Below are 56087 nucleotides of genomic sequence, written 5' to 3' on the forward strand. Positions count from 1 at the left end.
GGCCTGGTAGGCATTGAAGCCGTAGACCCGCTCGAGCAGCTCGAAGACCTTGAAGCCCGGCGGACGATAGGCCACCTCGCCGAAGTACATCTCGCCGTCGTTGGTGACGAAGTACTCGGGGTGGATCAGGCCGAACTCGATATCGAAGGCCTTGATCAGCTTCTCGATCTGGGCCTTGATCTGCGGGCGGTACTTCTCGAGCTCCGGGGAGGCCGGGACGAACACCGAATAGCCCAGGGTCACGTACTCGGAGATGTTGAGGAAGACGATCTTGCCATCGTGGATCCACGCCTCGACCGCGAACTCCCAGCCGTCCAGATGCGACTCCATCAGCACCGGGAACTCCTCGTCCGGGATGGTATCGACCTCGTCAGGAGTACGGATCACCCGGTGGCCCAGGCAGCCGGCCTTGTCGAAGGCCTTGAGGTGGATGGGGTCATTGGGGTCGCCATCGAGCTTGAGCAGGGTCTGGTTGACCCGCTTCAGGAAGCGGATGACGTCCTCCTTGTCGTGGGCCTCCTCGAAGATGCCCACGCGAATGCCGCCCAGCTGGGCGCGGCGCTTCATCAGCGCCTTGTCGCGCAGCAGCAGCGACTGGCCATAGAGGCGCGGGTTGTCGAGCAGCACCGAGTTGATGGCGCCGGCCCACTCCACGGTCTCCTCGAACATGGGGATGGCGACGTCCACGCCCATCTCCTTGAGCGTCTCGGCGATCTCCATGGAGCGGTCGTTCAAGCGTTCGAAGTTCCACGGCACGTAGGGGATGTCATGCTTCTGGCAATACTCCTCTGCCCAGTCCGGCGCCACGACGACGTAGCGTCGGTCGAAGTTCTCGGCGGCTTCGACGGCGTTCAGGCTCCAGCCCAGCAGAGCGATATAGCCCTTGTTCGGATCCTTTTTCATGGGGCGCCTCCTGTGTTCGGCGATGAGCAAGCCTCCCTGACGTATCGTGCAGAGATAATGGCGTAAGGAAGGGTTGTCCTCACTCTACAGCACTCAGCGTTGGTCGACATCCCGGATTGTGTCGACGCGCCTCCTTGCTTGCCACCGGCGGCGCTGTTATAGTGCCGCCGCACTCGGCAAGACGTTGATCGCAAACGTTACATCTGCCGGGTTGGCATCATCGAGATGTCATGCTGTGGTGGCCCCGTCGGTCCTCCCGCAACGCTAGACCGCAAACCCCGCCAGGCCCGGAAGGGAGCAACGGTAGTGGTGGACGCGTGTGCCGGGATGTGGCTGTCGGGGCCGCCTCCATTTTAAGCGCCGGCTCCCCATCGTTCGCCTTTATCCCCCCCTGGTCCGCTTTCACCTGCTGCTTCTTCGCGGCTGATGCCCTCTGTCCGTGACCCATGTCCCCTGCGCATGAACGGGGCGCATTCCCGTGACTTGGTCCAGGCTGGATAACCCGCGCTTGTCTCAGCAAGGACAGGTATCGGTATTTCATAGTCACTGGATCACAGGGGGACTCGCAAATGCGCAAATGGCCACTGATCGCCGCCGCATGCGGTCTGGGCGCCTGGGGCTCAGCCACCGCCCAGCAAACGACGCCGGGGGAGGATGATCTGAAGAGGCTGGCGTCCTGTGAGGGCGGTGCCTTCACGACCCACGAGATCGCCGGCGCCGTTGCACGCTATGACGTCGTCGGCGCGGAAGCGGATCGCTGTCGGCTGCGCTTCACCTACCTTGAAAACCCCAACCCGCGGCTGGAGGGGAAGCCTCTCACCTTTCTCATCGACCCTTCGTCCGCGGACCTGGCGGCCGAAGTCCAGCAGCAACTGGGCGCTTGCCTCGAGGGGAGCGGTCGGGGTTGCCAGGGCGAGCTCTTTCGCGAACTGGGCGGCAGCGCGCGAAGGGCAGCGGCACGAGCTGTGACGGAAGGGGCGCTGCCATGCGGGGAGCCCGTGGCTTCCCAGGGATACCCTCTCTACCCCATGCCCCGTGAGGGAAAGTGGGGCTATGTCGATCGCAGCGGCGACTGGGTCATCGAGCCCCAGTGGGACCAGGCGACGGACTTCTCGGAGGGGCGTGCCGCCGTGGGTGACTGGCGGCGCTGGGGCATCATCGATCGTGCGGGGGAGCTGGTGTTGCCCCTGGAGTACGAGAGCCCCTCCTATTCCAATCTGGAAGGGCGGCGGGTCGTCTCCTCGCCTTTTGCGCCGTTCTCCGAGGGTTGCGCGGCCGCCGAAATCTTTACCCAGCAGGCCGAGTACCTGTTTGTCGATCGCGACGGTGCCCTCCATCGTCCTGTTCTGCCAGGTGGACAGGCGTTGGCAGGCCTGGGGAGCTTCTCGGAGGGGCTGGCCTGGTTCTCCTGGAGTGAGGATCTGGAGTGGCATTATGGATGGTTGGATCATCAAGGCCAGGTCGCCATTCCGGCGGAGTTCGCCGATGCCGGTGATTTCTCGCAGGGGCTCGCCCCAGCCGAGTCACGGCGGGGTGGTGCCGGCTTCATCAATCCCGACGGGCGGTTGACCCTGCCCCGCAAGTGGACGCTTGAGTCTGCCAGTGCCTTTTCCGAGGGTCTGGCACCGGTCTCCATCGAGCCCTTCCGCACGGTCTACATGGACGAGGAGGATTTCGTGATCATGCAGGCCCGAGATCCGCAAACCGGCCAGGAGGCGACGATCGAGATCGGCGGCGCCTTCCACAGCGGCCGCGCGCCGGTGCGGATGACGTTGGGAGAGGAGACGGTAATGGCCTATATCGATCAAGAGGGTGAGGTGGCCTTCGTGCCCGCGCGGTTGCCCGACCTGGTGCCTTGCCATACCGGGCGCCTACCGGAGTTCCGTCATGGCCTGCTGCGTTTGCTGGTGGCGGAAGACGGGAAGCGCTGTGGCGAAGGCGCCTACGGCCTAGGCCTACCTCACTACGACGATGCCCATTACGTTTATTTGGACCCCCGGGGCGAGATCGTGCTGCGTCAGCAGGAATAGCGACTGACGATTGGCACTTGGGGGCTCATGTCTGGGTCCCCAGGTGCTTACGCAGGAAGTGCTGGGTGCGTTCCTGGTCGGGATGGCTGAACAGGTGGTCTGGGGTGTTGGCCTCGACCACCACGCCGCCGTCCATGAACATCGCCCAGTCGGAGACGTCACGCGCGAAGCCCATCTCGTGGGTGACGATCAGCATGGTCATGTGCTCCTCGGCCAGGCCCTTCATCACCTGGTTCACTTCCTCCACCAGTTCTGGGTCCAGCGCCGAGGTGGCCTCGTCGAAGAGCATCACCTTGGGGCGCATGGCCAGCGCCCGGGCGATCGCCACCCGCTGCTTCTGCCCGCCGGAAAGCGAACTCGGGTAGGCTTGGGCCTTGTCTGCCAGCCCCACCCGCTCGAGCAGCTCCATGCCCAGTTCCCGGGCGCTTTTCGTCTCCATGCCCTTCAGCTTGCGCGGGGCCAGGGTCACGTTGTCCAGCGTCGACATGTGCGGGAAGAGATTGAAGTGCTGGAACACCATGCCCATGTTCTGGCGGATATGGTTGATATGCCGCTCGAAGGCCATCCCCTTGAGGTCGGGGCGGTTCACCTGCACGCCATCGAGCAGGATCTGCCCCTCGTCGATCACCTCCAGGTTGTTGATGGAGCGCAGCAGGGTGCTCTTCCCCGAGCCCGAGGGGCCGATGATGGAGATGATCTTGCCGCGGTCCACTCTGAGGTCGATGCCCTTGAGCACCTCGAGGTCACCGAAGCGCTTCTTGACCCCCTTGAGCTCGACCATCGGCGTGTCTGTCGTCTGTGTCATGCGTAAGCCTCGTGGGTAGGGGTTAGCGGCGGTAGGCGGCGCGGCGTTCGATCCACGACTGGCCGGCCTCCATCATCAGGTTGATCAGGTAGTAGATCACGGCGATGGTGATGTAGAACTCGAAGGGTCGGAAGGTGATGCTGATCGCGTACTGGGAGACGTACACCAGCTCGCCGATGCCGATGGCGGAGAGCACCGCGATATCCTTCACCATGATGATCATGTTGTTGCTGAGCTGCGGCAGGGCGCGATAGAAGGCCTGGGGCAGGATGATGTAGAACAGCGTTCGCAGGTGGCCGAAGCCCAGGGATCGCGACGCCTCGTACTGGCCGCTCGAGACCGAGCGGATGGTGGCCATGAAGATGTCGGCGTTGTAGGCCATGTAGTGGAAGCCGAGTCCCAGGATCCCCACCACGATGGCCGGGATCAGGATCAGCTCGCCGAGGCCGAAGTAGAGGAAGTAGAGCTGCAGCAGCAACGGGGTGGTCATGAACAGCCAGATGAAGAAGCGCAGCGGCCAGTTCACCACCTTGCGGGTGTAGAGCGAGATCACTGCCACCAGCTGTCCGCCGAGGATCGACAGCAGGGCGACCGCCAGGCCGATCAGCAGGGTGACGCCCACCCCCTTGAGCAGGGTGGGGAAGTAGTCGATGACGGGGGTGAAGTCGAATTCCATGGTGCTGTCCTGGTGGTTGTGGTCCGGCAGGCGTTACAGGAAGGTGTAGCGCGTGGCTCGGCGGTAGAGGAACTCGACCATGCCCATGACGGCGTAGATGATCACGATGTACATCAGCGCGCTGAGCGTGAAGACCTCCAGAGGCTTGTAGGTGGAGCCGATCAGACGCTGCGCCTGATAGGTCAGCTCGACCACCGAGATGATCGAGACCAGCGAGGAGTTCTTGACCAGGATAATGGCGAGCACCCCGATGGAGCGGATCATCAGGCCCGCCGCCTGGGGCAGGATGATGTAGCGCAGCGTGGCCAGGCGCCCGAAGCCCAGGGATCGCGAGGCCTCGTTCTGGCCGCTCTCCACCGACTCGATGGCGCCGCGCATGGCCTCGCTCATGTAGGCCCCGATGTTGAAGGCGCCCACCACCACCCCGCAGGTGAAGGGGTCCAGGCGCAAGCCGATCGCCGGGCCTCCATAGAAGACCAACAGCAGCTGCACGAAATAGGGAGTGCCGCGCACCACGCTGATATAGGCGCGGGCCAGCCAGCGCGGCGGCGGCAGGCGGGCGGTCCTCATGACCACCAGCGCCGCGGCGATGAAGAAGCCGAAGAACAGCGCACGCGCGGAAATGTCGACGGTGACCCACGCCGCCTTCACCAGCAGCGGCGTGATGTCGATCATCAGGTTGAAGTCCATGGTCCTGTGACCCTGCGTTGTGGTTATCGTGACGGGTCGAGGCGACAAGGCCCCGGCCGAACGCCGGCCGGGGCCCGGGCCTCAGTTGAAATCGACGCCTTGGCCGATCCAGGTGTCGACGATCTCCTGGTAGGTGCCGTCAGCGCGGATCTCGGCTAGTGCCTCGTTGAGCGCCACTCTGAGCTCCGGTGAGCCCTTCTGGACGGCGATGGCGGCCGGGAAGCGCGGCAGCTCGCCGACGTCGACCTGCTTGATGGGCAGGTCGTCCTCGTTGAGCGCCACATAGACCGGGATGTCATCGGCCACCATCACGTCGATGCGCCCGGTGGTGAGGGCGTTGAGCATGTCCGGCAGCCCCTGGAAGGTCTGGTTGCGCCAGCGGCCGTCGGCCTTCTCGGTGGCCCACTGGTTGCCCGTCTCGCCGAGGGTCGAGCCGACCCGCTTGCCCTCGAAGTCGGCGATGCTGGCGACGTCGTCGGTCTCCTCCCGCACCCAGATCGAGAGGCCGGAGCTGTAGTAGGGGTCGGTAAAGTCGACCGCCTTCTGGCGCTCCTCGGTGGCGCTCATGCTGCAGATGCAGGCGTCGAAGCGACCACCGGCCAGGGCGGCGACGATGCCGTTCCAGGGCGAGGTCTGGATGTTGACCTCGACGTCCATCTTCTCGGCCAGGGCCTCGGCGATGTCCACATCGAAGCCGACCAGCTCGCCGTCGGTGTTGACGAAGCTGAAGGGCGGGTAGGCGCCGGAGTTGGCGACCTGGAACACATCCTCCTGGATGGCTGGGAGGTCCCGTGCCTGGGCCGGGAGGGTGGCGAGGGTGACGGCGCCCAGCAGGACCAGGGTGCCGACAAGGGGGCGAACAAGGCGGTTGTTGTGCATTGTCATGTTCGATACCTGCTTGTTGTCGTGGGTGGGTGTTGGCTCGGGTGAGCCTCTTCGGGGGCACGGGACGCCGGGGCGGCCCGCGACGAAGCACTGACTGACGGTGGTGACCTCCTTTCCCGACAGCGAAGTGGGATAGTCGAAACTAGCAGGCGCCAGCGGCGCCTGTCATACGCGCTCGAGGATCACGGCGATGCCCTGGCCGCCACCGATGCAGGCGGCCGCACAGCCGTAGCGTCTGCCTTCGACTGGCAGAATGCGTGCCAGGGTGCCGGCGAGCCGGATGCCGGTGGCGCCGAGCGGATGACCGAGCGCCAGCGCGCCGCCCCAGACGTTGACCCGCTCGGGGTCCAGTGCCAGCTCAGCCATGGCGTGCAGCGGCACGGCGGCGAAGGCCTCGTTGATCTCCCAGATATCGATATTCTCGACGTGGAGGCCGGTCTGCTGCAGCACGCGGCAAATGGCGGCGGCCGCACCGGCGCCCATTCGCTCCGGGGCGACGCCGCAATCGGCCACGCCCACCACCCGGGCCAGGGGCCTGGCGTCATGGCGCGCCAGGGCGTGCTCGGACATCAGCAAGGCGGCGGCGGCCCCGGAGGTGAGCGGCGAACTGTTGCCGGCGGTGACCTTGCCGCCTTCCAGAAATACCGGGTCGAGGCCGGCCAACCGCTCGGCACTGGTGTCGGCGCGGATATTGGCGTCCCGGGCGACCGGTTCGCCCTCGGCGTTGGTCAGGACCAGTCGCTCGTCGTCGAAGCGTCCCGCGGCATCGGCCGCCGCGGCCCTCTGGTGGGAGGCCAGGGCGAAGGCGTCCATGGCCTCGCGCTCGATGCCCGCAGAATCGGCCAGACGCTCGGCGGTCAGGCCCATGTTCAGGGCCACGTCGAGCTCGAGCCAGGGAGCCTGCTGGAGCGCGGCGGGGCTGGTCAGCACGCCTTCCTTGAAGAGCGCCGGCCCCATGGGCACCCGGGTCATGTTCTCGAAGCCGCCGGCGAGGCCCACCTCGATCGCCCCGGCCTGGATCTCCCGGGCGGTGCTGCGCAGGGCGGCCAGCCCCGAGCCGCACTGCTGGTCGATCTGACGGCTGGCGCAGCCGCGGCCTCGCTCCCCCAGGCGTTTGGCGAGCCACAGCGGATAGCGGCCGCCGAAGCCCCACTGCTCCTTCACCGGCAGGGCACAGCCCACACTCAGGTCTTCGACGGCGGCGCCGTCGAGGTCCTGGCGTTCGAGCAGCGCGTCGATCACCCCGGCCAGCAGGGCGTCGCCGCGGGTATCGGCCCAGGCGTCCACCTCCGGCTTGCGGGGATGGGCGCGGCTGAAGCCGCTGCGGGCGTAGTCGGCGATATAGGCGTCCTTCATGCGCTCGGCTCCTCTTGTGCTTGCGTGGCCTGCCGTCCCCAGCGGTGGAGGAACAGCGCATAGGTGGTCAGCACCTGGCGGATGGAGGCGATGTTGACGCACTCGTTCACCCCGTGGATGCGCTCGGCCACCGGGCCGTAGCAGGTGCCGTTGATCCCCCCGGAGACATGAAAGGCGCGCAGGTCGGTGGTGCAGGTGGAGAGGTAGTGGGCCGGCGGCTCCCCGAGCAGCGCCTCGTGGCACGCCGAGAGCAGCCGGATGCCCGGGGTGTCGAGGTCGACCAGGTGCCCTTCGGAGCGGAAGCCGTGGAAGCTCACCCGCGGCGGCGGGGTGGCGTCGTCGAGCTCGGCGTGGCGGGCGGCGATCGCCTCGCGCACCCGTGCCATGGCGTCGTCCGGGGACATGCCCGGGGGGAAGCCGACCCGCCCCTCGAGCACGGCATGGGCCGGCACGCTGGAGGCCCAGTTGCCCCCCTCGATCCGGCCGATGCTGAGGTTGAAGGGGTGGGGGTGGCCTGCGTAGGGCGCCGGGCGCGGCAGGGCGTTGATCTCAGCCTCCAGCGCCTTGAGCGCCGGCAGGTAGAGCTGCAGGGTCTCGATGGCGTTGCGGCCGGCGGACGTATCCAGCACATGGGCGGGCAGGCCCTCGAGATAGAGCCGGAACCACAGTACCCCCACCTGGCCGCTGTAGATCCGGGCGCCGAAGGGCTCGGGGATCAGCACGAAGTCGCCGCCGTAGCCCTGGTGCAGGCAGGCCAGGGCGCCGTTGCCGGTGCACTCCTCCTCGATCACCGTCTGCAGGGTCAGCGGGAAGTCGATGCTCGCCCCGGCCCGGCGCACCGCCGCCACCGCCATCACCATGGCGGCGATGCCGGCCTTCATGTCGCCGGCGCCGCGGCCATAGAGCCAGCCGTCCTGCTCCCAGGGCTCCCAGGGCGGACGGGTCCACATGTCGGTGGGCTCGGCGGGCACCACGTCCAGGTGGCCGTTGAACACCAGGTGCGGGCCCTCGGCCTCGGGGTTGAGCCGCGACACCAGGTTGTAGCGCCCGGCATTGTCCCACTCGGTGGGGGCGCGGTGCGGGTGGTCGGCGAAGCCCGGGGCATCCAGCGGTACCCGGTCCAGCGGCAGGTCGAGCCGTGCGAACCACGCCTCCATGGTGTCCAGCGCCCCCTGCTCCTGGCCCAGCACGCTGTAGCCGCGCACCAAGTCGCGGGTCAGCGCCAGGGTGTCGTCCATCAGCGCCTCGCAGGCCTCGACGATGCGTGTCTCGGTGGCGTCCAGCATCAGAACCTCCCCAGCCGTGATCTATCGATGAGCAGCGGCGCCTCGGTGGCCGCCTCAAGGTCCGCGGGGTCGAGCCCCTCGGCGATCTCCACCACGGCGAGTCCCTCCGCGGTCACGTCCATCACCGCCTTGTCGGTGATGATGCGCGACACGCAGCCGCTGGCGGTGAGCGGCAGGCGGCAGCGCGCCAGGATCTTGGGGTTGCCCTGCTTGTCGTTGTGGGAGCAGAGCACCACCAGCCGCCTGACCTTCTGGGCCAGCTCCATGGCGCCGCCGATGCCCGGCGAGAACTTGCCGGGGATCTTCCAGTTGGCCAGGTTGCCGGCGGCATCCACCTCGAAGGCGCCCATGAAGGTGATGTCGACCCGGCTGCGCCGGATCATGGCGAAGGAGGTGGCGCTGTCGAAGACGCTGGCCCCGGGGCGGGTGGTGATGTAGGCCCCGCCGGCGTCGATCATGTCGTGGTCCGGCGGCTCGCCCTCGCGCCGCGGGCGGCAGCCCAGCACGCCGTTCTCCGAGTGCACCAGCACCTCCAGGTCGTCGGGCAGGTGGTAGAAGAGGCGGGTCGGCAGGCCGATGCCGAGGTTGACGATCTGGCCGGGAAGCACCTCCCGGGCGGCCCGAGCCAGGATGCGCTGGGTATCAGAGGCCATGGGGGCGCACTCCCTGTTCGCTGGTGGCACGCTCGACCTGCACCACCCGGCTGACGAAGGCGCAGGGGGTGTGGATGGCGTCGATGGGCAGCTCGCCCGGGGCGTCGAGGCGATAGGCCTGGGCGATCACCTGGTCCGCGGCCATGGCCATCAGCGGGTTGAAGTTGCCGGCGGTGGCGCGATAGATCAGGTTGCCGTAGCGGTCGGCCCGCTCGGCATGCACCAAGGCGACGTCGGCGTGCAGGGCGGGCTCGATGGCCCAGTGCCGGCCGTCGAGCTCGAGCTCCCGGCGCCCGACGGCGATCTCGGTACCCAGGCCGATGTCGGTGAGGAAGCCCCCATGGCCGGCGCCGGCGCAGCGGATCTTCTCGGCGAGCAGCCCCTGGGGGTGGAAGCTCACCTCGAGCCGCCCGGCGTTCATCGCCTCGATGGCGGTGCGGTTGAGGCCCAGGTGCGAGGTGATCAGGCGCCGCACGCGGCCGGCCTCGATCAGCCTGCCGATGCCGATGCCGGGTTCGTTGGCGTCGTTCTTGATCAGGGTGAGCCCGCCCTGGCCGCTGGCGAGCAGGGCGTCGAGCAGCGCGAAGGGGGTACCCGGCGAGCCGAAGCCACCCACCATGATGGTGGCGCCCTCGGGGATGTCGGCCACCGCCGCCTCGATATCGCACACCTTCTGGTCGAGTCGTGTCATGAGGGGCGCGCCTCCGTCGTGGGGACCGTCAGGGTGTCATCCGCCTCCAGCGAGCGCTCGAAGCGTGCCATGGCACGCCCCAGCCGCTCGAGCAGCAGCGCCACCTCGTCGGCGCCGATGGTCAGCGGCGGGGTGACCAGGAAGTGGTCGCCGGCGACGCCATCCAGGGTGCGGCGGGGGTAGACCAGCAGCCCCTCCTCCCGGGCCAGGGCGGTGATCTGGGCGAAGCGCTGCTGCGCGGCGGGGAAGGGCTCGCGGGTCACCGGGTCGGCCACCAGCTCCACCCCCCACAGCAGGCTCAGGCCGCGTACGTCGCCCACCCAGGGATGGCGTTCGGCGAGGGAGCGCAGGCCGGCGCCGAGCTCTGCCCCCCGCGCCCGGGCGTTCTCCAGCAGGTCCTCGCGGCGGATCGCCTCGATCACGGCCAGCGCGGTGGCGCAGGCCAGCGGGTTGCCGGCGTAGGTGTGGCCATGCTGGAAGCCGCCGCTCTCCATCACCGCCGCGACGATGTCGTCGCGGGCGAGCAGGGCGCCCACCGGGTAGTAGCCGGCACCCAGCCCCTTGGCGGTGGCCAGCAGGTCGGGGGTCACGCCATAGTGCTGGTAAGCGAACCAGGCGCCGGTGCGGCCCACGCCGGTGAGCACCTCGTCGAGGATCAGCAGGCAGCCGAGTTCGTCGCACAGCGTACGCATCCCCTTGAGGTAGCGCTCGCCTAGCAGCCGGGCGCCGGTGCTGGCGCCGCCGATGGGCTCCAGCACCACGCCGATCAGGGTCTCGGGCCCGGCGGCCTCCATGGCCGCGCGGGTCTCGGCCAGCACTCGGTCGATGTGGGCCTCGTCGCTGGCATCGCTATGGCGGTAGAGGTCCGGCCCCGGCACCTTGAGCGAGGCGTGGGTCAGCTCGGCGAAGGGGGCCTCCAGGGGGTGATAGCCGGTGACGCCCAGCGCCCCCAGGGTGCTGCCATGGTAGGAGGGGCGCAGCGATACGAAGCGCCGGCGTTGCGGCTGGCCGGTGGCGACGACGTACTGCCTCGCGAGCTTGAGGGCCGACTCCACGGCCTCGGAGCCGCCGGAGACGAAGAACACCTTCTGCAGGGCGCCGCCGGTGAGATCCACCAGGGCACGCCCCAGCGCCAGCGCCGGGGCATTCTCGAACTGGGTGCGATAGGTGAAGGCGACGCGGTCGAGCTGGGCCAGCATGGCGTCACGGATGTCCTGACGGCCATGGCCCAGGTTGCAGCAGATGGCGCCGGCGCAGCCGTCGAGGTAGTCCTTGCCCTGGGTGTCCCAGAGGGTGATGCCCTGGCCGTGGCTGACCTCCGGCAGGTCGGTGCCACCCTGATAGAAGAGGGGGGATGCGGTCATCCTGGTGCCCTGATGGTTGTTGTTGAGAAGGCGTGTGTCGGATGAGGTCAGTCTAGGTAGTCGCTCCAGAATATTTCAATATATGATATTTAAAGCCAATTCGATGAGTTGAAGTCATGGCAGATGTCTCCCTCCACTCGCTGAAGGCGCTGGCCGTCTTCAAGACCCTGTTCGAGGCGGGCAGCGCCTCCCAGGCGGCGCGCACCCTGGGCATGACGCAGTCCGGGGTCAGCCGCTCGCTGGCCAGGCTCGAGGAGGACCTGGGCCTGAGCCTCTACCATCGCGAGAAGAACCGCCTGGTGGCCACGCCGGAGGCCGGCGAGCTCTACGACGAGATCCTGCGCCTGATGGGCAATATCGAGGAGCTCCGCCACAGCGTCCTGGCGCTCAAGGAGTTCGGCACCTCGCGGCTGCGCATCGCGGCGATCCCCGGCCTCTCCTTCGGCTTCGTGCCGCGCCTGGTGGCGTCGCTGCTGGAGAACCGTCGCTTCAGCGTGAGCCTCGACATGATGTCCAGTCATGAGGTGCAGGCGGCGGTGGAGTCCAGCCACGCCGACATCGGCTTCATCACCCTGCCGGCCACCTCGCCCCAGCTGAACGTCGAGGCGCTGCTCACCACCCAGGCGGTCTGCCTGCTGCCGGCGTCACACCCCCTGGCGGCACAGGACGCGGTGGACGTCACGGCGCTGGCCGACCAGCACCTGGTGATCAGCAACCAGCCGAGCCTCGCCAGCAACCCCCTGCTGGAGCTGCTGGCCCAGCACGGGGTGCGCATCGCCGGCAAGACCGAGGCCAACATCGGCACCATCACGGCGCTGGTGGCCGGCGGCGCGGGCATCACGGTGATGAACCCCATCACCGTCCACGACCAGCTGGGGTGCCACGCGGGGGTGGTGGTGCGCCCCTTCACGCCGGTCATGGGCTTCGACTTCGGCCTGGTCTATCGCCACGAGTGGCGTGACTCCCGGGTGCTGGCCTTCCTGCGCGACCGTGGCCGGGAGCTGCTGGCGGACTATTCCCCCTGAACCGTCGGGGCCGGGGAGGGCGCCTGAAAGGGGTGGGAAAACGGTCGTTCGTTGGCAGGACGTATTGGCCGCGGCGGGGAAGCGCGCTAAGGTGCAGGCTCGTTATCCACTCCACAAGAACGAGGGAACACCATGATGCGGCGTCGAATCCTCTCCGCGGTGCTGGGCTCCATGCTGATGGCCGGGGTGGCCCAGGCCGAGACCGTCAACCTGGGCATCACCCAGATCGTCGAGCATCCGGCGCTGGATGCCAGCCGCCAGGGGGCGCTGGACGAGCTGGCCGAGCGCGGCTATGTGGAGGGCGAGAACCTCGCGATCGACTTCCAGAACGCCCAGGGCAATCCCACCATCGCCGCCCAGATCGCCCGAAAGTTCGCTGGCGAGCGCCCCGACATGGTGCTGGCGATCAGCACCCCCTCGGCCCAGGCCGCGGCCGCGGCGCTGCAGGACGACACCCCCATCGTCTTCACCGCGGTCACCGACCCGCTGCTGGCCAAGCTGGTGAGCGACATGGACGCCCCCGGCGGCCACATCACCGGCGTGGTCGACGCGCCGCCGCTCCAGGCGCAGCTGCAGCTGATCCGCGACATGTTCCCCGAGGCCGAGCGGCTCGGCGTCCTCTACAACCCCGGCGAGGCCAACTCCGTCTCCCAGGCCGAGAAGCTCCAGGCCATGGCCCCCGAGCTCGGCTTCGAGCTGGTCGAGGTGACCGCCTCGCGCACCTCCGAGGTGATGGGCGCGGCACGCAGCCTGGCCGGTCGCGTCGACGCCATCTACGTGCCGGTGGATAACACCGTGGTCTCCGCCCTCGAGAGCGTGCTCAAGGTCAGCTACGACGCCGACATCCCGGTGTTCACCGGCGACAACTCCTCGGTGGAGCGTGGCGCCCTGGCCTCGCTGGGCTTCAGCTACTACGACATGGGCCGCCAGACCGGCGAGATGATGGCGCGCATCCTGGACGGCGAGAAGGCCGGCGACCTGCCGGTGGGCACCGTGGAGAAGCTGGAGCTGATCCTCAACCGCGGCGCCGCCGAGCAGATCGGCTACGAGATCCCGGCCGAGTTCGAGGAGCAGGCGGTCGAGATCTTCGACTGAGGCATGTCACCGGGGAGGGGTGACCCTCCCCGTCACGGAAAGCATTCATGAGTCTTATCGCGTTTCTCGGGGCCATCGAGCTTGGCCTCATCTTCGGTTTCGTCGCCCTCGGCGTCTATCTCTCCTTCCGCGTCCTCGACTTCCCCGACCTCACCGTCGACGGCAGCTTCCCGCTGGGCGCCGCCGTGGCGGCGGTATGGATCGTCGGCGGGGGCAACCCCTGGGTGGGCACCGCCCTGGCGGTGGTCGCCGGCGGCATGGCCGGCATCGTCACCGCCTGGATGGCGGTGAAGCTCAAGATCCTCAACCTGCTGGCGTCGATCCTGTCGATGATCGCGCTCTACTCCATCAACCTGCGGGTGATGGGGCGACCCAACATCGCCCTGCTCACCGAGAGCACCATCTTCACCCCGCTGGAGTCGCTGCCGATGAGCCGCTACATCGTCTATCCGCTGGCGATCCTGGCGGGGCTGGCGGTGGTCACCGCGCTGCTCAACCGCTTCCTCAACAGCGAGGTGGGCCTGGCGATGCGCGCCACCGGCGAGAACGCGCGCATGGCCTCGGGCAACGGCATCAACACCTCGGTGATGGTGCTGGCCGGCATGGCGCTCTCCAACGCCCTGGTGGCGCTGGGCGGGGCGCTGTTCGCCCAGAGCCAGGGCAGCGCCGACGTGACCATGGGCGTGGGCACCATCGTGGTGGGGCTGGCGGCGGTGATCGGCGGGCAGTCGCTGATCCCCGGGCGCACCATCCTGGTGGCCACCCTGGCCTGCATCTTCGGTTCCATCCTCTACCGCCTGATGGTGGCGGTGGCCCTCAACGCCGACTTCATCGGCCTGAAGGCCCAGGACCTCAACCTGGTCACCGCCCTGCTGGTCGGCTTCGCGCTGGTGCTCCCGCGACTCAAGCTCAGGAGACGTAGCGCATGATCGAGTTACAGGATATCCACGTCACCTTCAATCCCGGTACGCCGCTCGAGAACCACGTCCTCAAGGGCATCGACCTGACCATCGACGAGGGCGAGTTCGTCACCGTGATCGGCGGCAACGGCGCCGGCAAGTCGACGCTGCTCAACGTGCTGGCCGGGGAGATCATCGCCCAGCCCGGGCGGGTGCTGATCGGCGGGCGCGACGTCACGCGCCTGGCGGCCTTCAAGCGTGCCGACCTGGTGGCGCGGGTCTACCAGGACCCGCTGGCCGGCACCTGCAGTACCCTGACCCTCGAGGAGAACATGGCCCTGGCCTTCGCCCGCGGGCGGCGTCGGCGCCTGGGGCGGGCCCTTGACGCCAGCCTGCGCAGCCGCCTTCGCGACAACCTGGCGCGCCTGGGTCTGGGGCTGGAGAATCGCCTTCACGACAGCATCGGACTGCTCTCCGGCGGCCAGCGCCAGGCGGTCAGCCTGCTGATGGCGGCGCTGCAGCCCATGGAGATCCTGCTGCTGGATGAGCATACCGCGGCGCTGGACCCGCGCATCGCCAGCTTCGTACTGGAGCTCTCCGCCGATATCATTCGCGAACAGCGTCTCACCGCCCTGATGGTCACCCATAGCATGCGCCAGGCGCTGGACGTGGGCCATCGCACCATCATGATGGACCAGGGCGAGGTGGCCTTCGACGTCAAGGGCGAGGAGCGCGAGGGGCTCGATGTACCGGACCTGCTCAGGCTCTTCGAGCGGGCCCGCGGCGAGCAGGTCGACGACGATTCGCTGCTGCTGGGCTGAAGGAGGCACAAACCATGCGTATCTATCATTCAGACGCCACCAAGGCGCGCCGGGCACGCACGGAACTCGATGGCGGCCAGCTGGTGCCGCCCTGGGAGTGCCCGGAGCGGGTCGACATGATCCTCGCGGGCCTGCGCGAGGCGGGGGTCGGCGAGGTGTTCTCGCCCGCCGAGCACGGCCTGGCACCGGTGCTGGCGGTACATGACGCCGACTACGTCGACTTCCTGGCGAGCTGCTGGGATGACTGGCGGGCGCTGGGTCGCGAGGGCGAGGCGATCGCCTGGGTCTGGCCTACCCGGACCATGCCGGGGCGGCGCATTCCCAGCTGCGTCGACGGGCGCCTGGGGCACTACGCCCTGGGGGCGGATACCTCGATCTGTGCGGGTACCTTCGAGGCGGCCATGGCCAGCAAGGACGTGGCGCTCTCGGCGCTGGACCATGTGCTGGCGAGTGGTGAGCCGGCCTTCGGGCTGTGCCGTCCGCCGGGGCATCATGCCGCCGTGGACCAGTTCGGCGGCTACTGCTTCTTCAATAATGCCGCGGTCGCCGCCCAGCGGGCGCTGGACGCGGGCCTGTCACGGGTGGCGATCCTCGATGTGGACTTCCACCATGGCAACGGTACCCAGCAGATCTTCGAGCGGCGCAGCGATGTGCTGTTCGTGTCGATCCACGGCGACCCCATGACCTGCTTCCCCTACTTCATGGGCCATGCCGATGAGGTGGGCGAGGGCGACGGGGCGGGCTATACCGTCAACTATCCGCTGCCGGAAGGCAGCAGCGCCGAAGTCTGGTTCCACGTGCTGGAGGCCGCCAAGGAGCGTATCCGCGAGGCGGGCTGCGAGCTGCTGATCGTGTCGCTGGGGGTGGACACCTTCGCGGGCGACCCGATCAGCGCCTTCACCCTGGCAAGCGAAGACTTCACCGAGATGGGCCGCCGTCTGGCGGCGTTGGGCCTGCCCACCCTGGTACTGATGGAGGGCGGCTATGCGGTGGCGGAGATCGGCACCAACGTGGCCAACGTGCTCGGCGGCTTCGAGCAGGGCCAGGCCGCGAAGCGGGGGTAGGGCCTACTCCCGCTCGCCCTGTGAGCGCATGCCGCGCTGGCGCTGCTGCACCTGCATGGCGTCCATGCGGGACTTGAGGGCGCTCTGGGTGGCCTGCAGCGCCTCGGCACGGATCTCCGCCTTGGTGGCCCGCTGGGCGGCTTCCTGGGCCTGCTTCTGCGCCTCCTGCTTGGCGCGCTCCACGGCGTCCAGGCGTGCCTTCTGCTCGGCGCGCATCTCGGTGACTTCCTGGCGCTGACGGGCGCGCTCCTCCTGGATCTCACGCTTGAGCTGGCCGATCTGCTCGGCCTTCTCGCGAGCCTGTTCCAGGGCGCCGTCGCGCTGGCTCTCCGCCACGGCCTGGGCACGTTCGGCCTTGATTCGCTCCTCGTCCACGGCACGCGTCTCGCGTTCGGCGCTCAGGCGCGCCTGCTGGGCCTCGTCCAGCTGCTCGCGCAGCATGGCCACCTGCTGGCGGTGCTGAATCAGCCCCTCCTGAGCCTCCCGGGCCAGCTGCTGCTCTCGCTCCAGCTCATCGCGCAGGCCGTCGCGTTCGGCCTGCAGGGCGCTGCAGCGCTCGCTGGTGGCCCTGGCCTCGCGCTCGACCTGCTCGAGACGCCGCTCCAGCTCGAGATTGCGTCGCTCCAGGGCCTCGCCGATCTCGGCCAGGGTGGTGGCATCGGCGCGCGCCTCCTCAGCCAGTCGCTGGCCCTCGCTCAGGCCGCTCTCGGCATGCGCCGCCAGCTCCCGTTCCAGGGCGTCGATCAGCCCCGCGGGGAGCCGCGGGGCAGGCGGCTCGGGGACAGTACGGGCGTCACGCCAGGTGCTCAGGTGTCGCTGGGCGATGTTGGGCGAGCCGGTGCCGAGCAGCTCCAGCACCCGCTGCAGGGTCGGCTCGGCACCACGCTGCTCCAGATTCTCGGCGGCGGCGGCGACCTGCGCATAGGTGAGCGATGCGGTGGCGTGGGCGGGGTCTTGGGGTTGGCTCATGGTGTCGTCGTCCCTGTAATGGCCAGTGGCGGCCAGACTAGCACAGCCGCGCGGCGGCGGGCATGGTGGCTCGCTTTCCGCGGCGTCCCCCGGGCGCTAGAATGAAGGCTTCATGCCGGCCTCGCCGGCTTTCGTTTTCCCGCAAGGATATCGCGCCGCATGAGCTATCAGGTTCTGGCCCGCAAGTGGCGACCGCGCACCTTCCATGAACTGGTCGGCCAGGAGCACGTCCAGCGGGCACTGGTCAATGCGCTGGACCAGGGGCGCTTGCATCACGCCTACCTGTTCACCGGCACCCGCGGGGTGGGCAAGACGACCCTGGCGCGCATCCTCGCCAAGTGCCTCAACTGCACCGCCGGTGGGCGGGGCGACGAGGGCGTGACCTCCACTCCCTGCGGCGAGTGCGACAGCTGCCGGGCCATCGACGAGGGGCGCTTCGTTGACCTGATCGAGGTGGACGCTGCCTCGCGCACCAAGGTGGAGGACACCCGCGAGCTGCTCGACAACGTGCAGTACGCGCCGACCCAGGGTCGCTACAAGGTGTACCTGATCGACGAGGTGCACATGCTCTCCACCAGCAGCTTCAATGCGCTGCTCAAGACCCTGGAGGAGCCGCCACCCCATGTGAAGTTCCTGCTGGCCACCACCGACCCGCAGAAGCTGCCCCCCACGGTGCTGTCACGCTGCCTGCAGTTCACCCTCAAGCACATGCCGCCGGAGCGCATCGTCGAGCACCTCGCCAAGGTGCTCGAGGCCGAGTCGGTGTCCTTCGAGGAGAGCGCCCTGTGGCTGCTTGGGCGGGCCGCCGAGGGCTCCATGCGCGATGCCATGAGCCTCACCGACCAGGCCATCGCCTTCGGCCAGGGGCGCGTCGAGCATGCCGACGTGGCGGCCATGCTGGGCACCCTCGACCAGCGCCATGTGCTGGCGCTGGTCGAGGCCCTGGCGGAGGTGGATGCCGCGCGGCTGCTCGCCGAGGTGGCGAACCTTGCCGAGCGTGCCCCGGACTTCGCCGGCGTGCTCGACGAGGTGACCGCCGTGCTGCACCGGCTGGCCATCGCCCAAATGGTGCCCGAGGCCCTGGACAACGCCCAGGGGGATCGCGAGGCGCTGCTGGCGCTCGCCTCGCGGTTCACCGCCGAGGACGTGCAGCTCTACTACCAGATCGGTATCCAGGGGCGTGGCGACATGGCCAGTGCCCCGGACCTGCGTACCGCGCTCGAGATGACCCTGCTGCGCATGCTGGCCTTTCGCCCCCAGGGCGTGCCCCGGCCGGCGACGACGCCACTGCCGCTGCGTGGTGCGCCCGGGGAGGGTGGGTCGACGCCGTCTGCCGACCAGTCGGAGGGGCTGGCGGCTGGCGGGGCGCCCCCGTCCGGGGCGTCTGCGGAGCCGGCTTCCGAATCGAGCTCCCGGGAACCATCGCCGCCCTGGGTCGAGGCCGAACCGGCACCCGAGTCGGGCCCGGCAACATCATCGCCGCCAGAGCCAGAGCCAGAGCCAGAGCCAGAGCCAGAGCCAGAGCCTGCGGCATCCCGGCCGCCAACGCCGCCCGTCGACGCGGCACCGCTCGAGCCCTCCGCCCCCGTCGAGGATACCCCACCGCCTGCCGCCCCATCGGCCGACCAGGCCGCAGGCCCCGACGCTGCGGAACCCGAGCCGGCGGCGGTGTCAAACGCAGCGGATGGTCGCTTCAGCCACGCCGACTGGCTGGCCGGCTTCGAGGCGCTGGGCCTGGGTGGCCTGACCCGCAACCTGGCCGCCGGCTGTGTGGTGGAGGAGGATGACGGCGAGCGGCTGAAGCTGCGCCTCGACCCGACCCTTTCCGCCATGCGCGCCGAGATCCATATCGAGCGCATGCAGCAGGCCCTGGCCGAGCACGGTGTCCCGCGCCGGCTGGTGGTCGAGGAGGGCGAGATTCCGTCGAGCCTCGAGACTCCCCGCCAGCAGGCCGAACGTCTGGCGGCCCAGCGTCATGCCGCCGCGGTTGAGGCGCTGGGGAGCGACCCCCATGTACAGCAACTTCAGCAGGCCTTCGGCGCCCGGCTGATCGAGTCCACGGTGAAACCCGCCGGCGACCTACATTAGACGACCAGAGAGGACACACCATGTTCAATAAAGGTGGAATGGGCAACATCATGAAGCAGGCCCAGGAGATGCAGGAGAAGATGCAGCGCGTCCAGGAGGAGGTCGCCCGCGCCGAGGTGCTGGGTGAGGCGGGCGCGGGCATGGTCAAGGTGACCATGAATGGCCGCCACGATGTCAGCAAGGTGGATATCGACCAGAGCGTCATGGAGGAGGACAAGGAACTGCTCGAGGACCTGCTGGCCGCCGCGGTGAATGATGCCGTGCGCAAGGTCGAGGCCAACTCCAAGGCCAAGATGGAAGAGGCGACCGCTGGCCTGAACTTGCCGCCCGGTTTCAAGATGCCGTTCTGACGATGAGCTTTTCACCCCTCATCGAGAAACTGATGGAGTCGCTGCGGGTGCTGCCCGGCGTGGGGCCCAAGACCGCCCAGCGCATGGCCATGCACCTGCTGGAGCGCGACCGCGACGGTGGGCGGCGCCTGGCCGCGGTGCTCGAGGATGCCCTGGAGCGCGTCGGCTACTGCCGGCGCTGTCGCACCCTCACCGAGGATGAGGTATGCGCGTTGTGCGAGAGCACCCGTCGTGACGATGGCCTGCTCTGCGTGGTGGAGTCGCCCGCCGACCAGCTCGCCATCGAGGAGGCCGGCGGTTATCGCGGCCGCTACTTCGTGCTGCACGGCCATCTCTCGCCCCTCGACGGCATCGGCCCCGAGGACCTGGGCCTCGACGCTCTCGAGTCGCGGGTCGCCGAGGAGGGGGTCGAGGAGGTGATACTCGCTACCAACCCCACGGTCGAGGGCGAGGCCACCGCCCACTATATTGCCGCCCAGCTCACGGCCCACGGCGTACGCCTGTCGCGCCTCGCCTATGGCGTGCCCATGGGTGGCGAGCTGGAGTATGTCGATGGTGGCACCCTGAGCCGCGCCTTCAATGGCCGCCTGCCGTTCCGAGGCGACTGAGCCCACGCCCGCTCGCCTCATTCCCTTTCAACACTGCCGGAACCCCGATGCCCCTGACCCCCGAGATTCACTGGATCGATACCCCCGAGGCCCTGGATGCCGCCTGCCAGGCGGTGGCCGACGCCGATGTCATCGCCCTGGATACCGAGTTCTTCCGCGAGAACACCTTCTACCCGGTGCCGGCGCTGATCCAGTTCTCCGCCGGAGGCCCGGCCTGGCTGGTCGACCCCCAGGCCGTGGCCTGCACCGATGCCTTCCGCCGCCTGCTGGCCGAGGGCCCGCTCAAGCTGCTTCACGCCGCCAGCGAGGACCTGGAAGTCTTCACGCGCTGGGCCGGGGTGACACCGCGTCCGCTGGTGGATACCCAGGTCGCCCAGGGGCTGCTCGGCGACAATCCCGCCATGGGCTACCAGAAGTTGGTGGAGCACTGGGTCGGCGAGAGCCTGCCCAAGGACGAGACCCGCTCCGACTGGCTGGTGCGCCCGCTCTCCGAGACACAGCGCCAGTACGCCGCCCTGGATGTGGTCTACCTGGTGCAGGTGTGGGAGCAGCAGTGCCGCGAGCTCGAGCGCCTGGGGCGCCGCGACTGGCTGGAGGCCGACGGCGAGGCGATGCTGGCCCAGGCCGAGCGCAGCGTGGCTGCCGACGGCCAGTGGTACCTGCGCCAGCGCCAGCTGTGGCGCCTGGCGCCACGCCAGATCGAGGCCTACCGGCGACTGACCACCTGGCGCGAAGGCGAGGCACGTGCCCGCAACCTGCCGCGGGGCTGGCTGGTTCACGACCGTGTGCTGTTCGCCATCGCCGAGGCGATGCCGGAGAACCGCTTCGAGCTATCGCGGCTCGAGGACGTCAAGCCGAGCCTGGTCAAGCGCGACGGCGATACCCTGCTGGCCCTGGTAGCCGAGGCGCGGCATTGCGACGCGGCCGAGTTGCCCGGAGAGCTGCCGTCACCCATGGAGCCCGAGTTCAAGCGCGGCATCAAGGCGTTGAAGAAGGTGGTCAATGCCGAGGCCGAGGCGCTTGGGCTGGCCCCGGAGGTGCTGCTGCGGCGCCGCGACCTGGAAGCCCTGCTGACCGCCCACCTGGAGGGAGAAGCCCCACCGCTGCCGCAGGGCTGGCGCGGTGAGCGCCTGAACACGGGCCTGGTGAAGGCCCTGGAGGAGCTGCCCCGATGAGTGATGACCGGATGTCCGGCAATCGCCTGCTGTGCCAGGTGTTCAAGAGTCCGCTCAAGGAGGAGATGTATCTCTACGTCGACAAGCGCGAGGGCGTGGAGCGCGTGCCCGAGCCGCTGCTTGCGCGCTTCGGCAAGCCGCAACCGGCCATGACGCTGATCCTCAGCCCCGAGAAGCGGCTGGGCCGTGCCCGCGCCGACGAGGTGATGCAGGCGATCCGCGACAAGGGGTTCTACCTGCAGATGCCCCCCGCCAAGGAGGAGTACCTGCTGGATCTCTACCGCACCCCCACCGAGGCGCGCTATTGATTGACCTCGCCCGATGCCGCGCGAAGCTGCGGGAACCCCTCTTAACCCAGGGGCGCCGGGGGCAGGCCGAAGAGGAGGTCCTACGCCAGGGAAGGCGTCGGTAGCGTACAGGGAGGTATTCACAGCGCCTCCTCGACGGTCCGGCGCTCCGGGGCCTGTCACCGGGTCAGCCCCGAGATGCCTGCTCTTCAGCAGGATGACTGGAAGGTGCCATGCGAGAACGTTTCTGGGAGCAGTATCCCCTCGAGGAGCTCACCGCCGAGGAGTGGGAGGCGCTCTGCGACGGCTGCGGCCAGTGCTGCCTGCTCAAGTTCCAGGATGACGAGACCGGCGAACTGGCGGTGCTCAACCTGGCCTGCGAGCTGCTGGATATCCACAGTTGCCGCTGCAGCGACTATCCCAATCGTCTGGCGCGGGTGCCGGAGTGCACCCAGCTGACGCCGGAGCGGGTGGATGAGTTTCGCTGGCTGCCGCGCTCCTGCGCCTACCGTCGGGTCGCCGAGGGGCGCAAGCTGGCCGCCTGGCATCCGCTGCTCAGCGGTGACCCCGAGCGCGTCCATCGCAAGGGCGTCAGCGTGCGCAGCTTCGCCGTCTCCAGCCGCGGGGTCCCCGAGGAGCACTACGAGGACCACATCATCGCGGTGATACCCATCGATTGATTGTCCGGGGGCAGCCCTCGGCTCCCCCGTTGCGCGGCAGGCTAGGCTTCGAGGTGCACCACGCCCAGCGCCCAGAGGATATAGGCGTCCTGGCGGGCGCCGTCGTGCCATGCCTTGAAGCGACCCGAGGCACCGCCGTGGCCGGCGGCCATGTCGGTGCGCAGCAGCACCGGCCCGCGTGCGCTGCCCAGTTCGGTAAGCCGCGCATAGAGCTTGGCCGGCTCCCAGTAGGGCACCCGGGTGTCGTGCCAACTGCCCTGCAGGAACAGCGTGGGGTAGGGGGCCTTGGCGAGGTTGTCCAGCGGTGAGTAGGCGCCGATGCGCCGCCGGGCATCGGGGTCGTCGGGGTTGCCCCACTCGGTGTATTCGGCGGTGGTCAGCGGCAGGTCGGGGTTCTCCATGGTGCGCAGCACGTCCACGAAGGGCACGTCGAGCACCGCCGCACAGAAGGCCTCCGGTGCCAGGTTGAGGCTGGCACCCACCAGCAGGCCGCCGGCGCTGGCTCCGTAGGCTGCGATGCGCTCGCCGTCGCCGATGCCGTGCTCCACCAGGGCGTCGCGTGCGGCCAGGAAGTCGCGGAAGCTGTTGGCCTTGTGCTCGAGCTTGCCGGCCAGGTACCAGGGCTCGCCACGGTCGCCACCGCCTCGCACGTGGGCCACGGCAAAGGCCACGCCGCGGGAGAGCAGCTCCAGGCGGGCCACCGAGAACCAGGGATCCAGCACCTCGCCGTAGGCGCCGTAACCATAGAGCAGGGTCGGCAACGGGTGTCCGACCAGGTCGGCGCGCATCACCACCGAGACCGGGATGCGCTCGCCGTCGTGGGAGGACGCCCACAGCCGCTCGCAGGCGAGCTGCTCGGGCCTGAGGTCACCGTGGATCGGCTGCTGCTTGAGCAGGCGGCGCGCGCCACTGTCCAGGTCGTGCTCGATCCAGCTGACCGGCAGCACGAAGGACTCTTCACGCAGGCGCAGGCGGCGGCTGTCGAAGTGGGGCTCGTCGCCCAGCGCCAGACTGCATGGCGTTTCCGGCAGCGGCAGGCGTTCGTCCCGGGTGACGGCGTGGTCGGGATCGAACTCCATGACCCTCAGGTGCACCTGGGCCTCGTCATGGTCGCGCTCGGTGATCACCAGCCCCCAGCTGAAGGCGTCGACGTCCTCCAGGGTATGGCTGTCGCGGTGGGCGATCAGCGGTTGCCAGCTTTCGGCGTCGGCGCCGCTGTCGAGGCGCGACTCCGCCAGCCGGTCGAGGCGGAAATGGGTCGCGCCGCGGTTGTGCAGCAGGTAGAAGTGCCCGGGGCGATGGTCCAGGGCGAGCTCCACGCCGCTCTCCCGGGGACGGAAGCAGCGCGGTGGCGTGGCCGGGGCATGGGCCGGTATCAGGTGGCACTCGCTGGTGTCCTTGGAGGCGCTCTCCAGCACCAGCCACTCCCGGGAGCGGGTCTTGCCCAGGCCCAGCCAGAACTCCGGGTCCTCCTCGCGCAGCACCAGCACGGGTTCGTCCGCCTCGCCCTCGGTCAGCCCCAGGCGCCATACGCTCTCGGGGCGCTGGGTGGCGTCGTAGCGGGTAAACAGCAGGGTGGCATCGTCCTCGGCCCAGCTCAGCTCGGCGCCGATGCCCTCCAGCAGGCGCACGGGGTCGCCGTCGGGGAGTCGGGCCAGGAAGAGGTCGAACATCTCGTCGCCGGTGGTGTCCTCGGTCCAGGCCAGCCAGCGCTCGTCAGGCGACAGGGCCATGTCGCCGAGCTCGAGGAAGTCGTGGGCCGCGGCGCGGGCCTCCAGGTCGAGGAAGGGCGCGGCGCGGTCGGGCTTGCCATTGGGGTGGCGCCACCACACCGGATAGTCGGCATCGGCGGCGGTCTCGCTCCAGTAGGTATAGTGGTCCAGCGGCGTGCGCAGGCCGTGGACGGCGAGCTCGCGACGCGCCAGGTGGCCGTGGTAGAGGCGCTCGACGAGGTCCTCCAGCGGGGCGAACCAGGCATCGCACTCGGCGTTGGCGGCCTCCAGGAAGCCGGTTACCTCCGGGTCCTCGCGCGCCTCCAGCCAGTGCCACTCGGGGTCGTCGGGACGACGGAAGCGAGAAACCGGTGAGGAAAGGGGGCGGTCGGGGTGCTGCGGCGGCTGTGCTTTCATGGCGCGGGATGTACCATACTCGAATGAGAGAAAAGTGAGGTGGCAATGCCTATTACCGAATCGATGAGCCTACTATGGCTGAGCTACGGCGTATTGTCGCTGGTGGTGTTGCTCACCGGCTACCTGGGGCTGGCCTTCCTGCCACGCCTGCTGCGGCTGCCGATCACCTGGCTGGTGGCGGGTGTGATGTGGATGCCGGCGCGCTTCCGCCTGCCGCTGCTCGAGGAGGGGGATTTCTATACCGGCCTCGCGCCCGCGGTGGTCGTGGCGACGGTGGCCTTTCTCGAACGCAATGCCGAGGCGTTGATGCCGGCCCTGACCCTGACGCTGCTGGGCGCGGGGCTGGGGGCTGTCTTCGGACTGCTGCTGTGGTGGCTCGGCAGGCGGCGTGACGGGGCGCAAGTCAGGCAGGAGCCCGAGGATGATGCCGACGATCGGCGTGGTGCCGAGCGCCGGGAGCCGGTGATCGGCTAGTTCGACCAGGGGTGATTGAATAAGGAGGCCAGGATGGCCAGCAGAGCCCGGGGCTTGGCAGGACGACGCATCGGCGGCTGGCTGGTGCTTGTCTGCCTGTGTGCGCTGCTGGCCCCTTCTGCATTGGCACAGGCGGTAGAGAGCCGGCCGGAAGTGCGCGTGATCATCGACGTCTCCGGCAGCATGCGCACCAATGATCCCGAGCGGCTCAGCGCCAGCGCCCTGGAACTGCTGGTCTCGCTGCTGCCCGAGGGAACCACCGCCGGCGTGTGGACCTTCGGCGAGACCGTGGCTAACCCCCTGCCTCGGGGCGAGGTGGATGGCGACTGGCGCGCCGACGCCCGCCAGCTGCGTCCGCGCCTCGCCGGCGTGCAGCCCTATACCGATATCGAGGCCGCGGTGCGCCGCGCCGCGGCCCCCGAGGCGGACGGCTGGCGTCATCTGGTACTTCTTACCGATGGGGTGATCGACCTGTCGCCCTCCCACGGCGCCAAGCCCGGGGTGGATGACGCCTCGCGCCGGCGACTGCTCGACGAGCTGGCACCGGGCCTGGCCGACGAGGGGGTGGTCGTCCACGCCATCGCCTTCTCCGACCAGGCCGACATGGCGCTGGTCGAATCGCTCTCGCGCACGACCGGTGGCCTGCCGGCCCTGGTGGCCTCTCCCGAGAGCCTGCTGGGTGCCTTCCTGGATATCGTCGAACGCATCTTCCCCGCCGACAGCATCCCCCTGGAGAACGGGCAATTTCGCATCGAGCCGGGCATCGAGTCCTTCTCGGCGCTGCTCTTCCACGAGCCCGGCGCCGAGCCGCTGGTACTGGTGGGCCCGGACGGCAGCGAGTATCGCGCCGCCACTCCGCCCCCGGGCGGTCGCTGGCAGGTGGAGCCGCGCTTCGACCTGCTGCGGGTGCCCGAGCCCAGCCCCGGCGAGTGGCGTGTCGAGGGCGAGATCACCGACGAGAGTCGCATCGGGGTCGCCTCGGCGCTGGCCCTGCGTACGGGCAAGTTGCCGGCCACGGCCTTCCTGGGCTTCCCGCTGTCGGTGGAGGCGTGGCTTGCGCGCAATGGTCTGCCCTTCGATGGCGAACTCGAGGAGCTCGCGCTGCGCGCCGAACTCATCGCCGACGGCGGTGAGGTGCAGTCGGCGACGACCCTTGCGCGTGACGGTGGGCGCTTCCGCGGAGTGCTGCGGCCTCCTTCGCTGCCCGGCACCGCCAGCCTGGTCATCAGCGCCGAGGCCGAGGGCTTTGTCCGACAGCGCGTCCAGGCGATCAACCTGCTGGCCCCCCTGGTGGCCCGCCATGAGCCCGAGTCGCAGCGGGTAGTGGTGGCGGCGCGCCACCCCGAGCTGGGGCACGCCAACACCCGCCCCTGGGCCGAGCTCGCCGGTGATCGCCTCGCCGTCGAACCGCTGGGCGAGCGACGCTGGACGATCGCGCTCCCCGAGTTGGACGACAGCGTCAGTCGTCCGCTGCTGTTGGGTGCCGAGGTGGAGCTGGAGGGCGAGACCCATGCGCTGCGCCTGCCACGCCTGGTGCTGTTTGCCGAGTCGGCCACCGGCCTCGATCTCGCCGCCGCGGATGGCGAGCTCTCCTCGGAGCGTTTCCATCAGGACCTCACCACCGGGCGCAGCGCCGACGAGGCGTCCGATGGTACCGTGGAACGCCTCGTCGCTACCCTAAATGAACTGGTTGCGGCCGGCATCCAGCGCTGGCGCACGAGCTGGCTGCCGCACCTCGCGGCACTGGCCGCTCGGCCGCTGGCCTGGGCCGTGGCCGCAGGCCTGCTGCTGGTGGCACTCCTGCTGCTCATGCTGCGTGGACGCCGCCGCCAGCGACACCGCGCCCATCGGGAGGATCCCCATGTGTGAACTGTTGGGCATGAGTGCCAACGTGCCGACCGACATCTGCTTCAGCTTTACCGGTTTCCTGCATCGCGGTGGAGGCACCGGACCGCATCGCGACGGCTGGGGCATCGCCTTCTACGAGGAGGGCGGCTATCGCGACTTCCGCGACCCGCACCCCTCGGTGCGCTCGCCCATCGCCCGGCTGATCTGCGACTACCCGATCAAGTCACATATCGTGATCAGCCATATCCGCCAGGCCAACGTGGGGCAGGTGCGCCTGGCCAACACCCACCCCTTCGTGCGCGAGATGTGGGGTCAGCCCTGGTGCTATGCCCACAATGGCCAGCTCGCCGGCTGGCAATCGCTGCCGCTGACCTTCTACCGGCCGGTGGGTGACACCGACAGCGAGCACGCCTTCTGCTGGCTGCTCGGCGAGCTGCGCCAGCGCTTCCCGGAGCGTCCGGAAAGTGCCGAGCAGCGCGAGGGCCTGTGGCGGCTGCTGCATCAGCTCTGCGAGCGGCTGCGGGGGCTGGGCGTGTTCAACCTGCTGCTGGCCGACGGTGACTACCTCTACACCTTCTGCTCGACGAAGCTGGCGCATATCACCCGGCGAGCCCCCTTCGGCAGGGCCAGCCTCTCCGACGCCGAGCTGACGGTGAATTTCGCCGAGCATACCACCACCCACGACATTGTCTCGGTGATCGCCACCGAGCCGCTGACCGACAACGAGGCCTGGGAGCGCATGGTGCCCGGTGAGCTGCTGGTGTGGCGCGACGGCCAGATCTGCGCGCGCTTCGGCAGTCATCAGGCATCGGCATAGTTGCTGACGAGCGATGCAAACGGTAGTTTGAATCGATCGTTTTACAGCGCTCCAGGCTCGGTAGTAAGGTAGCCACGGGAAAACAACAAGCGTCGATGGCGCATCGGCGATATTGCGGAGACACGTCATGAGTGAACATGCCCACGCCCCCATTCTCGAAGGCCCCGAGCTCGAAGGCATGGAGGCGTACCGCTCGGTCACCGATATCTTCCACGCCGCGGTGGGCAAGTATGCCGACAAGCCGGCCTTCAGCTGCATGGGCCAGACGTTGAGCTTCGCCGACCTGGATCGCCTCTCCGGCGACTTCGCGGCCTGGCTGCAGCACGAGACCACCCTGCAGCCGGGCGACCGCATCGCCATCCAGCTGCCCAACGTGCTGCAGTTTCCGGTGGCGGTGTTCGGCGCCATGCGTGCCGGCCTGGTGGTGGTCAACACCAACCCGCTCTACACCGAGCGGGAGATGGCCCACCAGTTCAAGGACGCCGGCGCCAAGGCGATCGTGATCCTCGCCAACATGGCCGACAAGCTCGAGAAGATCCTCGAGCGCACCGATATCCAGCATGTGGTAGTGACCGAACTGGCCGACCTCCATGACTTTCCCCGGCGGCCGCTGATCAACCTGGTGGTCAAGCACGTCAAGAAGCTGGTGCCGGCCTTCCGGCTTCCCGGACACACGCCGCTGCGACAGGCACTGAAGGAGGGCGCCGCACGCCAGCACCACGACGTGGAGCGCGACCTCGATGATATCGCCGCGCTGCAGTACACCGGCGGTACCACGGGGCTTGCCAAGGGCACCATGCTCACCCATCGCAACCTGGTGGCCAACATGCTCCAGGCCGGCCAGGCCATCGGTCCTGGCCTCGATCACGGCAATGAGGTGGTGATCGCGCCGCTGCCCGCGTATCACATCTATACCTTCACGGTGAACTGTCTGTTCCTGATGGAGACCGGCAACCACTCGCTGCTGATCACCAATCCGCGCGACCTGCCGGGCTTCGTCAAGGAGCTGCGCAAGGTGCCCTTCACCGCTTTCATTGGCCTCAATACCCTGTTCAACGCGCTGTGCAACCGCGAGGACTTCCGCTCGCTGGACTTCTCCAGGCTGCACCTGACCATCTCCGGGGGCATGGCGCTGACCAAGCCGGTGGCCGAGCGCTGGAAGGAGGTCACCGGCTGCGACATCGCCGAGGGCTACGGGCTAACCGAGACCTCGCCGGTGGTCAGCTTCAACCCGGTGGATGCCATCCGGCTGGGGACCATCGGCAAGCCGGTGGCCGGTACCCGGGTCAAGGTGGTGGATGCCGACGGCAATGACCTGGCCTTCGGCGAGGCGGGCGAGCTCTGTGTCCAGGGTCCCCAGGTGATGAAGGGCTACTGGAACCGCGATGACGAGACCGCCCAGGTGATCGACGAGGGGGGCTGGTTCCATACCGGCGATATCGCCGTGCTCCAGGAGGACGGCTATATCCGCATCGTCGACCGCAAGAAGGACATGATCCTGGTCTCGGGTTTCAACGTCTATCCCAACGAGATCGAGGACGTGGTGGCCCAGCACCCCGACGTGCTCGAGTCGGCGGCGGTGGGGGTACCCGACGAGGCCAGCGGCGAGGCGATCAAGCTGTTCGTGGTGCCCCGCGGCAGTGCCGAGATCGACCCCGAGGCGCTGCGCGCCTGGTGCAAGAAGGAGCTCACCGGCTACAAGGTCCCGCGCACCGTCGAGGTGCGTGACGAGCTGCCCAAGACCAATGTGGGGAAGGTCCTGCGTCGCCAGCTCCGCGACGAGGAGCGGGAGAAGGCCGGCACGGGTAGCGATAGCGAAAGGCGCCGGGGATAGGCCGGAGAGGGGGGCCGAGGACCAGGGACGGCCGAGGTAGCGTACAAGGAAGTATTCACAGCGCCCCCTCGAAGGCCTGTCGCCGGGAAAGCCTTGAGCGGTGTGGGCATTTGCGATCGCAATAGTGAGACACACCCATTGATTGGCCGCCGCCATGGCCGCGGCGTTACAATGAAGCGCCCGCGCCGGAGCCCCCGGCGCGGGCGTTATTGTCAGCCCTGACCGGAGTCGCCGTGTCCGACGAGACCCCCGCCGTTACCCCTCGCCACCTGTCCGATGCCGACCGCCTGCGCCAGCTGCGCCGAGGGCTGGATGGCGTGCTGCTGCGCGACCATCTGACCCTGGAGAAGCGCCTCAAGGGGCTTGCGCGCCGCCTGCAGGAGGGCAAGCCAGTCGACCGCGGCCTGGCCGAGGTCGAGAAGGCCATGGCCCGTTCGGCCGGCCTGGTGGCGCGCCGCACGGCGCGGCCGGTGACGCTCAACTACCCGCCCGAACTGCCGGTGGTGGAGCGTCGCGAGGATATCCTGGCGGCCCTGCGCGACCACCAGGTGGTGGTGGTGGCCGGCGAGACCGGCTCCGGCAAGACCACCCAGCTGCCCAAGCTCTGCCTGGAGCTGGGCCTGGGGCGGCGCGGGCTGATCGGCCATACCCAGCCGCGGCGGCTGGCGGCCCGCTCGGTGGCCACGCGCCTGGCCGAGGAGCTCGAGACGCCGCTGGGTGAGCAGGTGGGCTACCAGGTGCGCTTCACCGACCAGAGCGGCGATGACACCCTGGTCAAGCTGATGACCGACGGCATCCTGCTGGCCGAGACGCGCCACGACCCGGACCTGCGCCGCTACGAGGCGATCATCATCGACGAGGCCCACGAGCGCAGCCTCAATATCGACTTCCTGCTCGGCTACCTGCGGCGCCTGCTGTTGCGACGCCCCGACCTCAAGGTGATCATCACCTCGGCGACCATCGACGTGGAGCGTTTCGCCGCGCACTTCGCGTTGCCGGACAGGAGCGGCAAGACCGCGCCGGCCCCGGTGGTGGAGGTCTCCGGGCGTACCTACCCGGTGGAGGTGCACTACCGCCCGCTGGTGCGTGACGCCGATGACGAGGAGGATCGCACCCTGCAAGAGGGCATCCTGCATGCCGTGGAAGAGATCGAGCGCATCGAGCGCGACAAGGGCTGGCGCCATGGTCCCCGCGACGTGCTGGTGTTCCTGCCCGGTGAACGCGAGATCCGCGAGACCGCCGATACCCTGCGGCGTGCCGAGCTTCGTGGCACCGAGATCCTGCCGCTCTATGCGCGTCTCTCCAATGCCGAGCAGAATCGCGTCTTCGCCCCCCACACCGGGCGACGCATCGTGCTCTCCACCAATGTGGCCGAGACCTCGCTCACCGTGCCGGGCATCCGCTACGTGATCGACCCCGGCCTGGTGCGCATCAGCCGTTACAGCTACCGCTCCAAGATCCAGCGTCTGCCGGTGGAGCCGATCAGCCAGGCCAGCGCCAACCAGCGCAAGGGGCGCTGCGGGCGAATCGCCGAGGGCGTCTGCATTCGCCTGTATGACGAGGAGGACTTCCTCGCCCGCCCCGAATTCACCGACCCCGAGATCCAGCGCACCAACCTGGCCTCTGTGATCCTCTCCATGCTGTCGCTCAAGCTCGGCAGCATCGAGGAGTTCCCCTTCGTCGACCCGCCGGACTCGCGCTTCGTCACTGACGGCTTCAAGCTGCTGTTCGAGCTGGGCGCGGTGGATCAGGCCCAGCGGCTGACCGCCGTCGGGCGCAAGCTGGCCCACCTGCCCATCGACCCGCGCCTGGCGCGGATGGTGCTGGCCGGCGCCGAGCAGGGCGGCCTGCGTGAGGTGCTGATCGTGGTCGCGGGGCTAGCGGTACAGGATCCCCGCGAGCGTCCGGCGGAGAAGCGCCAGGCCGCCGACCAGGCCCATCGCCGCTGGCAGGACCCCGAGTCCGACTTCCTGGCGCTGCTCAACCTCTGGCACGGTTTCGAGGCGGCCCGCGAGGCGCTCTCCGGCAACCAGCTCAGGCGCTGGTGCAAGGAGCGCTACATCAACTACCTGCGCATGCGCGAATGGCACGACACCTTCCGCCAGCTGCGCCAGCTGCTGCGTGACATGCAGATCGAGGTACCGCCGCCGTCCCCTCTCCCCGTGACCGAGGAGGGCGAGCCGACGGAAGCTGCCCGCGAGGCGCGGCGCCAGAGTGGCGTGGCCCTGCATCGCGCGCTGCTCCCGGGGCTGCTCTCGCATCTCGGCCTGCTCACCGAGAATCGCGAATACCTGGGGGCCCGCAACCGCAAGTTCGTCATCCATCCGGGCTCGGGGCTGGCCAAGAAGAGCCCCAAGTGGCTGATGGCCTTCGAGCTGGTGGAGACTTCGCGACTCTTCGCGCGCAGCGTGGCCAGGATCGACCCGCGCTGGATCGAGCCGGTGGCCGGCCATCTGGTCAAGCGCAGCTACGCCGAGCCCCACTGGGAGATGAAACGTGCCCAGGTGGTGGCCAGCGAACAGGTGACCCTGTTCGGCCTGCCCATCGTCAGTGGCCGGCGCGTGAACTACGGGGCGATCGCCCCGGGCGAGGCCCGCGAGCTGTTCATCCGCCGAGCCCTGGTGGAGGGCGAGTTCCGGACCCGCGGCGAATTCTTCGCCCACAACCGGGCGCTGATCGAGGAGGTCGAGGACCTCGAGGATCGCGCCCGCAAGCGTGACATCCTGGTCGACGAGGAGACCCTCTTCGCCTTCTACGACGAGCGACTGCCCGAGGGGATCCATAACGGCAAGGGCTTCGAGGAGTGGCGCAAGCAGGCCGAGGCCGAGAACCCCGATATCCTCAAGTTCGACCGTGCCGCCCTGCTGGCCCGGGAGGCCAGCGAGGTGACCCAGGCGGATTACCCCGACGCCATGACACTCAACGGGGTACGCTATCCGCTCGCCTACCACTTCGAGCCCGGCGCGGTGGACGATGGCGTGACCCTCACCGTGCCGGCGGCGATGCTGCCCCAGCTGCCCCTGGCCCGCCTGGAGTGGCTGGTGCCGGGCCTGCTGCGTGAGAAGTGCATCGCCCTGATGAAGTCCCTGCCCAAGGCGATTCGCCGCCAGGTGGTGCCGATCCCCGACTGGGTCGACGCCGCCCTGGAGACCATGGTCCCCGATGACGTGCCGCTGACCGAGGCGCTGGGGGAGTTCCTGCGGCGCAGGACCGGGGTGCGCGTGCATCCCGATGACTGGCGCCTGGACCAGCTCGAGCCCCACCTGGCGATGAACCTGCGCGTGGTCGACCACGCCGGGGAGACGCTGGGACAGGGCCGCGATGCCCGGGAGCTGGAGCGGCGCTTCGAGGCCGCCGCGGGGGAGGGGGCCCGCGCCCTGGCTCGCGAGGCGAGTGTTGCCGACGATCTGGAGACCCTGCCCGCGGAGGGACTTCCCGAGTCGCGAGTGACCACCCAAGCGGGCATCCGGGTCGAGGCCTTCCCGGCCCTGGTACCCAGCGGCGAGGCCTTCCGGGTGGAACTCTTCGACCACCCCGACAAGGCCCACGAGGCGCACCGCGATGGCGTGGTGGCCCTGGCCATGCGCGAACTGCCTCAGGTCGTGCGCGAGATCGAGCGCCTCGCGGCGGTGGAGACCTGTGCGCTGCTGTTCGCCAAGGTGGGCAGCAGGCGCCAGCTCGCCGATGACCTGGTGCGCGCGGTGTTCGCCCAGGTGGTGGCGGTGGATCCGCTGCCGCGCTCCAGCGAGGAGCTTGTGGCCCGCCTGGCCCAGGGCCGAGAGGCGCTGGTTCCCGAGGCACGTCGCCTGCTGGGCATCCTTGAGGAGGCCCTCAAGGGGCACCTGGCCGTGACCAAGGCGCTGAAAGGCAATCTCAATCTGGCCCTGGCGCTGGTCTACTCTGACCTCAAGGCACAGATGGCACGCCTGGTGCATCCCGGCTTTATCTGTGAGGCGGGGGAGTGGCTGGAGGCGTATCCTCGCTATATGGAGGCGGCATCGATTCGCCTGGAGAAGGCGCCGCGGGAGCGCAATCGCGACCAGATGCAGATGCAGGAGGTCCAGTCGTTCGAGGCGCGCCTCGAGGCTCGCCTGGCAAGCGAACGACGGGGCGGGGTGGTGCCACCCGAACTGGCCGAGTTTCGCTGGTGGATCGAGGAGCTGCGCGTCTCGCTCTTCGCCCAGCAACTGGGCACGACATTTCCGGTCTCCGCCAAGCGTCTCGAGAAGCGCTGGGCGGAGATCACCGGGCGCGGCTGAGCGCCCGGGAGCAACGGTCATCGCGACGACCAGGGTGGCAGCGGCCGCCGCAAGGAGAACTGCATGAATCAAGTGGTGATCACCGGCACGGGACTCTTCACGCCGGAGCAGAGCATCGACAACGACGCCCTGGTGGCCTCGTTCAACGCCTGGGTGGACGCCGAGAACGCGCGCCATGCCGAGGCGATCGCGGCCGGGGAGCGCGAGCCCCTGGCCCACTCCAGCAGTGAGTTCATCGTCAAGGCGTCGGGCATTCACAGCCGTCATGTGCTCGATGCCGAGGGCATCCTCGACCCCGAGCGCATGCGTCCCCGGCTGCGCGAACGCAGCGACGACGAGCCCTCTATCCAGTGCGAGATGGGCGCCAGGGCCGCCGGCGAGGCGCTCGAGCGTGCCGGCGTGGCGGCCGCCGATATCGACCTGGTGATCGTCGGCTGCTCCAACCTGGAGCGCCCCTATCCGGCGCTGGCGGTTGAGCTGCAGGCCGAACTGGGGGCCGGCGGCTACGCCTTCGACATGAACGTGGCCTGCTCCTCGGCGACCTTCGCCATCGAGACGGCGGCCAACGCCATCCGGGCCGGCAACGCCACCCGTGCACTGGTGGTCAACCCCGAGATCTGCTCGGCACATCTCAACTTCCGTGACCGCGACAGCCACTTCATCTTCGGCGACGCCTGCACCGCCATCGTGCTGGAGCGTGATGACCTGGCCAGCGCCGAGTCACGCTTCGAGATCCTCGGCACTCGCCTGGTGACGCGCTTCTCCAATGCCATCCGCAACAACTCAGGCTTCCTCAATCGGGTCACCGATGCCGATCCGCTGGCCGTGGACAAGCTGTTCGTGCAGGAGGGCAGGCGGGTCTTCAAGGAGGTGTGCCCCATGGTGGCGTCGCTGATCGGCGATCACCTGCAGAGCCTGGGCCTCTCCGGCGACGACCTGACACGCCTGTGGCTGCACCAGGCCAACCGCCACATGAACGACCTGATCGCGCGTCGCGTGCTGGGGCGTGACCCCGACGAGCGCGAGGCGCCGGTGATCCTCGACCGCTACGCCAACACCAGTTCGGCGGGCTCGATCATCGCCTTCCACCTGCATCGCGATGACCTGGCTGCCGGCGACCGTGGGGTGATCTGCTCCTTCGGTGCCGGCTACAGTGCGGGCAGCGTGGTGGTGCGGCGCGCCTGACATGGACAACGCAAGGGAGATGACGATGAGTGATGGCAAGGCACAGGGAAAACGGCTGCTGGGCGGGGTCGTGGTACTGGCCGCGGCGGCCATGCTGGCGGGCTGCGCGAGCGGTGGCGGGGTCGACCGGGAGCCAAACCCCGCCGACCCCTGGGAGGGCTTCAACCGCAAGGTGTTCGCCTTCAACGATGTGCTCGACCGCTACGCCCTGAAGCCGGTGGCGCGGGGCTACCGCTTCATCACGCCGGATCCGGTGGAGACCGGGGTGGGCAACTTCTTCTCCAACCTGGGCGAGCCGCGTACCGTCCTCAACAGCCTGCTGCAGGGCAAGGTGCGCAACGCCAGCATCGCCACCTCGCGTTTCATCATCAACACCACGGTGGGGGTGGCGGGGCTCTGGGACGTGGCCAGCCGCATGGAGATTACCGGCCAGGAGGAGGACTTCGGCCAGACCCTGGGTGCCTGGGGCTGGGAGGAGTCACGCTACCTGGTGCTGCCGTTGCTGGGGCCGAGCACCCTGCGCGATACCGGCGGCCTGCCCGCAGACATGTACAGCTACCCGACGACCTACATCGACGATGACGAGACACGCCTGGGCCTGACGGCACTGCGTGTGATCGACACTCGGGCGGGGCTGCTCGACCAGGAGGCGCTGATCCAGGGCGATCGCTACAGTTTCATCCGCGACGCCTGGCTGCAGCAGCGCCGCTTCGAAGTCAGCGACGGCGAGCTGGGTGACGACCCCTTCGCCAGTGACGAGTTCGACTTCGACGATGCCGACTTCGACGACGCTTTTGCCGACTGAGGCCTGACCATGGACCGTCCCAAGCAGCTGATCGGCGTGATCGACGAGCCTGGCCCGGCCCGTGATGCGCTGGCCGAGACCATCGCCCGGGACGGTCTGGCGGTGGTGGCGGTGAGCCGTGCCGAGGAGCTGCCGACCGGCGTCGACCTGGTGGTGGCTCACGTGCGGGCGGTACCCGCCAGCGACTGGCCAGGGCTCTGCGAGCGCCTGCCGACCCTGGTGGTGAGCGATACCCGCGACGCCCCCGACCTGCTCTCGGCGGTGGATGCGGGGCTGGTGGACTATATCGTCGAGCCCTGCCGGCACGGCCAGCTGCTGCGCCGCATGATCCGCAAGGTGATCCGCCTGCGTGCCCTGGAGGAGGCGCGCCGCGAAGACCAGGCGCGCCTGGAGGAGCTCAACGAGACTCTGGAGACCCACCTGGCGATGCTGCGCCTCGACCAGCAGGCCGGTGGTCAGATCCAGCGCAAGATGCTGCCCCCGCGGCTCCAGACCCTGGGCGGGGTGACCTGCGACTACTGGTTCGCGCCCTACCTCTATCTGTCGGGGGACTTCCTCGACTTCCATCTGCTCGACGAGCGCTTCCTGCTGTTCTATTTCGCCGATGTCTCGGGCCACGGGGCCTCCTCGGCCTTCGTCACCGTGCTGCTCAAGTACCTGGCGAATCGCTGGCAGAACGAGTGGGACGGTGAGCACCCCGAGGCGCTGCCGGCACGCTGGCTGGCGGATCTCAATCGCGAGCTGCTGGATACCGGCATCGGCAAGCATGCCACCCTGTTCGTGGGTATCATTGACCTCGAGCGTCGCTATCTGCACTATTCGCTGGGCGCGCAGCTGCCCATGCCCCTGCTGGTGGTGGATGGCAAGGTGACCACCCTGGCCGGCGAAGGCATGCCGGTGGGGCTGTTTCCGGGCGCCGAGTACCCCACGCTGGGCTGCTCGCTACCCGGGAATTTCCACCTGTGGCTGTGTTCGGATGGAGTATTGGAATGCCTGCCGGGCGATACGCTCGACTCGCGGCTCAGGGAACTCGAGCAGCAGGTCCAGGCCAGCGCGACGCTGGCGGACCTGAGGGCCAATCTGGCCCTTGACCTCACGCCGGGCGAGGAAGCCTTGCCCGATGACCTGACGATCATGATGTTGAGCGGATTTGGCCATGCTGATTCCTGAAGGACGTATCAAGGCGGCATTCGATGCCGGTGTATTCGTCCTCAAGCTGTGCGGCGACGTGCGGCTCACCCTCTGTGCCACCCTGGACCGTCAGGCCCAGCAGCTGGCGCAGACGCCCGGTCTCGAGACGCTGATCATCGACCTGCGTGACGCCAGCAACGTGGACTCCACCGCCCTGGGCTTCCTGGCCAAGGTGGCCATGGCCGTGCAGGGGCGGCTGGCCGAACGGCCCACCATCGTCGCCGACAATCCCGATGTGCAGCGCATGCTGGACGTGATGGGTTTCGCGCGCTACTTCACCATGGTGGAGTCACCCATCACCGAGACCTGCGAGCTCTGCGACCTGCCGGAGATTCCCACCGACGTCGACGAGACGCGTCGGCGTATCCTCGAGGCCCATCGCATCCTGATGCGCATGAACGAGCATAACCGCGAGGAGTTCCAGCCCCTCGTCGAGATGCTCGAGGCCCAGGAGGAGGGCTCCTCCCACCAGCAGTGACGGCCAGTGGGGCCAGGCATCATACCTCTCGGTACCAGCAGGCGGCGCGACAATTTCCCCAGGCCCCTTTGCCCTAGCCTCTTCTCAGCTCACCCAGCAGGCTTTCCAGCTTGCGCTGGTCGGCCATGAACTTGCGAATCCCCTCGGCCAGCTTCTCGGTGGCCATGGCATCCTCGTTGAACGCCCAGCGGAACTCCGCCTCGTCCAGCGGCTCCGGGGGACGGGTCTCGGCGTCCTGGGGCGTCAGCCGGCGCTCGAGAGGGCCGCGGGTCTCGGCGAGTTCCTCGAGCAGGGCGGGGGAGATGGTCAGGCGGTCGCAGCCTGCCAGGGCCTTGATCTCGCCGCTGTTGCGGAAGCTGGCCCCCATCACGATGGTCTGGTAGCCGTGGCCCTTGTAGTGTTCGTAGATGCGCTTCACCGAGCGCACGCCGGGGTCGTTGTCGCCGCCGAAGTCGGCTTCCGGCTGCTGCGCCTTGTGCCAGTCGAGGATGCGCCCCACGAAGGGCGAGATCAGGGTGACGCCGGCATCGGCACAGGCCTGGGCCTGGGCGAAGCTGAACAGCAGGGTGAGGTTGGTGTGGATGCCCTCGCGCTCCAGCTGCCGGGCGGCGCGGATGCCCTCCCAGGTGGCGGCGACTTTGATCAGGATGCGTTCACGACCCACGCCGTGGCGGGCGTAGCGCTCGATCAGCGAGTGGGCCCGGGCCAGGGTGGCGTCGGTATCGAAGGAGAGGCGTGCGCTCACCTCGGTGGAGACATAGCCCGGCACCAGGCCGCTGATCTCGCTGCCGATCTCCACCGCCACGGCGTCCAGGGCGTCGTCGAGGTCGGTGGCTGAGCGGGCGATCTCGGCCAGCCGGCTGCGGCGTGCCTGCTGCTGGGCCGCCTGCAGGATCAGCGAGGGGTTGGTGGTGGCATCGGTGGGCTGGAAGCGGCGAATCGCCTCGATATCGCCGGTGTCGGCGACCACCGTGGTCATTGCCTTGAGTTGTGTCAGCAGGTCGTCGGCCATGATGGGCTCCTCCATGAATCGGCTTCCCACTCTAGCAAGCCGGCCGGGGAGCGAACAGCTCCCGGCAGGCCTGCGTATAATCGTTTATCATTTGCAGCCTATCAAAGACTTTCATCTGCTCTGCGAGGAGTCGCCTTGACGCTCACTGCCCGCCGCCTGGCGCTGCTGGTCGCGGCCAATACCGCGCTTGCTCCCTTCGCCATCGATGCCTATCTGCCGGCCATGGCCGCCCTGGCGGATGACGTGGGCGCCAGTATCCATCACACCGAGTTGTCGCTCTCCACCTTCCTGGCTGGCTTCGCCCTGGGGCAGCTGGTGTTCGGCCCGATCTCCGACCGGGTCGGGCGCAAGCCGGTGCTGCTCGGCGGGCTGGTGGTCTTCCTGCTGGCCAGCCTGGCGATCACCACGGTGGGCTCATTAGGCGAGCTGCTGGCCTGGCGCTTCGTGCAGGCGCTGGGGGGTGGCGCCACGGTGGTCAATTCGGCGGCCATCGTGCGTGACTGCTTCAAGGGCAGCGAGGCCGCCAAGGTGATGTCGACCATGGCCATCATCATGCTGATGGCCCCGCTGGTGGCGCCGGTGGTGGGCAGCGGGCTGCTCTATCTCGCCGACTGGTGGCTGATCTTCGTGTTCCTGGCCGCCTACGCCGGCTTTCTGATGTGGCTGCTGGGCACCAAGCTGCCGGAGACGCGGCCCCCCGGCGGTTCCGCGGCGACGCTGGTCACGGTACTGGCCAACTACCTCAGTGTGCTGCGAGATCGGAACGCCATGGGCTTCATCGCCGCCGCCTCGATGTCGTTTGCCGGGCTGTTCGCCTTCGTCACCGCCTCGCCGTTTCTCTACCTGGAGCACTTCGGCCTGACGCCATCTCTCTATCCGCTGGTGTTCGGCGTCAATGTGGTGGTCATGGTGGCCGCCAACCGTCTCAATATCCGCCTGCTGCGCTGGCGCACCCCCCTGCAGAACCTGCGCCTGGGACTGGGGATCCAGCTGACTGCCGGCCTCGGGCTGACCTTCATGGTGGCCACTGGACTGGAGTCGCTTGTCACCATGGTACCGCTGATCATGCTGTTTGCCGGCACCATCGGGCTGGTTGCGCCCAACGCCATTACTTCGCTGCTCGACCGCTTCCCTCACATGAGTGCCACCGCGGCGGCCCTGCAGGGCAGTATCCAGTTCTCCTGCGGGGCCCTGGCCGGGGTCCTGGTGGGTGCCTTCGAGATCGACAGTGCCTGGCCCATGGTAGGCACCATGCTGGGGGCCACCCTGCTGGCCAACCTGGGGATACGCCTGCTGGCGGGCCGCGGCGACCATGCCTGAGACTCTGCTGGCCTGGGCCGACATGAGCCCCGCGGTGTGGCTGGGTTGCGCTGCGGTGCTGGCGCTGGGTGCCTTCGTGCAGCGTGCCACCGGCTTCGGCCTGGCCGTGGTGGGAGCACCGCTGCTGCTGATGCTGGAGCCGCGTCTGGTGCCGGTGGTCCTGGTGCTGTTCGGCTTCACGGTGGCGCTGACCACGCTGCGCCACTACTGGCGCGAGGTGCGCCTGTCCGAGGTCGGCATGGCCCTGATCGGGCGGGTTCCCGGCAACGCCCTGGGGCTGTGGCTGCTCCTCGCCGCCCCCATGGCGGTGCTGGAAAAGCTGATCGCCGGCAGCGTGCTGTTCGCGGTAGCGGTGACCCTGTTCCGCTTCCGCCTGCCGGTCAATCGCCTCACCCTGCTCGGGGCGGGCATCCTCTCGGGAATCCTGGGTACCGTGGCAGCGCTGAGTGGTCCGCCCATGGTATTGCTGCTGCACGGCTTCTCCCCAGACCGCCTGCGCGGCACCCTCTCGGCCTTCTTCGTGGTCACGGCGCTGATGACACTGGTCACCCTGGCGCCGTCGGGACTGATCCATGCCTGGCATTTCGGCATGGCGTTGAGCTTCGCCCCGGGCGTGCTGGCCGGTAGTTGGCTGGCTGGCCGTGTCGCCCATCGCCTCGACCGGCGCCTGCTGCAGGGGGCGTCGCTGTCGCTCTGCACCCTCGCGGCGCTGGGGCTGCTGCTGTAACTCGACCCGCCTGTTGCCGCGGATTTTCTCGCCATCGTGGCCTACGATGTCATGGAGCTGTCATCTGCCTGCGGCAAGGTGTGACCTGCAGCGGGGTCGACCTCCCCGGCGATCAAGATGGCAATGTCATAAAGCTGTCATCTGGCTGGGGCAAGGTGTCACCCGTAAAGGTTGCACACTGTCCTCATCAGGAGATCGCTCCATGAATCGCATCCTCAAGACCACTGCCATTGCCGCCGCCGTCATGGGTGTGGCCACCGTGGCCCACGCTCGTGACCAGATCCGCATCGTTGGTTCCAGCACCGTCTACCCGTTCGCCAGCTACGTGACCGAGGAGTTCGGTGCGGTGACCGGTAACCCGACGCCGGTCATCGAGTCCACTGGTTCCGGTGGTGGTCTTCGCCTGTTCTGCAATGGCGTGGGCGAGGGTACCCCGGACATCACCAATGCCTCGCGTCGCATCAAGGTCTCCGAGCTGGAGCGCTGCATCGAGAACGGCGTGACCGACGTTACCGAGGTCAAGATCGGCTCCGACGGCATCGTCTTTGCCCAGTCCAGCGAGAACGAGGCGGTCGACCTGACCCTCGAGCAGCTGTTCCTGGCCGTGGCCGCCAAGGTGCCGGTGGATGGCGAGCTGGTCGACAACCCCTACCAGAAGTGGAGCGACATCGACGCCTCCCTGCCGGACCGCGAGATCTCCATCTACGGCCCGCCCAGCACCTCCGGCACCCGTGATGCCTTCGAGGAGCTGGCCATGGAGGTCCCCTCCGAGGAGATGGAAGCCTACGGCGGTGAGGCCTACACCGAGATTCGCTCCGATGGTGCCTACATCGATGCCGGCGAGAACGACAATCTGATCGTCCAGCGCCTCAGCGAAGACACCGATGCCTTCGGCATCTTCGGCTACTCTTTCCTGGTCGAGAACCCCAATACCCTGATCGCCGCGGCCATTGATGGCGTCGAGGCCGAGTCCGAGGCGATCAGCGCCGGCGACTATCCGATCGCGCGCTCGCTGTGGTTCTACGTCAAGAACCAGCACGCCGACGAGGTGGCGCCGCTGTATGACTACGTCGACATGTTTGTCTCCGAGACCATGATCGGCGAGGGCGGTTACCTGGGTGACCTGGGTCTGATTCCGCTGCCGGAAGCCGAGCGCGAGCAGACGCGCGAGAAGGTGGCCGAGCGTGCCAAGCTGCAGGTCTCCGATCTGTAAGGAAGATCTCGGGCAGGGATGCCTGAACCGGCCGGCAGCCCTCGGCTGCCGGCCGTCTCACGTTGCGACAGGCACGCTGTCACCGTCATTCATCGAGAGAGACCTATGCAGACCAACCAACTCCTCGCCATGTTCAGCGGCGTCCTGCTGCTGCTGGGTCTGATAGCCTTCTTCCTGGGTCGTGCCAAGGCCGCGCGAGTGCGCGCCAGCGGCACGGCCATGTATGCCCAGCCCGACCAGTACGCCTGGTTCGCCGTACTGGCCACCGCCGGCCCGGCGATCACCGTGGGCGCCATCGGGGCCTTCCTGATGCTGCTGCTGGGCGCCGAGATCCCGACCCTCTATCTGCTGGCCGGCAGCCTGGTGATCGCCGCGATCGGCCTGCTGGTCGGGGTCAGCCAGGTGAAGCCCGACTTTCACGCCCGCCAGGCCATCGAGCGGGGGATTCGCTGGGTGCTGGTCGGCGCGGCAATGATCTCGATCTTCACCACCTTCGGTATCCTCTTCTCGATCATCTTCGAGGCGCTGCGCTTCTTCAAGATGCACAGCTTCTGGGACTTCATCACCGGCACGGTCTGGAACCCGGGTGCCAGCTTCCTGGCCGCCGCCGGGCGCGCCGAGGAGGGCGCCACCGGCGCCCAGTTCGGTTCCGTGCCGCTGTTCGCCGGCACCTTCATGATCACCGCCATCGCCATGCTGGTGGCGATCCCCGTGGGCCTGCTCTCGGCCATCTACATGGCGGAGTTCGCCCCATCCAGGGTGCGCACCCTGGCCAAGCCGACCCTCGAGGTGCTGGCCGGCATTCCCACCGTGGTCTATGGCTTCTTCGCCGCCATCACCGTGGCGCCGCTGATCGTCGACCTGGCCGGCTTCCTGGGCATCGATGCCGCCTACAACAACGCCGTGGCACCGGGGGTGGTGATGGGCATCATGATCATTCCCTTTATCTCATCGCTCTCCGACGATGTGATCAATTCGGTACCCGACAGCATGCGTCAGGGTTCGCTGGCGCTGGGTATGACCAAGGGCGAGACCATCCGCGACGTGGTCATTCCGGCAGCGCTGCCGGGAATCATCTCTGCCTCGCTGCTGGCGGTGTCGCGGGCGCTGGGCGAGACCATGATCGTGGTGATGGCCGCAGGCATGCGCCCCAACCTCACCGCCAACCCCTTCGAGGACATGACCACGGTGACGGTGCGCATCGTGGCGGCGCTGACCGGGGACCTGGAGTTCGAGAGCGCCGAGACGCTTTCCGCCTTCGCCCTGGGCCTGGTGCTCTTCGCCGTGACCCTGAGCCTGAACCTGGTCTCGGTGTTGATGATCCGTCGCTTCCGCGAGAAGTATCGCGTCAATAACCTGTAACGCCGAGGAATCGCCGAGATGAGTCAAACCTTCGACGAGATCAGCTCCCAGCTGCGCAAGCGCCATCGCCGTTCGGCACGGCTGAAGTGGATCTCCATGGGCGCCCTGGGCCTGGCCGGCCTGTTCCTCCTGTGGTTCTTCTCCGACATGCTGGGCAAGGGCCTGCCGGCCTTCCAACAGGCGCAGATCCAGGTGGAAGTCGACTATAACGAGGATGCAAGCCGCATGGGGCGTGCCGCCCTGGATCCCGACCTGTCGCGCCTGGTCAGCCGCACCTTCGAGCGCATGATCCCGGTGCAGATACGCGAGAACCCCGAGCTGCTGGGCACCAGCGAGACCCGCTGGGTACTCGCCAATGCCCAGGTCGATCAGTACCTCAAAGGGCATCGCCACAAGCTGAATGAACAGCAGGTGGTGCTGGTCGACGAGCTGCTGGCCGAAGGGCGCGTGGAGCTCAAGTTCAATACCAACTTCTTCACCACCGGCGACTCCAAGATGGCGGAGGCCTCGGGCATCCTCTCCGCCGCGGTGGGAACGGTGATGACCATGCTGGTGACCCTGGCCATCGCCTTCCCCATCGGGGTGATGACCGCGGTCTATCTGGAGGAGTTTGCTCCCGACAACCGCTTTACCCAGCTGATCGAGATCAATATCAACAACCTGGCGGCGATTCCTTCGATCCTGTTCGGCCTGCTGGGGCTGGCGATCTTCATCAATTTCTTCGGGGTGCCCCGCTCCACGCCGCTGGTGGGTGGCATGACCCTGGCGCTGATGACCCTGCCGGTGATCATCATCGCCACCCGTACCGCACTGCGTAGCGTACCGGACTCCATCCGCCACGCCGCCTTCGGGGTGGGCTGCTCGCGCTGGCAGGTGGTGCGCGACCACGTGCTGCCGCTGGCCATGCCCGGCATCATGACCGGCTCCATTATCGGTCTGGCCCAGGCCATGGGGGAGACGGCGCCGCTGATCATCGTCGGTATGGTGGCCTTCATACCGGATGTGGGAGCGTCTTTCACCGAGGCGGCCACCGTGCTGCCGGCACAGATCTTTACCTGGGCGGGCGAGCCGGAGAAGGCCTTCGTCGAGAAGACCGCCGGGGGCATCCTGGTGCTGCTGACCATCCTGATCTTCCTGAACGCGACCGCCGTCATCCTGCGCAAGAAATTCGAGCGTCGCTGGTAGACCCGGCACGCCAAAGAGGAATCCGCTATGAATATGCAAGCCGCTCCCCGTCAGACTATCGGTGCCGCGCCCGAGGTGGGCCAGCCCCATACCCGCAACGAGTCGGCGTGCCACGACCTGAGCATCCGCGTGCGCGACCTCAACCTCTGGTACGGCGAGAGCCAGGCCCTCAAGGGGCTGAATATCGACCTGTTCCAGAAGAATGTCACCGCGCTGATCGGCCCATCAGGCTGTGGCAAGTCGACCTTCCTGCGTTGCCTCAACCGCATGAATGACCTGATCCCCAGCGTGCGTATCGAGGGGCTGGTGGAGATGGATGGTCGTGACGTGAACCAGGTGAAGATGGACGAGGTGGCCCTGCGCCGCCGGGTGGGCATGGTGTTCCAGAAGCCCAACCCCTTCCCCAAGTCGATCTACGAGAACATCGCCTATGCCCCGCGCATGCACGATCTGGTGAGCCGCAAGCCCGAGCAGGACGAGCTGGTGGAGAAGGCGCTGCGTGACGCTGGCCTGTGGGAGGAGGTCAAGGACAAGCTGCACCAGCCCGGTACCTCGCTCTCCGGCGGCCAGCAGCAGCGCCTGTGCATCGCCCGAGCCATCGCCGTGCAGCCCGACGTGATCCTGATGGACGAGCCGACCTCGGCGCTGGACCCGATCTCCACGGCCACCATCGAGGACCTGATGGACCGTCTCAAGGAGCAGTTCACCATCATCACGGTGACCCACAACATGCAGCAGGCGGCGCGGGTGGCGGACTACACCGCCTTCTTCCACCTGGGTGAGATCATCGAGTACAACGACACCAAGACGATGTTTGCCAACCCGGCCACCAAGAAGGCCGAGGACTACATCACCGGGCGCTACGGTTGATGCCAAGGCGATAACCAGGCGATTGCGACGGGGAGGCTGAGGCCTCCCCGTCGTCGTTCGAGCCGCCGTGAAGTGGCCGGCTGTCACCGGATTGACATCGCGTCCGTTTATATATGGAATTCCAGATATCACCATTTAATGGGAGATGATCATGACCCTATCTATCGGCATCAACGGCTTCGGGCGCATCGGACGCCTGGTGCTGCGTAGCCTCTGGCCCCGCGTCGCGGCCGGGGAGGTAACGCTTGCGCGCATCAATGACCCGGGCGGCGATGCCGCCACCTTCGCCCACCTCCTCGAGTTCGACTCCGTCCATGGCCAATGGTCGCCGGGGCAGGGCATCCGGGCCGAGGATGACGCCATTGTGATCGACGGTCAGCGAATCGCCTTCAGTGCCAACAAGACGCTGGAAGAGAGCGACTGGTCCAACTGCCGGGTCGCCATCGAGTGCTCCGGCAAGATGAAGACGAAAGCCAAGCTTCAGGCCTACCTCGACCAGGGAGTCGAGCGGGTGGTGGTCAGCGCGCCGGTGAAGGAGGAGGGCGTGCTCAACGTGGTAGTAGGCGTCAACGACGATCAGTATGACCCCGAGGTCCATCGCATCGTCACCGCGGCGAGTTGCACCACCAACTGCCTGGCACCGGTGGTCAAGGTGGTCCACGAGACCTGGGGCATCCGCCACGGCTCCATGACCACGGTGCACGATATCACCAACACCCAGGTCATCCTCGATGCGCCGCATAAGGATCTGCGTAGAGCCCGCGCCTGCGGCATGAGCCTGATCCCCACCACCACGGGGTCGGCCAAGGCGATCACCGCCATCTTCCCGGAGCTTGCGGGCAAGCTGAATGGCCATGCCATCCGTGTGCCGCTGGCCAACGCCTCGCTGACCGACATGGTCTTCGAACTCGAGCGCGAGGTGACGGTGGAGGAGGTCAATGGGGCACTGAAGCAGGCAGCTGAAGGCGAGCTCGCCGACATTCTGGGCTATGAAGAGCGCCCGCTGGTCTCCATCGACTACCGCACCGACCCGCGCAGCTCGATCATCGATGCGCTATCGACCATGGTCATCAACGGCACCCAGCTCAAGCTCTACGCCTGGTACGACAACGAGTGGGGCTACGCCAACCGCACCGCCGAGCTGGTCCTGAAGGTGGGGAACGAGCAGGTGGGGAGCGAGCGGGTGGGACGTGGCTGAATCGCTCGCCTCACGCGTCAAGGCACTGCCCTACGAGGTGCGCCAGTACCTGCTGATCACCGGCAACTACTGGGCCTTCACCCTCACCGACGGCGCCCTGCGCATGCTGGTGGTGTTGCACTTCCACCAGTTGGGTTACTCGCCCCTCGAAGTGGCCATGCTGTTCCTCTTCTACGAGGCCTTCGGCGTGGTCACCAACCTGGTGGGAGGCTGGCTGGGCGCACGCCTGGGGCTCAACCGCACCATGAACGTGGGTCTCGGGTTGCAGATCGTGGCGTTGGCCATGCTGATGGTGCCCTCGGCGGCGCTCAGCGTTCCCTGGGTGATGGCGGCCCAGGCGCTCTCGGGTATCGCCAAGGACCTCAACAAGATGAGCGCCAAGAGCGCGGTCAAGGTGCTGGTGCCGAAGGACAGCCCCAGCGCCGGCAGCGCCCTCTATCGCTGGGTGGCGATCCTCACCGGCTCCAAGAACGCCCTCAAGGGCGCCGGTTTCTTCCTCGGCGGGCTGCTGCTGTCGCTGATCGGCTTCCGTGGGGCGGTGATCGCCATGGCGGTGATGCTGGTGGCGGTGCTCGGCCTGTCGCTGGCCCGGCTCAAGGCCGACCTGGGCCGCCAGAAGCGCAAGCCGAAGTTCTCCGAGGTGTTCTCCAAGTCGCGGGCCATCAACGTGCTCTCGGCGGCGCGGCTGTGCCTGTTCGCCTCCCGGGACGTCTGGTTCGTGGTGGCCCTGCCGGTGTTCCTCTATGACCAGCATGGCTGGAGCCACTGGACGGTAGGCGGCCTGCTGGCCGTTTGGGTGATCGGCTACGGCGGCGTGCAGACCCAGGCGCCACGTCTCACAGGTTTGGTGAAGGGAGGGGCGCGGGGCGTCACCGTGTTCTGGGCCCTGGCGCTTGCCGGCCTGCCGGCGCTCCTGGCGCTGCTGCCGCTGGCCGAGGTGGGCTGGCTGGTGGTGGGGCTGCTGGCCTTCGGCGTGCTGTTCGCGATCAACTCCAGCTGGCACAGCTACCTGATCGTCCACTATGCCCGCGCCGATGGCGTCTCCATGGACGTGGGCTTCTACTATATGGCCAACGCCATGGGGCGCCTCGCCGGCACGTTGCTCTCTGGTTGGGTCTACCAGGTCCATGGCCTTGCCGCCTGCCTGTGGATCTCCGCCGCACTGGTGGCGGCCAGTGCCTTCATGGCCCTGGCGTTGCCGCGGGAAGAGACGGCAAGGGCCTGACCTTCGCCTCCGGTGGGCAGTTGCGTAGAATGTCGGCAAGACCCGCTCAAGGAAAACCCGATGACGCTGGACCCGCTGCGCCTGTTCAAGTGCCTGAGCGACGAGACGCGCCTGATGCTGACCCTGCTGATCCTGCGCGAGGGGGAACTGTGCGTCTGCGAGATGACCCACGCCCTGGAGGCCTCCCAGCCCAAGGTCTCGCGCCATCTCGCCCAGCTGCGCAACTGTGGGCTGCTCAACGACCGGCGCGAGGGGCAGTGGGTCTACTATGGCCTGGCGCCGTCGCTGCCAGAATGGGCCATGGCGGCCCTGGAGGCCGCGGCCGAGGGGCAGGCGGCGGGCGTCTCCGCGTTGCAGGCGCGCCTGGCGGGCATGGGCAACCGCCCGGAGCGCCGCGCCGCGCTCTGTTGATCAGGGCTCGAGGTTGATCAGGGCTCGAGGTTGATCAGGACTCGAGGTTGATCAGGACTCGAGCAGTGCCTGGATCTCCTCGGCGCTGGCCACCTTGCCTTCGATCACCACCTCGCCATCGATGCCCAGCGCCGGGGTGCGCATCACCCCCTTGTCGATGATGGCGTTCATATCGGTGACCTTCTCGATCTCGACGGTGAGGCCCAAGGTTTCGGCGGCCTGCTGGGCGTTGGCGGTCAGCTGCTCGCACTTCTTGCAGCCCTTGCCGTAGATGCTCAGTTTCATGGTGCTCTCCTGTTGGAAGGGGCGTGTGCCGGAATAACGTGAGTCAGGGCCACAGCTGGCCGTAGAGATAGCCGGTGAACGTCGCCATGACCACCACCAGCGTGCAGTAGACCACGGTCTTCTGGGTACCCATGATGGTGCGGATCACCAGCATGTTGGGTAGCGACAGTGCAGGGCCGGCCAGCAGCAGCGCCAACGCCGAGCCCTTGCCCATGCCGTTGCCGATCAGGCCCTGGACGATGGGCACCTCGGTGAGGGTGGAGAAGTACATGAAGCCGCCCAGCAGCGAGGCCAGGAAGGTGGACTGGAAACCGTTGTCGCCCACCGCCATTACCACCCACTCCGAGGGGATCAGTCCCTCCTCGCCGGGACGCCCCAACAGCAGACCGGCCACGAAGACCCCGGCCAGCAGCAGCGGCATGATCTGCTTGGTGAAGTCCCAGCTCTGCTCGGCCCACTCACGATCATCCTCGCGCAGGGTGGCGATCAGCATGATGCCGATGATGCCCACTGCGAAGGCGAGCTCCGGCACGCCCGGCACCAGCAGGGCGGCCAGCGCCACGGCGCCGGTCAGCATCGCCACCTGGCGCAGCGGCCAGCCCCAGCGGCGCATCAGCAGCAGGGCGAAGAGCCCGCCGAGCGCCGCGGTGATCTGCCACTTCCAGGCGTGGATGGCCATCCAGGTGGGGCTGTCGGCCGCGGCCCAGTTGGCGAACACCAGGATGCCGATCATCAGGCCGAAGAAGGCCGCTACCTGACCCAGCGGACGGCCGTCGTCATCGACGCCGAAGCCGCGAGCACTCTGCTGGCTGCGCGCCAGCTCCTCGCGCCGATAGATCAGGTGCATGATCACGCCGATCACCACCGCGAAGACGATGGCACCGATGGCCCGTGCCAGGCCCAGTTCCAGGCCCAGCACCTTGGCGGTGACCACCACCGCCATGACGTTGATCGCGGGGCCCGAGTAGAGGAAGGCCACCGCCGGCCCCAGGCCCGCGCCGCGCTTGTAGATGCCGCCGAACAGCGGCAGCACGGTGCAGGAGCAGACCGCAAGCAGCATCCCCGACACCGAGGCCATGCCGAAGGCCACCGGCTTGGGCGCCGCCGGGCCCAGGTAGCGCATCACCGCACCCTGGCTCAGGTAGGCGGCCATGGCCCCGGCGATCAGGAAGGCCGGCAGCAGGCACAGGATCACATGCTCCTGGGCGTACCAGTGGGTCAGCCGAATGCCCTCCAGTACGGCGTTGTCGAAGCGAGCCGTGCCGGCGGGCAGGAAGTAGATCAGCAGGAAGATGCCCACCACGGCACCGATCCAGCGGACCTGGTCGGGGTTCTCCCTGGCCAGCGACAGCAGTCGCCTGGCAAAGGGGGCAGCGGGTTGAGTGTCCGGCATGAGAGGCCTCGTGTCGTAGGCGTCGAGAGGTCTCTTTAATATATATGCATATGCATATATTTAATAGCGAGACTTGATGTCGCCTTGACCCGCGTCAACAGGGAGAGGCGCGGTCACTCACCTCGATGGCCATGGCTCAGCCCTTCGTCGCCGTGGCGGCCGGAAAGTGGTGGCGCGTCCTGTTGGCGATGCGCACCAGTGCCAGCATCAGCGGTACCTCCACCAGCACCCCCACCACTGTGGCCAGCGCCGCGCCGGACTGCAGGCCGAAGAGGGCGATGGCGGCGGCCACGGCCAGCTCGAAGAAGTTGCTGGCGCCGATCATGGCGCCGGGGGCGGCGACGTTGTGGGGCACCTTCCACGCCTTGGCCCAGCCGTAGGCGATGAAGAAGATCAGGAAGGTCTGGAGGATCAGCGGGATGGCGATCAGCACGATATGCAGCGGCGCCTCGAGGATCACATCGCCCTGGAAGGCGAACAGCAGCACCAGGGTGATGATCAGCCCGATGGGCGTGATCGGCCCTACCTTCTTCATGAAGACGTTGTCGTACCACTCGCTGCCGTGGCGGGCGATCAGGGCGCGCCGGGCAAAATAGCCCGCTGCGAGCGGGATCACGATGTAGAGCACTACGGACAGGGCCACCGTGTCCCAGGGTACCTGGATATTGGAGACGCCGAGCAGGAAGACCACGATGGGGGCGAAGGCGAACAGCATGATCAGGTCGTTGAGGGCGACCTGCACCAGGGTGTAGGCGGCATCGCCGCGGGTCAGGTAGCTCCACACGAACACCATGGCGGTGCAGGGCGCCGCTCCCAGCAGGATGGCGCCGGCGAGGTACTGGCTTGCCAGGGGCGCGGGAATCAGAGGCTGGAAGACCACCATCAGGAAGAACCAGGCGATGGCGAACATGGTGAAGGGCTTGATCAGCCAGTTCACCGTGGTGGTGATGACCAGCCCCTTGGGCTGGCGGCGCACGCCGAGCACGGCGGAGAAGTCGATCTGCGCCATCATCGGGAAGATCATCGCCCAGATCAGGATCGCCACCGGGATCGACACCTGGGCATATTCGAAGCGCGATAGCGTCTCGGGCACCGCGGGAGCGAACTGGCCGAGCAGCACCCCGGCGACGATGGCCAGTGCCACCCACACCGAGAGGAAGCGCTCGAAGAGCCCCATGCCCTCCGAGGTGCTGGGCGAATGGGATTCCTGATGAGTGGTCATGGTGAGACTCCTGTCAGATGGCGCGCTGGTTGACCCGGGCGGAGAGCTCGGCGGCCGACTCCTTGCGTTCGGAGTAGCGGTCGGTGAGCATCTCGCTGCGGCCGCGGACCAGCAGCGTGAATTTCACCAGCTCCTCCATGACGTCGACGATGCGGTCATAGAAGGGCGAGGGCTTCATGCGGTCGTTGTCGTCGAACTCCATGAAGGCCTTGGGCACCGAGGACTGGTTGGGGATGGTCATCATGCGCATCCAGCGCCCCAGCACGCGCAGCTGGTTGACCGTGTTGAACGACTGGGAGCCGCCGCACACCTGCATCACCGCCAGGGTCTTGCCCTGGGTGGGGCGTACCGCGCCCAGCGCCAGGGGAATCCAGTCGATCTGCGCCTTCATGATGCCGGTCATGGCGCCGTGACGTTCCGGCGAGCACCACACCATGCCTTCGGCCCACTCGGCCAGCGTGCGAAGCTCCGCCACCTTGGGGTGGCTCGCCTCTTCGGCGTCCGGCAGCGGCAGGCCGCGCGGTTCGAAGATGCGTGTCTCGGCGCCCATGGCTCGCAGCAGCCGGGCGGCTTCCTCCACCGCCAGGCGGCTGAAGGAGCGCTGCCTGAGCGAGCCGTAGAGCAGCAGGATGCGCGGCGCATGCTCGCGGTCCACGGGTATGCCCAGGCTGGCCGCGTCGGGCACCCGGAACAGTTCTCGGTCGATATTCGGCAGGTCGTCGAGGGGATGGGTCGTCACGGGGTGTCTCCTTGTGGGGCCTCTTCCCAGAGGGCACGAAGGTGAATCTCCTCAAGGATCTACCAAAATATATGGAAATCCATATGTAATCAATGCCACCACCCGGACACCAGAGCGTTGCGCTGGTCCGGGGCGCGCTGGAAGGCCGGCGAGACCCCGCTGGGGGTCCTGGGTGGAGAGATGCCTTGCGTTGGCCTTGAGGGAGTGGCGGGCCTGCTATCATGCCGCCTCCTGACCCTGAGGATGCCCCCGTGACCACCAGCCCGACCCTGCGCCTCGACGGTCTGATGGCATCGCGGCGATGAGTCTCGTCCCGGCTACCCTGCTGCTGGCCGAGGTGGCCCAGGAGTGGCGCCCGCTGGCCTGGGGCGTCAGCGTGGGCGGTTTCGGTCTGGCCATCGGGTCGCTCGCCAACCTGATCGCCCTGCGTCTGGGCAAGCGGCCGGGGTTGTGGTGGGAGTTCCATCGCTGGTCGCTGCCCATGCTGGCAATGGGCCTGGCGCTTGCCCTTGCGCTGGAGCAGCTGATGGGAGCCTGAGACGGCCCCCGGAGGGGTCATGGCCGGTCGGGCACGAAGTTGGCCACGAGGACGGCGAGCACCTCCGGGCACTCACGGTGGGGAACGTGGCCGCAGGGCAGGAGTCGCGGCTCGGCGGGCCCCGGGGTCCTGGACGCGATGCGACGCGGCTGCGCCAGGGAGCCGTACTCGTCGTGCTCGCCGTGGATCGCCAGGGTCGGGCAGCGCACCCGGGCCAGGGCGTCGTCGAGGGTCCAGCCGTCGAAGGCCTCGGAGTGCCAGTTGTCGACCCAGCTCCTCAGTACCCACTCGGCCTTGTCGCCGTGGTAACGCGCGAGCCGCCTCATCGCGCCCGGCTCGGCGAAGGCCGACTCCGCCTCGCGGATGCCGGCCAGGGTGAGCGGCTCGAGGGTGGCCTGGGCCGCCACCGTTACCAGCGCCTCGCAGGCCTCGGCATGGGCACCGGCGATCTCGACCGCCATGCCGCCGCCCACGCTGTGCCCCAGCAGCACGAAACGCTCTAGCGCGAGCGCCTCGCGCAGCGTGGCGAAGCTGCCGCTGGCCTCGTCGGCGACGAAGGTGGCCGGCTGGGGGCCGGGGTAGGGGGCCGACTCGCCGTAGCCGAGCCGGTCGTAGGCGATCACCTCGCGGCCGCTGGCCTCGGCGAGCAGGGAAGGGAAGTCGCGCCACAGGGCGATACAGCCCAGCGAGTCATGGAGCAGCACGATGGGGCTGCCCGCCGGCGTTGCCTCCACCGGCTGCCAGCGGGCGACTTGGATGTCGCCCGCCGGGGTCTTCATGGTGAAGGCCTCCATCAGTCGACCAGCTCGACCGCCACCGCGGTGGCCTCACCGCCGCCGATGCACAGGCTGGCGATGCCGCGCTTGCCGCCCCTGGTGCGCAGGGCGTGGATCAGGGTGGCGATGATCCGCGAGCCGGTGGAACCGATGGGATGGCCCTGGGCGCAGGCGCCGCCGAAGACGTTGACCTTGTCGTGGGGGATGTCGAGCCCGTCCATGGCCAGCAGGGTGACCACCGCGAAGGCCTCGTTGATCTCGAACAGATCGACGTCATCCACTGTCCAGTCGAGCTTCTTCATCAGCTTGTCGATGGCGCCTACCGGGGCGATGGTGAACTCGCTGGGGTGCTGGGAGTGGGTGCTGTGGCCCAGCATGCGCGCCAGCGGCTTGGCGCCGAGGCGGTCCGCCGCTTCCTGGCTGGCCAGGATCAATGCCGAGGCACCGTCGGAGATGGAGCTGGAGTTGGCCGCGGTGATGGTGCCCTCCTTGGCGAAGGCGGGGCGTAGCGAACGGATCTTGTCGAGCTTGGCCTGGAAGGGCTGCTCGTCGTGACTGACGATGGTCTCGCCCTTGCGGTCGCTGACGGTGACCGGCGCCATCTCGGCATCCAGGTGGCCGGCGTTGGTGGCTTCCATGGCGCGCTCCAGGGAGGCGATGGCGAAGTCGTCCAGGCGCTCGCGGCTGTAGTCGCGGGCCGTGGCGACGTCCTGGGCGAAGACACCCATCAGCTTGCCGGTCTCGGCGTCTTCCAGGCCGTCCAGGAACATGTGGTCCTTCAGCTCACCGTGGCCCAGGCGGTAGCCGGTACGTGCCTTGGTCAATACGTGGGGGGCGTTGGACATGGACTCCATGCCGCCGGCCAGCATCACCTCGGCGCTGCCGGCACGGATCAGATCATGGGCCAGCATGGTGGCCTTCATGCCCGACCCACACAGCTTGTTGATGGTGGTGGCGCCGATGGCGTCGGGGATGCCGGCCTGGCGCATGGCCTGGCGAGCCGGACCCTGCTTGACCCCACCGGGCAGCACGCAGCCCATGATGCCCTCGTCGATGCTGGATGCCTCGATGCCGGCGCGCTCGATGGCGGCGCGGATGGCCACCGCGCCCAGCTCCGGGGCGGTCATGCTGGCCAGGCTGCCGAGCATGCCCCCCATGGGGGTGCGGGCGGCAGAGAGAAAGACGATATCGCTGGAATGGCTCATGGTGGTTCTCCCGGTGTGGCAAGCGGTTCCCGCTGGAACCGCGTTGTGATTGTAAGTCGATATTGCAGGTGGTCCTGCGCTGCGTTGACCCATCGGCGGGGCTGTGGTCTTCTCAGGGTCAACCAAGCAAGCGCTAGTGCAAATGCCGATGAATGTAATGAATGCATCCCCACGTCGCAAGGAGTTGACCCGACTGGCCGCCCAACTGTTCGTCCAGGCGGGCTTCGATCGCACCACGGTGCGCATGCTGGCCCAGGAGATGGGTATCAAGTCCGGCAGCCTCTTCCATCACTTCCGTGACAAGCAGGAGATCCTGGCCGCGGTGATCGAGGAGGGTACCGAGAATGCCCTGGTCATTGCCCGGAAGGCCCTCGCTCGCTGTGACAGCAGTGCTTCGGCGCGGTTGCACGCCATGGCCCGCGCCCATCTGGAGACCCTGCTCACCGATCGCAACGCCCATGTGGTCGCCCTCTACGAGTGGCGTCGCCTGGATCCCGAAGCGCGTGCCCACCTGAGCCACCTGCGCGACGCCTACGAGGCGCTCTGGGAGCAGGTGATCGACGAGGCCCTGGCCGAAGGGTTGGTCCATGGTGACCGTTTCCTGGTCTCGCGCTTCGTGATGGGTGCGCTCAACTGGACGGTACGCTGGTACGACCCGGACGGCCCTCGTACACCCGATGAACTGGCCGATGAACTGGTCGCCATGATCACCCGCTCCGCCTCGGTCGGCTGAACCCCGTCGACCAACGTCTAGTCGTTTCTCCCGCTCTCTGCCCTTGCCCTGTGCGGTCCGACTCGCTAGCTTGGACCTAGCGCTTGATAGGTTTACGCTTACGTTAACTGTAATCCATAACAACCACAAACCTTCCAAGAGGACGGCCCATGAGCACCCAAGACCACGTGTCCGATTATCGTGACTATCTGGAGCGTTTCTCCATCGATGAGGTCATCGCTCGCCTCGACGACCATCGAGACGGCAAGGCCAATGCCTTCGAGTCCTGCTGCGGGCGCCATCTGCGCGCTGGCCGGGGCGAGGTGCTGGCGCTGGTCCAGGAGGACACCCAGGGCAACGTCAACACCCTGACCTACGCCGAGCTCGAGGCAGAGAGTGCCCGACTCGCCGGCTGGCTGGCCGAACGCGGCCTGGGCGTGGGCGACCGCATCGCCTGCATGCTGCCGCGCTCACCCCAGCTGCTCGTCGCCATCCTGGCGACCTGGCGCATCGGCGCCGTCTACCAGCCGCTGTTCACCGCCTTCGGCCCCGACGCCGTAGACTATCGCCTGGGTCGCGCCGATACCAAGCTGGTGATCACCGATCACGCCAACCGCTTCAAGTTCGACGGCCTCTCCCAGTGCCCGCCGGTGCTGGCGGTGGGCGGCCCCAGCGCCGACCATGCCGAGGACCTCGATTGGGCTGACGCGCTGGCGCATACACCCATCGAGGCCACGCCGCCGCGCCTGGGTCGTGACGCCCCCTTCCTGCAGATGTTCACCTCCGGCACCGTGGGCAAGCCCAAGGGGGTGGCGGTGCCGCTCGCCGCCATGCCGGCCTTCGCCCTCTATATGGAGCTGGCCGTCGATCTGCGCGACAGCGATCGCTTCTGGAACATGGCCGATCCAGGCTGGGCCTACGGCCTCTACTACGCCATCACCGGGCCCCTGCTGCTGGGGGTGACCACCCACTTCTGCGAGGCGGGTTTCTCCGCCGAGGGGGCGCTGGCCTTCATGAAGCGTCACCGCATCACCAACTTCGCCGCCGCCCCCACCGCCTACCGGCTGATGAAGGCCTCTGGCCTGTTCGACGACGCCCACCAGACCCTCGAGCTGCGCGCGGCGAGCTCCGCCGGCGAGCCGCTCAACACCGAGGTGGTCACCTGGGTGGAGCGCTCCCTGGGCTGTCCGGTCATGGACCACTACGGCCAGACCGAGACCGGCATGACCTGCAACAACCACCATGCGCTGGACCATCCCAAGCATGTCGGCGCC

At 67.9% G+C, this 56087-nt stretch carries 52 protein-coding genes and 1 other RNA gene (2 of these 53 only partly in view); 34 read left to right on the plus strand and 19 right to left on the minus strand.

The window, feature by feature from the left end:
* Positions 1-903, minus strand: the 5' portion of a protein-coding gene (locus tag GRB96_RS13755; protein WP_161432658.1) for an ATP-grasp domain-containing protein. 321 nt of this gene lie to the left of the window's left edge; the window shows 903 of its 1224 coding nt (coding positions 1-903); its start codon is at positions 901-903; the stop codon falls past the left edge of the window.
* 245 nt (positions 904-1148) lie between these two features.
* On the opposite strand from GRB96_RS13755, the gene ffs reads away from it, so the two are divergent.
* Both ffs and GRB96_RS13765 read left to right on the plus strand, forming a co-directional pair.
* Positions 1149-1245: signal recognition particle sRNA small type (gene ffs / locus GRB96_RS13760), an RNA gene on the plus strand.
* Between the two features lie 227 nt (positions 1246-1472).
* Positions 1473-2933 (plus strand): WG repeat-containing protein, encoded by a 1461-nt coding sequence (locus tag GRB96_RS13765; RefSeq protein ID WP_161432659.1) that lies wholly within the window; start codon positions 1473-1475, stop codon positions 2931-2933.
* A 25-nt stretch (positions 2934-2958) separates the two neighbouring features.
* Here the strand turns inward: GRB96_RS13765 and GRB96_RS13770 are convergent, their stop codons facing one another.
* The 9 genes from GRB96_RS13770 to GRB96_RS13810 form a co-directional block, all read right to left on the minus strand.
* Positions 2959-3738, minus strand: coding sequence for an amino acid ABC transporter ATP-binding protein (locus tag GRB96_RS13770; protein WP_269816178.1), 780 nt, complete (start codon positions 3736-3738; stop codon positions 2959-2961).
* Positions 3739-3760: 22 nt separating this feature from the next.
* Complete coding sequence (locus GRB96_RS13775) at positions 3761-4414, minus strand: amino acid ABC transporter permease (RefSeq protein ID WP_161432660.1); 654 nt, start codon at positions 4412-4414, stop codon at positions 3761-3763.
* 33 nt (positions 4415-4447) lie between these two features.
* Positions 4448-5104, minus strand: a complete 657-nt coding sequence (locus tag GRB96_RS13780; RefSeq protein WP_161432661.1) for an amino acid ABC transporter permease — start codon at positions 5102-5104, stop codon at positions 4448-4450.
* An 81-nt stretch (positions 5105-5185) separates the two neighbouring features.
* The gene (locus GRB96_RS13785; protein WP_240894175.1) at positions 5186-5989 is read right to left on the minus strand and encodes a transporter substrate-binding domain-containing protein; all 804 of its coding nucleotides are present in this window, start codon (positions 5987-5989) and stop codon (positions 5186-5188) included.
* A gap of 165 nt (positions 5990-6154) precedes the next feature.
* Positions 6155-7345: an acetyl-CoA C-acyltransferase gene (locus GRB96_RS13790; RefSeq protein ID WP_161432662.1), complete on the minus strand. Its 1191-nt coding sequence runs from the start codon at positions 7343-7345 to the stop codon at positions 6155-6157.
* Positions 7342-8631, minus strand: coding sequence for an ArgE/DapE family deacylase (locus GRB96_RS13795; RefSeq protein ID WP_161432663.1), 1290 nt, complete (start codon positions 8629-8631; stop codon positions 7342-7344). Before GRB96_RS13795 ends, GRB96_RS13790 begins: the two co-directional genes overlap by 4 nt.
* The gene (locus GRB96_RS13800; protein ID WP_023006017.1) at positions 8631-9284 is read right to left on the minus strand and encodes a 3-oxoacid CoA-transferase subunit B; all 654 of its coding nucleotides are present in this window, start codon (positions 9282-9284) and stop codon (positions 8631-8633) included. The genes GRB96_RS13795 and GRB96_RS13800 overlap by 1 nt, the downstream gene beginning before the upstream one ends.
* The gene (locus tag GRB96_RS13805) at positions 9274-9975 is read right to left on the minus strand and encodes a CoA transferase subunit A (protein ID WP_023006016.1); all 702 of its coding nucleotides are present in this window, start codon (positions 9973-9975) and stop codon (positions 9274-9276) included. The genes GRB96_RS13800 and GRB96_RS13805 overlap by 11 nt, the downstream gene beginning before the upstream one ends.
* Positions 9972-11339 (minus strand): aminotransferase family protein, encoded by a 1368-nt coding sequence (locus GRB96_RS13810; protein ID WP_161432664.1) that lies wholly within the window; start codon positions 11337-11339, stop codon positions 9972-9974. The genes GRB96_RS13805 and GRB96_RS13810 overlap by 4 nt, the downstream gene beginning before the upstream one ends.
* A 116-nt stretch (positions 11340-11455) precedes the next feature.
* On the opposite strand from GRB96_RS13810, the gene GRB96_RS13815 reads away from it, so the two are divergent.
* The 5 genes from GRB96_RS13815 (at position 11456) to GRB96_RS13835 (ending at position 16243) form a co-directional block, all read left to right on the plus strand.
* On the plus strand, positions 11456-12364 hold the full coding sequence (locus GRB96_RS13815; RefSeq protein ID WP_161432665.1) for a LysR family transcriptional regulator: 909 nt from the start codon (positions 11456-11458) through the stop codon (positions 12362-12364).
* A gap of 132 nt (positions 12365-12496) precedes the next feature.
* The gene (locus GRB96_RS13820) at positions 12497-13459 is read left to right on the plus strand and encodes an ABC transporter substrate-binding protein (RefSeq protein ID WP_240894176.1); all 963 of its coding nucleotides are present in this window, start codon (positions 12497-12499) and stop codon (positions 13457-13459) included.
* A gap of 47 nt (positions 13460-13506) precedes the next feature.
* A complete protein-coding gene (locus GRB96_RS13825) occupies positions 13507-14388 on the plus strand; it encodes an ABC transporter permease (protein ID WP_161432666.1) in 882 nt (293 codons plus the stop codon).
* Complete coding sequence (locus tag GRB96_RS13830; RefSeq protein WP_161432667.1) at positions 14385-15179, plus strand: ABC transporter ATP-binding protein; 795 nt, start codon at positions 14385-14387, stop codon at positions 15177-15179. The genes GRB96_RS13825 and GRB96_RS13830 overlap by 4 nt, the downstream gene beginning before the upstream one ends.
* Before the next feature lie 14 nt (positions 15180-15193).
* The gene (locus GRB96_RS13835) at positions 15194-16243 is read left to right on the plus strand and encodes a histone deacetylase family protein (protein WP_161432668.1); all 1050 of its coding nucleotides are present in this window, start codon (positions 15194-15196) and stop codon (positions 16241-16243) included.
* Between the two features lie 3 nt (positions 16244-16246).
* Here GRB96_RS13835 and GRB96_RS13840 read toward each other — a convergent pair whose 3' ends face one another.
* Positions 16247-17212, minus strand: coding sequence for a DNA-binding protein (locus GRB96_RS13840; RefSeq protein WP_161432669.1), 966 nt, complete (start codon positions 17210-17212; stop codon positions 16247-16249).
* Between the two features lie 159 nt (positions 17213-17371).
* Here GRB96_RS13840 and dnaX point away from each other — a divergent pair, with 159 nt between their 5' ends.
* From dnaX to GRB96_RS13870, 6 genes are all read left to right on the plus strand, one after another.
* Entirely contained in the window at positions 17372-19300 is a 1929-nt protein-coding gene (gene dnaX / locus GRB96_RS13845) for a DNA polymerase III subunit gamma/tau (RefSeq protein WP_161432670.1), read from the plus strand.
* Between the two features lie 20 nt (positions 19301-19320).
* Complete coding sequence (locus GRB96_RS13850) at positions 19321-19650, plus strand: YbaB/EbfC family nucleoid-associated protein (RefSeq protein WP_161432671.1); 330 nt, start codon at positions 19321-19323, stop codon at positions 19648-19650.
* 2 nt (positions 19651-19652) lie between these two features.
* Positions 19653-20258: a recombination mediator RecR gene (gene recR / locus GRB96_RS13855; protein ID WP_161432672.1), complete on the plus strand. Its 606-nt coding sequence runs from the start codon at positions 19653-19655 to the stop codon at positions 20256-20258.
* 47 nt (positions 20259-20305) lie between these two features.
* Positions 20306-21433, plus strand: a complete 1128-nt coding sequence (rnd, locus tag GRB96_RS13860; RefSeq protein WP_161432673.1) for a ribonuclease D — start codon at positions 20306-20308, stop codon at positions 21431-21433.
* Positions 21430-21741, plus strand: a complete 312-nt coding sequence (locus tag GRB96_RS13865; protein WP_161432674.1) for a YcgL domain-containing protein — start codon at positions 21430-21432, stop codon at positions 21739-21741. Before rnd ends, GRB96_RS13865 begins: the two co-directional genes overlap by 4 nt.
* A gap of 212 nt (positions 21742-21953) precedes the next feature.
* Positions 21954-22400 carry a YcgN family cysteine cluster protein gene (locus GRB96_RS13870; RefSeq protein WP_205743544.1) on the plus strand — a complete coding sequence of 149 codons (447 nt, stop codon included), beginning with the start codon at positions 21954-21956 and terminating at the stop codon, positions 22398-22400.
* A gap of 41 nt (positions 22401-22441) precedes the next feature.
* Here GRB96_RS13870 and GRB96_RS13875 read toward each other — a convergent pair whose 3' ends face one another.
* Positions 22442-24529 (minus strand): S9 family peptidase, encoded by a 2088-nt coding sequence (locus GRB96_RS13875; RefSeq protein ID WP_161432675.1) that lies wholly within the window; start codon positions 24527-24529, stop codon positions 22442-22444.
* A gap of 45 nt (positions 24530-24574) precedes the next feature.
* Between GRB96_RS13875 and GRB96_RS13880 the strand changes: the two genes are divergently transcribed.
* The 9 genes from GRB96_RS13880 (at position 24575) to GRB96_RS13920 (ending at position 37420) form a co-directional block, all read left to right on the plus strand.
* Positions 24575-25003: a hypothetical protein gene (locus GRB96_RS13880; RefSeq protein ID WP_161432676.1), complete on the plus strand. Its 429-nt coding sequence runs from the start codon at positions 24575-24577 to the stop codon at positions 25001-25003.
* A 33-nt stretch (positions 25004-25036) separates the two neighbouring features.
* Complete coding sequence (locus GRB96_RS13885; RefSeq protein WP_161432677.1) at positions 25037-26872, plus strand: VWA domain-containing protein; 1836 nt, start codon at positions 25037-25039, stop codon at positions 26870-26872.
* On the plus strand, positions 26865-27668 hold the full coding sequence (locus GRB96_RS13890) for a class II glutamine amidotransferase (RefSeq protein WP_161432678.1): 804 nt from the start codon (positions 26865-26867) through the stop codon (positions 27666-27668). The genes GRB96_RS13885 and GRB96_RS13890 overlap by 8 nt, the downstream gene beginning before the upstream one ends.
* A gap of 127 nt (positions 27669-27795) precedes the next feature.
* Positions 27796-29502, plus strand: coding sequence for an AMP-binding protein (locus GRB96_RS13895; protein ID WP_161432679.1), 1707 nt, complete (start codon positions 27796-27798; stop codon positions 29500-29502).
* A gap of 233 nt (positions 29503-29735) precedes the next feature.
* A complete protein-coding gene (gene hrpA / locus GRB96_RS13900) occupies positions 29736-33761 on the plus strand; it encodes an ATP-dependent RNA helicase HrpA (protein ID WP_420841756.1) in 4026 nt (1341 codons plus the stop codon).
* A gap of 63 nt (positions 33762-33824) precedes the next feature.
* Entirely contained in the window at positions 33825-34946 is a 1122-nt protein-coding gene (locus GRB96_RS13905; RefSeq protein ID WP_161432680.1) for a beta-ketoacyl-ACP synthase III, read from the plus strand.
* A gap of 25 nt (positions 34947-34971) precedes the next feature.
* Positions 34972-35751, plus strand: coding sequence for an MlaA family lipoprotein (locus GRB96_RS13910; RefSeq protein WP_240894177.1), 780 nt, complete (start codon positions 34972-34974; stop codon positions 35749-35751).
* A gap of 9 nt (positions 35752-35760) precedes the next feature.
* The gene (locus GRB96_RS13915; protein ID WP_161432682.1) at positions 35761-36921 is read left to right on the plus strand and encodes a PP2C family protein-serine/threonine phosphatase; all 1161 of its coding nucleotides are present in this window, start codon (positions 35761-35763) and stop codon (positions 36919-36921) included.
* A complete protein-coding gene (locus GRB96_RS13920) occupies positions 36908-37420 on the plus strand; it encodes an STAS domain-containing protein (RefSeq protein WP_161432683.1) in 513 nt (170 codons plus the stop codon). Before GRB96_RS13915 ends, GRB96_RS13920 begins: the two co-directional genes overlap by 14 nt.
* A gap of 73 nt (positions 37421-37493) precedes the next feature.
* On the opposite strand, the gene tal is transcribed toward GRB96_RS13920, so the two are convergent.
* Complete coding sequence (gene tal, locus GRB96_RS13925) at positions 37494-38432, minus strand: transaldolase (RefSeq protein WP_161432684.1); 939 nt, start codon at positions 38430-38432, stop codon at positions 37494-37496.
* Positions 38433-38567: 135 nt separating this feature from the next.
* On the opposite strand from tal, the gene GRB96_RS13930 reads away from it, so the two are divergent.
* The 9 genes from GRB96_RS13930 to GRB96_RS13970 all read left to right on the plus strand — a co-directional run bounded on the left by GRB96_RS13930 (position 38568) and on the right by GRB96_RS13970 (position 47943).
* Positions 38568-39752: a Bcr/CflA family multidrug efflux MFS transporter gene (locus tag GRB96_RS13930; RefSeq protein WP_161432685.1), complete on the plus strand. Its 1185-nt coding sequence runs from the start codon at positions 38568-38570 to the stop codon at positions 39750-39752.
* The gene (locus GRB96_RS13935) at positions 39745-40479 is read left to right on the plus strand and encodes a sulfite exporter TauE/SafE family protein (RefSeq protein ID WP_161432686.1); all 735 of its coding nucleotides are present in this window, start codon (positions 39745-39747) and stop codon (positions 40477-40479) included. Before GRB96_RS13930 ends, GRB96_RS13935 begins: the two co-directional genes overlap by 8 nt.
* Before the next feature lie 202 nt (positions 40480-40681).
* A complete protein-coding gene (locus GRB96_RS13940) occupies positions 40682-41692 on the plus strand; it encodes a substrate-binding domain-containing protein (protein ID WP_161432687.1) in 1011 nt (336 codons plus the stop codon).
* Positions 41693-41797: 105 nt separating this feature from the next.
* Entirely contained in the window at positions 41798-43054 is a 1257-nt protein-coding gene (gene pstC, locus GRB96_RS13945; RefSeq protein WP_161432688.1) for a phosphate ABC transporter permease subunit PstC, read from the plus strand.
* Between the two features lie 18 nt (positions 43055-43072).
* Positions 43073-44239 (plus strand): phosphate ABC transporter permease PstA, encoded by a 1167-nt coding sequence (pstA, locus tag GRB96_RS13950; protein ID WP_161432689.1) that lies wholly within the window; start codon positions 43073-43075, stop codon positions 44237-44239.
* Between the two features lie 33 nt (positions 44240-44272).
* On the plus strand, positions 44273-45109 hold the full coding sequence (gene pstB / locus GRB96_RS13955) for a phosphate ABC transporter ATP-binding protein PstB (RefSeq protein ID WP_161433140.1): 837 nt from the start codon (positions 44273-44275) through the stop codon (positions 45107-45109).
* Between the two features lie 151 nt (positions 45110-45260).
* Positions 45261-46307, plus strand: coding sequence for an ArsJ-associated glyceraldehyde-3-phosphate dehydrogenase (locus GRB96_RS13960; protein ID WP_161432690.1), 1047 nt, complete (start codon positions 45261-45263; stop codon positions 46305-46307).
* Positions 46300-47532: an organoarsenical effux MFS transporter ArsJ gene (gene arsJ / locus GRB96_RS13965; RefSeq protein ID WP_161432691.1), complete on the plus strand. Its 1233-nt coding sequence runs from the start codon at positions 46300-46302 to the stop codon at positions 47530-47532. Before GRB96_RS13960 ends, arsJ begins: the two co-directional genes overlap by 8 nt.
* A 60-nt stretch (positions 47533-47592) precedes the next feature.
* Complete coding sequence (locus tag GRB96_RS13970; RefSeq protein ID WP_161432692.1) at positions 47593-47943, plus strand: metalloregulator ArsR/SmtB family transcription factor; 351 nt, start codon at positions 47593-47595, stop codon at positions 47941-47943.
* A 51-nt stretch (positions 47944-47994) separates the two neighbouring features.
* Here GRB96_RS13970 and GRB96_RS13975 read toward each other — a convergent pair whose 3' ends face one another.
* The 4 genes from GRB96_RS13975 to arsH form a co-directional block, all read right to left on the minus strand.
* Positions 47995-48228: a thioredoxin family protein gene (locus GRB96_RS13975; RefSeq protein WP_161432693.1), complete on the minus strand. Its 234-nt coding sequence runs from the start codon at positions 48226-48228 to the stop codon at positions 47995-47997.
* Positions 48229-48271: 43 nt separating this feature from the next.
* Positions 48272-49621 (minus strand): permease, encoded by a 1350-nt coding sequence (locus GRB96_RS13980; RefSeq protein ID WP_161432694.1) that lies wholly within the window; start codon positions 49619-49621, stop codon positions 48272-48274.
* A 136-nt stretch (positions 49622-49757) separates the two neighbouring features.
* Positions 49758-50843: an ACR3 family arsenite efflux transporter gene (gene arsB / locus GRB96_RS13985; protein ID WP_161432695.1), complete on the minus strand. Its 1086-nt coding sequence runs from the start codon at positions 50841-50843 to the stop codon at positions 49758-49760.
* A 13-nt stretch (positions 50844-50856) separates the two neighbouring features.
* Complete coding sequence (gene arsH, locus GRB96_RS13990) at positions 50857-51582, minus strand: arsenical resistance protein ArsH (protein ID WP_338074044.1); 726 nt, start codon at positions 51580-51582, stop codon at positions 50857-50859.
* Positions 51583-51883: 301 nt separating this feature from the next.
* On the opposite strand from arsH, the gene GRB96_RS13995 reads away from it, so the two are divergent.
* Positions 51884-52120, plus strand: a complete 237-nt coding sequence (locus tag GRB96_RS13995) for a hypothetical protein (RefSeq protein WP_240894178.1) — start codon at positions 51884-51886, stop codon at positions 52118-52120.
* Positions 52121-52137: 17 nt separating this feature from the next.
* Here the strand turns inward: GRB96_RS13995 and GRB96_RS14000 are convergent, their stop codons facing one another.
* Positions 52138-52899: an alpha/beta fold hydrolase gene (locus tag GRB96_RS14000; protein ID WP_240894179.1), complete on the minus strand. Its 762-nt coding sequence runs from the start codon at positions 52897-52899 to the stop codon at positions 52138-52140.
* Between the two features lie 14 nt (positions 52900-52913).
* The gene (locus tag GRB96_RS14005; protein ID WP_161432697.1) at positions 52914-54101 is read right to left on the minus strand and encodes an acetyl-CoA C-acyltransferase; all 1188 of its coding nucleotides are present in this window, start codon (positions 54099-54101) and stop codon (positions 52914-52916) included.
* A gap of 157 nt (positions 54102-54258) precedes the next feature.
* On the opposite strand from GRB96_RS14005, the gene GRB96_RS14010 reads away from it, so the two are divergent.
* Both GRB96_RS14010 and GRB96_RS14015 read left to right on the plus strand, forming a co-directional pair.
* Positions 54259-54834 (plus strand): TetR/AcrR family transcriptional regulator, encoded by a 576-nt coding sequence (locus tag GRB96_RS14010; RefSeq protein WP_161432698.1) that lies wholly within the window; start codon positions 54259-54261, stop codon positions 54832-54834.
* Positions 54835-54983: 149 nt separating this feature from the next.
* On the plus strand, positions 54984-56087 hold the 5' portion of the coding sequence (locus GRB96_RS14015) for an AMP-binding protein (protein WP_161432699.1). Its footprint extends 567 nt past the window's final position; 1104 of the gene's 1671 nt are visible here — the first part of the coding sequence; the start codon lies at positions 54984-54986; its stop codon lies beyond the right edge, outside the window.

It is taken from the genome of Halomonas alimentaria (assembly GCF_009902005.1).
Taxonomy (GTDB): Bacteria; Pseudomonadota; Gammaproteobacteria; order Pseudomonadales; family Halomonadaceae; genus Halomonas; species Halomonas alimentaria.

Excerpts from the sequence above, each read along its gene's own strand:
- GRB96_RS13765 (WP_161432659.1), top strand. The coding sequence starts at position 1,473 with ATGCGCAAATGGCCACTGATCGCCGCCGCATGCGGTCTGGGCGCCTGG.
- GRB96_RS13770 (WP_269816178.1), bottom strand. The coding sequence starts at position 3,738 with ATGACACAGACGACAGACACGCCGATGGTCGAGCTCAAGGGGGTCAAG.
- GRB96_RS13775 (WP_161432660.1), bottom strand. The coding sequence starts at position 4,414 with ATGGAATTCGACTTCACCCCCGTCATCGACTACTTCCCCACCCTGCTC.
- GRB96_RS13780 (WP_161432661.1), bottom strand. The coding sequence starts at position 5,104 with ATGGACTTCAACCTGATGATCGACATCACGCCGCTGCTGGTGAAGGCG.
- GRB96_RS13785 (WP_240894175.1), bottom strand. The coding sequence starts at position 5,989 with ATGACAATGCACAACAACCGCCTTGTTCGCCCCCTTGTCGGCACCCTG.
- GRB96_RS13790 (WP_161432662.1), bottom strand. The coding sequence starts at position 7,345 with ATGAAGGACGCCTATATCGCCGACTACGCCCGCAGCGGCTTCAGCCGC.
- GRB96_RS13795 (WP_161432663.1), bottom strand. The coding sequence starts at position 8,631 with ATGCTGGACGCCACCGAGACACGCATCGTCGAGGCCTGCGAGGCGCTG.
- GRB96_RS13800 (WP_023006017.1), bottom strand. The coding sequence starts at position 9,284 with ATGGCCTCTGATACCCAGCGCATCCTGGCTCGGGCCGCCCGGGAGGTG.
- GRB96_RS13805 (WP_023006016.1), bottom strand. The coding sequence starts at position 9,975 with ATGACACGACTCGACCAGAAGGTGTGCGATATCGAGGCGGCGGTGGCC.
- GRB96_RS13810 (WP_161432664.1), bottom strand. The coding sequence starts at position 11,339 with ATGACCGCATCCCCCCTCTTCTATCAGGGTGGCACCGACCTGCCGGAG.
- GRB96_RS13815 (WP_161432665.1), top strand. The coding sequence starts at position 11,456 with ATGGCAGATGTCTCCCTCCACTCGCTGAAGGCGCTGGCCGTCTTCAAG.
- GRB96_RS13820 (WP_240894176.1), top strand. The coding sequence starts at position 12,497 with ATGATGCGGCGTCGAATCCTCTCCGCGGTGCTGGGCTCCATGCTGATG.
- GRB96_RS13825 (WP_161432666.1), top strand. The coding sequence starts at position 13,507 with ATGAGTCTTATCGCGTTTCTCGGGGCCATCGAGCTTGGCCTCATCTTC.
- GRB96_RS13830 (WP_161432667.1), top strand. The coding sequence starts at position 14,385 with ATGATCGAGTTACAGGATATCCACGTCACCTTCAATCCCGGTACGCCG.
- GRB96_RS13835 (WP_161432668.1), top strand. The coding sequence starts at position 15,194 with ATGCGTATCTATCATTCAGACGCCACCAAGGCGCGCCGGGCACGCACG.
- GRB96_RS13840 (WP_161432669.1), bottom strand. The coding sequence starts at position 17,212 with ATGAGCCAACCCCAAGACCCCGCCCACGCCACCGCATCGCTCACCTAT.
- dnaX (WP_161432670.1), top strand. The coding sequence starts at position 17,372 with ATGAGCTATCAGGTTCTGGCCCGCAAGTGGCGACCGCGCACCTTCCAT.
- GRB96_RS13850 (WP_161432671.1), top strand. The coding sequence starts at position 19,321 with ATGTTCAATAAAGGTGGAATGGGCAACATCATGAAGCAGGCCCAGGAG.
- recR (WP_161432672.1), top strand. The coding sequence starts at position 19,653 with ATGAGCTTTTCACCCCTCATCGAGAAACTGATGGAGTCGCTGCGGGTG.
- rnd (WP_161432673.1), top strand. The coding sequence starts at position 20,306 with ATGCCCCTGACCCCCGAGATTCACTGGATCGATACCCCCGAGGCCCTG.
- GRB96_RS13865 (WP_161432674.1), top strand. The coding sequence starts at position 21,430 with ATGAGTGATGACCGGATGTCCGGCAATCGCCTGCTGTGCCAGGTGTTC.
- GRB96_RS13870 (WP_205743544.1), top strand. The coding sequence starts at position 21,954 with ATGCGAGAACGTTTCTGGGAGCAGTATCCCCTCGAGGAGCTCACCGCC.
- GRB96_RS13875 (WP_161432675.1), bottom strand. The coding sequence starts at position 24,529 with ATGAAAGCACAGCCGCCGCAGCACCCCGACCGCCCCCTTTCCTCACCG.
- GRB96_RS13880 (WP_161432676.1), top strand. The coding sequence starts at position 24,575 with ATGCCTATTACCGAATCGATGAGCCTACTATGGCTGAGCTACGGCGTA.
- GRB96_RS13885 (WP_161432677.1), top strand. The coding sequence starts at position 25,037 with ATGGCCAGCAGAGCCCGGGGCTTGGCAGGACGACGCATCGGCGGCTGG.
- GRB96_RS13890 (WP_161432678.1), top strand. The coding sequence starts at position 26,865 with ATGTGTGAACTGTTGGGCATGAGTGCCAACGTGCCGACCGACATCTGC.
- GRB96_RS13895 (WP_161432679.1), top strand. The coding sequence starts at position 27,796 with ATGAGTGAACATGCCCACGCCCCCATTCTCGAAGGCCCCGAGCTCGAA.
- GRB96_RS13905 (WP_161432680.1), top strand. The coding sequence starts at position 33,825 with ATGAATCAAGTGGTGATCACCGGCACGGGACTCTTCACGCCGGAGCAG.
- GRB96_RS13910 (WP_240894177.1), top strand. The coding sequence starts at position 34,972 with ATGAGTGATGGCAAGGCACAGGGAAAACGGCTGCTGGGCGGGGTCGTG.
- GRB96_RS13915 (WP_161432682.1), top strand. The coding sequence starts at position 35,761 with ATGGACCGTCCCAAGCAGCTGATCGGCGTGATCGACGAGCCTGGCCCG.
- GRB96_RS13920 (WP_161432683.1), top strand. The coding sequence starts at position 36,908 with ATGCTGATTCCTGAAGGACGTATCAAGGCGGCATTCGATGCCGGTGTA.
- tal (WP_161432684.1), bottom strand. The coding sequence starts at position 38,432 with ATGGCCGACGACCTGCTGACACAACTCAAGGCAATGACCACGGTGGTC.
- GRB96_RS13935 (WP_161432686.1), top strand. The coding sequence starts at position 39,745 with ATGCCTGAGACTCTGCTGGCCTGGGCCGACATGAGCCCCGCGGTGTGG.
- GRB96_RS13940 (WP_161432687.1), top strand. The coding sequence starts at position 40,682 with ATGAATCGCATCCTCAAGACCACTGCCATTGCCGCCGCCGTCATGGGT.
- pstC (WP_161432688.1), top strand. The coding sequence starts at position 41,798 with ATGCAGACCAACCAACTCCTCGCCATGTTCAGCGGCGTCCTGCTGCTG.
- pstA (WP_161432689.1), top strand. The coding sequence starts at position 43,073 with ATGAGTCAAACCTTCGACGAGATCAGCTCCCAGCTGCGCAAGCGCCAT.
- pstB (WP_161433140.1), top strand. The coding sequence starts at position 44,273 with ATGCAAGCCGCTCCCCGTCAGACTATCGGTGCCGCGCCCGAGGTGGGC.
- GRB96_RS13960 (WP_161432690.1), top strand. The coding sequence starts at position 45,261 with ATGACCCTATCTATCGGCATCAACGGCTTCGGGCGCATCGGACGCCTG.
- GRB96_RS13970 (WP_161432692.1), top strand. The coding sequence starts at position 47,593 with ATGACGCTGGACCCGCTGCGCCTGTTCAAGTGCCTGAGCGACGAGACG.
- GRB96_RS13975 (WP_161432693.1), bottom strand. The coding sequence starts at position 48,228 with ATGAAACTGAGCATCTACGGCAAGGGCTGCAAGAAGTGCGAGCAGCTG.
- GRB96_RS13980 (WP_161432694.1), bottom strand. The coding sequence starts at position 49,621 with ATGCCGGACACTCAACCCGCTGCCCCCTTTGCCAGGCGACTGCTGTCG.
- arsB (WP_161432695.1), bottom strand. The coding sequence starts at position 50,843 with ATGACCACTCATCAGGAATCCCATTCGCCCAGCACCTCGGAGGGCATG.
- GRB96_RS13995 (WP_240894178.1), top strand. The coding sequence starts at position 51,884 with ATGAGTCTCGTCCCGGCTACCCTGCTGCTGGCCGAGGTGGCCCAGGAG.
- GRB96_RS14000 (WP_240894179.1), bottom strand. The coding sequence starts at position 52,899 with ATGAAGACCCCGGCGGGCGACATCCAAGTCGCCCGCTGGCAGCCGGTG.
- GRB96_RS14005 (WP_161432697.1), bottom strand. The coding sequence starts at position 54,101 with ATGAGCCATTCCAGCGATATCGTCTTTCTCTCTGCCGCCCGCACCCCC.
- GRB96_RS14010 (WP_161432698.1), top strand. The coding sequence starts at position 54,259 with ATGAATGCATCCCCACGTCGCAAGGAGTTGACCCGACTGGCCGCCCAA.